At 72.2% G+C, this 41,643-nt stretch carries 37 protein-coding genes, 1 pseudogene and 1 riboswitch; of the genes and pseudogenes, 19 read left to right on the top strand and 19 right to left on the bottom strand.

Translation table 11 applies throughout. The features are described 5' to 3' along the window. From ACYVKZ_RS20755 to ACYVKZ_RS20740, 4 genes are all read left to right on the top strand, one after another. Positions 1-192: hypothetical protein (locus tag ACYVKZ_RS20755; RefSeq protein ID WP_460994369.1), on the top strand; the 192-nt coding region annotated here is incomplete at its 5' end. 157 nt (positions 193-349) lie between these two features. After that, positions 350-1,018, top strand: a complete 669-nt coding sequence (locus ACYVKZ_RS20750) for a TetR/AcrR family transcriptional regulator (protein WP_460994368.1) — start codon at positions 350-352, stop codon at positions 1,016-1,018. Positions 1,019-1,091: 73 nt separating this feature from the next. Further along, a riboswitch (M-box (ykoK) riboswitch) is annotated at positions 1,092-1,266 on the top strand. Positions 1,267-1,499: 233 nt separating this feature from the next. Then, the gene (locus ACYVKZ_RS20745; protein WP_460994367.1) at positions 1,500-3,188 is read left to right on the top strand and encodes an NRAMP family divalent metal transporter; all 1,689 of its coding nucleotides are present in this window, start codon (positions 1,500-1,502) and stop codon (positions 3,186-3,188) included. An 82-nt stretch (positions 3,189-3,270) separates the two neighbouring features. Continuing rightward, positions 3,271-4,536 (top strand): magnesium transporter MgtE N-terminal domain-containing protein, encoded by a 1,266-nt coding sequence (locus ACYVKZ_RS20740; RefSeq protein ID WP_460994366.1) that lies wholly within the window; start codon positions 3,271-3,273, stop codon positions 4,534-4,536. A gap of 27 nt (positions 4,537-4,563) precedes the next feature. Here ACYVKZ_RS20740 and ACYVKZ_RS20735 read toward each other — a convergent pair whose 3' ends face one another. Then, a complete protein-coding gene (locus ACYVKZ_RS20735; protein ID WP_460994365.1) occupies positions 4,564-5,790 on the bottom strand; it encodes an MFS transporter in 1,227 nt (408 codons plus the stop codon). 353 nt (positions 5,791-6,143) lie between these two features. On the opposite strand from ACYVKZ_RS20735, the gene ACYVKZ_RS20730 reads away from it, so the two are divergent. Next, positions 6,144-6,641 carry a hypothetical protein gene (locus ACYVKZ_RS20730; RefSeq protein WP_460994364.1) on the top strand — a complete coding sequence of 166 codons (498 nt, stop codon included), beginning with the start codon at positions 6,144-6,146 and terminating at the stop codon, positions 6,639-6,641. Then, positions 6,638-8,359 (top strand): hypothetical protein, encoded by a 1,722-nt coding sequence (locus ACYVKZ_RS20725; protein ID WP_460994363.1) that lies wholly within the window; start codon positions 6,638-6,640, stop codon positions 8,357-8,359. Before ACYVKZ_RS20730 ends, ACYVKZ_RS20725 begins: the two co-directional genes overlap by 4 nt. A 152-nt stretch (positions 8,360-8,511) precedes the next feature. On the opposite strand, the gene ACYVKZ_RS20720 is transcribed toward ACYVKZ_RS20725, so the two are convergent. Continuing rightward, complete coding sequence (locus tag ACYVKZ_RS20720; RefSeq protein ID WP_460994362.1) at positions 8,512-11,409, bottom strand: alkaline phosphatase family protein; 2,898 nt, start codon at positions 11,407-11,409, stop codon at positions 8,512-8,514. Between the two features lie 171 nt (positions 11,410-11,580). On the opposite strand from ACYVKZ_RS20720, the gene ACYVKZ_RS20715 reads away from it, so the two are divergent. From ACYVKZ_RS20715 to ACYVKZ_RS20705, 3 genes are all read left to right on the top strand, one after another. Beyond that, entirely contained in the window at positions 11,581-12,168 is a 588-nt protein-coding gene (locus ACYVKZ_RS20715; RefSeq protein ID WP_460994361.1) for a hypothetical protein, read from the top strand. Between the two features lie 106 nt (positions 12,169-12,274). Further along, entirely contained in the window at positions 12,275-12,991 is a 717-nt protein-coding gene (locus ACYVKZ_RS20710; protein WP_460994360.1) for a YcnI family copper-binding membrane protein, read from the top strand. Between the two features lie 11 nt (positions 12,992-13,002). Next, positions 13,003-13,620 carry a copper resistance CopC family protein gene (locus tag ACYVKZ_RS20705; RefSeq protein WP_460994359.1) on the top strand — a complete coding sequence of 206 codons (618 nt, stop codon included), beginning with the start codon at positions 13,003-13,005 and terminating at the stop codon, positions 13,618-13,620. Positions 13,621-13,651: 31 nt separating this feature from the next. Here the strand turns inward: ACYVKZ_RS20705 and ACYVKZ_RS20700 are convergent, their stop codons facing one another. Then, on the bottom strand, positions 13,652-14,212 hold the full coding sequence (locus ACYVKZ_RS20700; RefSeq protein WP_460994358.1) for a DUF5134 domain-containing protein: 561 nt from the start codon (positions 14,210-14,212) through the stop codon (positions 13,652-13,654). Between ACYVKZ_RS20700 and ACYVKZ_RS20695 the strand changes: the two genes are divergently transcribed. Both ACYVKZ_RS20695 and ACYVKZ_RS20690 read left to right on the top strand, forming a co-directional pair. Next, the gene (locus ACYVKZ_RS20695) at positions 14,198-14,671 is read left to right on the top strand and encodes a BlaI/MecI/CopY family transcriptional regulator (protein ID WP_460994357.1); all 474 of its coding nucleotides are present in this window, start codon (positions 14,198-14,200) and stop codon (positions 14,669-14,671) included. The genes ACYVKZ_RS20700 and ACYVKZ_RS20695 overlap by 15 nt on opposite strands. Continuing rightward, positions 14,668-15,483, top strand: coding sequence for a M56 family metallopeptidase (locus ACYVKZ_RS20690; RefSeq protein ID WP_460994356.1), 816 nt, complete (start codon positions 14,668-14,670; stop codon positions 15,481-15,483). Before ACYVKZ_RS20695 ends, ACYVKZ_RS20690 begins: the two co-directional genes overlap by 4 nt. On the opposite strand, the gene ACYVKZ_RS20685 is transcribed toward ACYVKZ_RS20690, so the two are convergent. Both ACYVKZ_RS20685 and ACYVKZ_RS20680 read right to left on the bottom strand, forming a co-directional pair. After that, positions 15,480-17,753, bottom strand: coding sequence for a heavy metal translocating P-type ATPase (locus ACYVKZ_RS20685; RefSeq protein WP_460994355.1), 2,274 nt, complete (start codon positions 17,751-17,753; stop codon positions 15,480-15,482). The two genes, ACYVKZ_RS20690 and ACYVKZ_RS20685, sit on opposite strands and share 4 nt — an antisense overlap. Then, positions 17,750-19,762, bottom strand: a complete 2,013-nt coding sequence (locus ACYVKZ_RS20680) for a cytochrome c oxidase assembly protein (protein WP_460994354.1) — start codon at positions 19,760-19,762, stop codon at positions 17,750-17,752. Before ACYVKZ_RS20680 ends, ACYVKZ_RS20685 begins: the two co-directional genes overlap by 4 nt. Before the next feature lie 212 nt (positions 19,763-19,974). On the opposite strand from ACYVKZ_RS20680, the gene ACYVKZ_RS20675 reads away from it, so the two are divergent. After that, on the top strand, positions 19,975-22,467 hold the full coding sequence (locus ACYVKZ_RS20675) for a plasma-membrane proton-efflux P-type ATPase (protein ID WP_460994353.1): 2,493 nt from the start codon (positions 19,975-19,977) through the stop codon (positions 22,465-22,467). A 63-nt stretch (positions 22,468-22,530) separates the two neighbouring features. Here ACYVKZ_RS20675 and ACYVKZ_RS20670 read toward each other — a convergent pair. After that, positions 22,531-23,457, bottom strand: a pseudogene (locus ACYVKZ_RS20670) (1-phosphofructokinase family hexose kinase); the annotation flags it as partial. Between the two features lie 65 nt (positions 23,458-23,522). Between ACYVKZ_RS20670 and ACYVKZ_RS20665 the strand changes: the two are divergent. The 3 genes from ACYVKZ_RS20665 to ACYVKZ_RS20655 all read left to right on the top strand — a co-directional run bounded on the left by ACYVKZ_RS20665 (position 23,523) and on the right by ACYVKZ_RS20655 (position 29,845). Next, positions 23,523-24,764, top strand: coding sequence for a metal-dependent hydrolase family protein (locus ACYVKZ_RS20665; protein ID WP_460994352.1), 1,242 nt, complete (start codon positions 23,523-23,525; stop codon positions 24,762-24,764). Between the two features lie 131 nt (positions 24,765-24,895). Continuing rightward, positions 24,896-26,074 carry an FAD-dependent monooxygenase gene (locus tag ACYVKZ_RS20660; RefSeq protein WP_460994351.1) on the top strand — a complete coding sequence of 393 codons (1,179 nt, stop codon included), beginning with the start codon at positions 24,896-24,898 and terminating at the stop codon, positions 26,072-26,074. Positions 26,075-26,338: 264 nt separating this feature from the next. Beyond that, positions 26,339-29,845, top strand: coding sequence for a choice-of-anchor D domain-containing protein (locus ACYVKZ_RS20655; RefSeq protein WP_460994350.1), 3,507 nt, complete (start codon positions 26,339-26,341; stop codon positions 29,843-29,845). Positions 29,846-29,864: 19 nt separating this feature from the next. On the opposite strand, the gene ACYVKZ_RS20650 is transcribed toward ACYVKZ_RS20655, so the two are convergent. Beyond that, the gene (locus ACYVKZ_RS20650) at positions 29,865-30,266 is read right to left on the bottom strand and encodes a response regulator (protein WP_460994349.1); all 402 of its coding nucleotides are present in this window, start codon (positions 30,264-30,266) and stop codon (positions 29,865-29,867) included. Between the two features lie 266 nt (positions 30,267-30,532). Between ACYVKZ_RS20650 and ACYVKZ_RS20645 the strand changes: the two genes are divergently transcribed. Further along, the gene (locus ACYVKZ_RS20645) at positions 30,533-30,757 is read left to right on the top strand and encodes a hypothetical protein (protein ID WP_460994348.1); all 225 of its coding nucleotides are present in this window, start codon (positions 30,533-30,535) and stop codon (positions 30,755-30,757) included. 76 nt (positions 30,758-30,833) lie between these two features. Next, positions 30,834-31,355 carry a hypothetical protein gene (locus ACYVKZ_RS20640; protein ID WP_460994347.1) on the top strand — a complete coding sequence of 174 codons (522 nt, stop codon included), beginning with the start codon at positions 30,834-30,836 and terminating at the stop codon, positions 31,353-31,355. Here ACYVKZ_RS20640 and ACYVKZ_RS20635 read toward each other — a convergent pair. The 3 genes from ACYVKZ_RS20635 to ACYVKZ_RS20625 all read right to left on the bottom strand — a co-directional run bounded on the left by ACYVKZ_RS20635 (position 31,327) and on the right by ACYVKZ_RS20625 (position 33,105). After that, positions 31,327-32,010, bottom strand: a complete 684-nt coding sequence (locus ACYVKZ_RS20635; RefSeq protein WP_460994345.1) for a response regulator — start codon at positions 32,008-32,010, stop codon at positions 31,327-31,329. The two genes, ACYVKZ_RS20640 and ACYVKZ_RS20635, sit on opposite strands and share 29 nt — an antisense overlap. A 230-nt stretch (positions 32,011-32,240) precedes the next feature. Next, on the bottom strand, positions 32,241-32,438 hold the full coding sequence (locus ACYVKZ_RS20630) for a hypothetical protein (RefSeq protein WP_307004373.1): 198 nt from the start codon (positions 32,436-32,438) through the stop codon (positions 32,241-32,243). Positions 32,439-32,556: 118 nt separating this feature from the next. Beyond that, positions 32,557-33,105, bottom strand: coding sequence for a DUF421 domain-containing protein (locus ACYVKZ_RS20625; RefSeq protein ID WP_460994342.1), 549 nt, complete (start codon positions 33,103-33,105; stop codon positions 32,557-32,559). Positions 33,106-33,376: 271 nt separating this feature from the next. On the opposite strand from ACYVKZ_RS20625, the gene ACYVKZ_RS20620 reads away from it, so the two are divergent. Beyond that, positions 33,377-33,820 (top strand): universal stress protein, encoded by a 444-nt coding sequence (locus ACYVKZ_RS20620; protein WP_460994340.1) that lies wholly within the window; start codon positions 33,377-33,379, stop codon positions 33,818-33,820. 96 nt (positions 33,821-33,916) lie between these two features. Continuing rightward, entirely contained in the window at positions 33,917-34,063 is a 147-nt protein-coding gene (locus tag ACYVKZ_RS20615; RefSeq protein ID WP_307004735.1) for a hypothetical protein, read from the top strand. A 50-nt stretch (positions 34,064-34,113) separates the two neighbouring features. Here ACYVKZ_RS20615 and ACYVKZ_RS20610 read toward each other — a convergent pair whose 3' ends face one another. The 9 genes from ACYVKZ_RS20610 to ACYVKZ_RS20570 form a co-directional block, all read right to left on the bottom strand. After that, on the bottom strand, positions 34,114-34,878 hold the full coding sequence (locus ACYVKZ_RS20610; RefSeq protein ID WP_460994338.1) for a sulfite exporter TauE/SafE family protein: 765 nt from the start codon (positions 34,876-34,878) through the stop codon (positions 34,114-34,116). Continuing rightward, positions 34,875-35,468, bottom strand: a complete 594-nt coding sequence (locus tag ACYVKZ_RS20605) for a rhodanese-like domain-containing protein (protein ID WP_307004376.1) — start codon at positions 35,466-35,468, stop codon at positions 34,875-34,877. The genes ACYVKZ_RS20610 and ACYVKZ_RS20605 overlap by 4 nt, the downstream gene beginning before the upstream one ends. 58 nt (positions 35,469-35,526) lie before the next feature. Further along, entirely contained in the window at positions 35,527-35,823 is a 297-nt protein-coding gene (locus ACYVKZ_RS20600; RefSeq protein WP_460994335.1) for a rhodanese-like domain-containing protein, read from the bottom strand. Positions 35,824-35,855: 32 nt separating this feature from the next. Further along, positions 35,856-36,911 (bottom strand): HoxN/HupN/NixA family nickel/cobalt transporter, encoded by a 1,056-nt coding sequence (locus ACYVKZ_RS20595; RefSeq protein WP_460994333.1) that lies wholly within the window; start codon positions 36,909-36,911, stop codon positions 35,856-35,858. Between the two features lie 39 nt (positions 36,912-36,950). Next, entirely contained in the window at positions 36,951-38,303 is a 1,353-nt protein-coding gene (locus ACYVKZ_RS20590) for an MBL fold metallo-hydrolase (RefSeq protein WP_460994331.1), read from the bottom strand. Between the two features lie 98 nt (positions 38,304-38,401). Then, positions 38,402-38,764 (bottom strand): DsrE family protein, encoded by a 363-nt coding sequence (locus tag ACYVKZ_RS20585; protein ID WP_460994329.1) that lies wholly within the window; start codon positions 38,762-38,764, stop codon positions 38,402-38,404. A 55-nt stretch (positions 38,765-38,819) separates the two neighbouring features. Then, positions 38,820-39,125: a metal-sensitive transcriptional regulator gene (locus ACYVKZ_RS20580; protein ID WP_460994327.1), complete on the bottom strand. Its 306-nt coding sequence runs from the start codon at positions 39,123-39,125 to the stop codon at positions 38,820-38,822. A 93-nt stretch (positions 39,126-39,218) separates the two neighbouring features. Further along, positions 39,219-41,372 carry a transglycosylase domain-containing protein gene (locus ACYVKZ_RS20575; protein WP_460994325.1) on the bottom strand — a complete coding sequence of 718 codons (2,154 nt, stop codon included), beginning with the start codon at positions 41,370-41,372 and terminating at the stop codon, positions 39,219-39,221. 118 nt (positions 41,373-41,490) lie between these two features. Beyond that, positions 41,491-41,643, bottom strand: a 153-nt coding sequence (locus tag ACYVKZ_RS20570; protein WP_460990958.1) for a sigma-70 family RNA polymerase sigma factor, incomplete at its 5' end; no start/stop codon positions are given.

Raw genomic sequence — 41,643 nt, 5'->3', positions numbered from 1 at the left:
CGCCAGCCCCAGATGCTCCACCACCAGGGCCCCCGCACCAGCATCCAGGGCACCGCCAGCAGCAGCACCCGCAGCAGAAGCACCCGCAGCAGAAACGCCCGCGGCAGCACCGCCGTCGGCCCCCACGCCCGACTCCCCGGCCCGGCCACCGGCCACGACCCTCAACCGGCCCTCCCGCTCCATCACAGCTGACTCGCCCACAGCGACCTAACCTCCCTCACCGCCTGGCGGCGGCTCCCGATGATGATGCCGGCTACCTCGAAGTCTTCAACGAGACAGACCTGTCTGTTCCGTCACGAGGAGTATGCACCGAGACAGACCTGTCTGTCCAGAGGGCTAGGATGGGCACATGATGGGTGGAGATGAAGGGCAGGCGGGCAGGGGCGCCGCGCGGAAGCCGGCCAAGGAGCGGATCCTGGAGACCGCCTACGGCCTCTTCGCGAGGGGCGGCGTCCGCGCCGTGGGGATCGACGAGATCATCGCCCATTCGGGGGTCGCGAAGGCGACGTTCTACCGGAACTTCCCCTCGAAGGACGCGCTCGTGCTGGCCTACATGGACCGTTGGTACCAGGTGCGCCACGACGCCATTGAGGACGCGATCGCCCACGCCCACGCACCCGATGACGCACTCCTCGCGGCCTTCAACGTCCTCGACGACTGGTTCAGCCGCGGCGCGGCCGAGGTCAACACCTTCCTCCACGTGGTGATCGAGTTCGGCCCGGACCATCCCCTCGGGCAGGCCGCGATGGCACATCTCGCGAATATCCGCGGACGCCTCGCCGCCCTGGCCGAGGGCGCGGGCCTGAGCGACCCCGACGGCTTCGCCTGGTCCTTCCACATCCTCACCAAGGGCGCCATGGTCGCCTCCATCGAGGGGGACCAGCGCGCCGCCCTCCGGGCCCGGGCCCTCGCGCGGGCCCTCATCGACCTCCACCGACCCGACACGCCCGGGCGACCGCAATCACAGCAGGAAGAAGACGCCGAGGTCGAGGTCCTTCGGAAGCGCGGCCAAGGCTGAAATCTCCCACTCCTGGGAGGCCGCGCTGACCTGGATGCCAACCCAAGGTTCGGCGTGTACCATGAGCGCGCAAGGTGCCGTTCGTTAGCTGAGGCTCCTTCGCGGACACATGCCAGCGACCCCCAACGTCGAGAGACGCCACCGGTCAGGACAGGCTGCCCCGGGCTAAGGGGCAACCCCGATTGGCTCCCCGGGTCCTCCCCGGGGTCACGACGCGAAGTGCCAAAGGTCTTACGAGGAAGGGCCCGGCCTCTCTGGCCGGCCGCCTGAAGGCACGCGACCTGCGTCCGGAGGAGGTGGCCCGCCCGTGTCCAGCGGTGACAGTAGTCCCTCCCCGCATACCTGCTGAGCCGCGCTCAGCCCCTCCCCCCCCACGCCGCGCGCCCACGCTGCGGCCGCGTTGACTCCAGCCCGGCCCGGCGTGCCCGGGCGCGCCCGCTTCACGATCCCCGGCCACCGCCGGGAGGAAGCAGGTCCTCCCATGCCCAAGACCCCCATGCCCACCGCCCCCACGCCCGAGGTCCCCACGCCGGGCGTCCCCTCCAAGGACTCGGCGGTCCTCGACTCCGCCCACGTCGGCGACATCAAGGGCGCCTTCGGCACCATCCGTCTGGGCGACTCCTCGTCCCAGTCGAGCTGGAAGCGGCGCCTGAAGACACTCCTGGCGATCGTGGGCCCCGGCCTGATCGTGATGGTCGGCGACAACGACGCCGGCGCGTTCGGCACCTACACCCAGGCCGGCCAGAACTACGGCACGTCCCTGCTGTGGACCCTCCTGCTGCTGGTCCCCGTCCTCTACGTGAACCAGGAGATGGTGCTGCGCCTCGGCGTGGTCACCGGCGTGGGGCACGCACGCCTCATCCTCGAGCGGTTCGGGAAGTTCTGGGGCGCCTTCAGCGCGATCGACCTGTTCATCCTCAACGCCCTCACCATCGTCACCGAGTTCATCGGCATCTCGATCGGCCTCGACTACCTCGGAGTGCCCAAGATCCCGGGCGTGCTGATCTCCGCGCTGTTCGTGATCGGCGCGGCCAGCACGGGCTCGTTCCAGCGCTTCGAGCGGTTCTGCATGGCCCTCGTGGCCGGCTCGCTCCTGCTCGTGCCGGTCTTCTTCCTGGCCGGCCCGGACTACGGGCAGATGGCGCACGACTTCGTGGTGCCCGGCATCCCGGCCGGCTCGGACCTGGCCGACGTCACGCTGCTCGTCATCGCGATCGTGGGCACCACCATCGCCCCGTGGCAGCTGTTCTTCCAGCAGTCCTACGTGATCGACAAGCGCATCACCCCGCGCTACATGAAGTACGAGCGGGTGGACCTCTGGCTCGGGATCGTGATCGTGGTGCTCGGCGCCGCGGCGATCATCGGCTTCACCGCCGCCACGTTCGCGCACCGGCCCGAGTTCGGCCACTTCACCGACGCGGGCGGCGTGGCGGAGGGCCTGGGCACGCACGTGGGCCACCTCGCCGGGATCCTGTTCGCACTCGCCCTCATCGACGCCTCGATCATCGGCGCCGCAGCCGTGGGCCTCTCGACCTCCTACGCGCTCGGCGACGTCCTCGGCCTCAAGCACTCCCTCCACCGCAAGGTCTCCGACGCGAAGGGCTTCTACGCCGCCTTCGCCGGGATCATCGCCCTCTCGGCCGTGATCGTCATCATCCCCGGAAGCCCGCTCGGCCTGCTCACCGTGGGCGTCCAGGTCCTCGCCGGGGTGCTGCTGCCCTCGGCCACCGTGTTCCTGCTCCTGCTCTGCAACGACAAGGAGGTCATGGGTCCCTGGGTCAACGGGCGCGGGATGAACATCTTCACCTCCGCGGTCATCGCCGTCCTCGTGATCCTCTCCGTGGTCCTCACCGCCGCCGTGCTGTTCCCGGACATCAGCGGCACCGCGATCCTGGAGATCCTCGGCGGCGGGGCAGTCGTTGCCCTGCTCGCGGCGGCAGGGCTCGCCGTCGTGCGCCTCCACGCCGCGGCGAGCGGGAAGGCGGCCCCCGCCGCGCCCGTGGACCGCTCCCAGCGGGCCACATGGCGGATGCCGCCGCTGGCGCTGCTGCAGCGGCCGCAGCTCTCCGCGGCCCGGCGGGCGGGGCTGAGCGTGCTGCGCCTGTACCTGCTCGTGGCGATGATCCTGGTCATCGTCCGCGTGGTCCAGCTCGCCCTCGCCGGCGCCTGACCCACTTCCTCTCCCCCACCCCGCCGCGGGTGACGTACAGTCGCCCCGAGACGCCGATGCCCTGCGCACCGAAAGGCCCCCGATGACCACCGCCGCCCCGGCAGCCTCCCTCTTCCTCTCCACCCTCCTGCGCCAGTCCGTCACGGACTCCGAAGGGCACCGCATGGGCGTGCTCGCCGACCTCATCGTCAGGCTCCGCCACGGCGACTACCCGCTCGTGACCGGACTCGTCGTCGCCGTGGGCGGCACCCGGGCGTTCGTCACCGCGGCCGACCTCGCCGCCCTCGAGCCCGGACGCGTCCAGCTCGCCGTGAGCACGGTGGACCTGCGCGAGTTCCGCCGCCGGGAGGGCGAAGTGCTCCTGTCCGAGGACGTCCTGGGCCACCGGCTCATCGACGTCACCCGCGCCGCGTTCGTGCGGGCCTACGACATCCAGCTCTCCCCCGTCCTGGACGGCTGGGCCGCCACCGGGGTGGACGTGCACCGGCGCCGCTGGCTCAGCCTCGGCCCGCGCCACGCCGCCCACGCGCCACGGGACTGGAAGGACTTCGAGCCGCTGATCGGCCATGCCGACTCCGCCCACGTGCGCCGCGCCGCCGGACGCATCCCGGACCTGAAGCCGGCCCAGATCGCGGACATCATCGAGGAGGCCACCGAGCGCGAGCAGCACGAGCTGCTCGCCCAGGTGCACGAGGATCCCGAGCTCGAGGCGGACGTCTTCGAGGAGCTGGACGAGGACCGCCAGTCGGAGCTCTTCCGGGACCGCACCGACGCGGAGGTCGCCGAGGTGCTCGGGCGGATGCAGGCCGACGACGCCGCCGACGCCCTCATGGACCTGCCCCAGGAGCGGCGCGCCCCCGTCCTGGGCCTGCTGCCCGAGCCCCAGCGCGGCGTGGTGCACCGGCTGCTCGGGTACCACGGGCTCACCGCCGGCGGCCTCATGGGCACCGAGTTCCTCGCCCTGCCCGCCACCGCGACCGTCGCGGACGCCGTGGCGGCCGTCCGCGGCGCGAACCTCCTGCAGCCCCAGGCCCTCGCCGTCATCTACACCCTCGCCCCTGACGGGACGCTCGAGGGCGCCCTCACCCTCGTCCACGCCGTCCAGGCCGACGCCGCCCGGCCGCTGTCCGAGGTCGCCGACCGGGACGTGGTCGTCGCCTCGCCGGACGACGACGTCATCGACGTCACCACCCGCATGGCCGACTTCAACCTGCTGGCCCTGCCGGTGCTCGCCGAGGACCGCCGGATCCTCGGGGTCATCACGGTCGACGACGCGCTCGAGGCCGCGATCCCCGAGGACTGGTCCCGGCGCGAGCCCAACCACCACGAGACCGGGTCGGAGGCCTGACCGGCGGGAGCCTGGCAGAGGCTTCGGCTAGGCGCGCTGGAGGCGGCGCAGCACGAGGGCCAGGCCCACGAAGGCGAGGGCGTTGGCGGCCAGGATCACCGTGACGGCCGCGGCCGGGCTGGCCGCGTACGCGGCGCCGAGGATGCCGCCGGCGGCGAGCAGCCCGACGCCGCGGACGAGGGCGAGCCACCCGAAGGCCACCGCGCGCGAGTGCGAGGGGACGAGCTCGGTGACCACGGCCTTGACGGTGGAGTCCAGCACGCCGTTGACGATCCCCCACACCGCCGCGCCCGTCCAGACGAGCGCCACGCTGCCGCCGAAGGAGATCGCGGCGACCGCGGCGGCCACCGGCACCGCGAGGAGCACGAGGGGGCCGCGGCGGTCGTAGAGCCGCCCGACCACGAAGCCGCTGAGCCCGTCCACGGCCATTGCCACGGCGAAGACCACCGGGACGAGGGCGTCGCCGAGGAGCCCGGTGCTCTGGGCATGGAAGGCCATGAGCGGGAACGGGGCGACACCGCAGGACAGGACCGCCACCGCTGCCGTGTACTGCCAGAACCGGGCGGGCAGGTGCGCCCGTGCCATGCCCTTCGCGTCCGGGCCGCGGGCGGGGGCGGGAGCACCGCCGTCGTGCTCGTAGACGGCGGGGTCCGGCACCCGGGTGCGCAGCCACGCCAGCAGGCCCAGGACCAGCACGCCGGGGACGGCGAGCACCGCGAAGGCGAGCCGGTAGTCGCCCTCGCTCCAGGCCAGGACGGCGGCCAGGAGCAGCGGCCCGAGCATGGCCCCGGTCTGGTCGAGCGCCTGGTGGACGCCGAACGCGCTGCCGCGGCCGGTCCTCGTCGAGGCGTGGGAGAGGAGGGTGTCCTTGGCCGGGGAGCGGACGGCCTTGCCGAGCCGCTCGGTGCCGTAGAGCAGCAGCGCCGGAGCGATCAGGCCCGTGGCGCCGATGAGGGGCACGCTCAGGACGGTGAGGGCGTAGCCGGTGATGGTCCACGCCCAGTAGTGCTGGGTGCGGCGCACGGCGAGGCCGGAGAGCACGCGCAGGCCGTAGCCGATGAACTCCCCCGCCCCCGCCACCAGGCCGACCACGGTGGCGCTCGCCCCGAGCGTGCCGAGGTAGGGGCCGATGATGCTGCGGGCGCCCTCGTAGACCATGTCCGCCAGCAGGCTGACGATGCCGAAGGCGAGGATGAAGTGCCAGGGACGCAGCAGAGGCGCGCGCTCCTGCGCCGCGGGGCTGCCGTTCGCCATGGGGGATCTCCTTGGGGCAGGGTACGGGGCTGGCCGGGGCCGCAGGCCAGACTACCGCGCGCACCCGAGGATATGCCGCGCTGGGGCGGGACGGGCCGCCCGGCTGTCAGGGGGTCCGGTTCTCGTCCGTTCCTGCTCACCGTGGCCGCCGCGAGGCGCGTTGGCGCGGCGTGTCGACGCCCGACACGCCGCCGGCTGCCCGGCAAGGAGAGCAGGAAGGTACGCGCCCCTCCTGCCTCACCCCCGCCTGCCCCAAGAGTCTGGACGGGCCCCGCGCTTCATCTGGCCGCTCGGGCCTCTCCACAGGCTATGTTGTGCATGTACAACGCTTGTTTTCTTGGGGGGACACCATCGTGAGAACCAGACCCGGGCCATGGGCCCTGCCCGCGGCCGCGCTCCTGCTCTTCGCGGGACTCGCCGGATGCTCGGCGACGGGCGGCGCCGCGGCGACCGGCCCGGCGTCGGCCGCCGCAGCGCCCGGGGCGGGCCCGGCATCGACCAGCCCGGCATCGGCAGGCCCGGCGTCGTCCGCCGCGGCACCGCAGGCCTCCCTGGCACCACCGGTCGCCTCCGCGATGGCGGACGGCGCGCTGAGCCAGGAGCGCTGCCAGAAGTCCGCCGACGGGACCTGGAGCTACGCGGCCCGGCTCACCAACCGCAGCTCGGGGCGGGCGACCTTCACGGTGGCCATCGGCCTCACACGGGCCACCGCAGTCCTCGACCATGCGATGGTCCAGAAGACCCTCGGGCCCGGCGAGAGCGCTGACATCTCCGCCACGGGATTCGGCAACGACGCCCCCTCCGCGGGGACCGACTGCGGCGCCGCCGTCTCCAAGGAGAGTGCCGAATGAGGCCTCTCCGCCGAGGAGGCTGGGCTGCCGCCCTGACACTGGCCGCGCTCATCGCGGCGGCCGGCCCGTCGCAGGCAGATCCCACCCCGTCCCCGACCGGCTCCGCGGCCCCCGCGCCGACGTCGACCGATGCCCCGACCGCAGCGGCCACGGCATCGCCCTCCGCCACGCCGTCACCCACGGACCGGGCCCCGGCCGCGCAGACCGGCACCGCGAGCGCCGCGCCCACCGACGCCCCGCCCGCGAGCGCCGCGCCCACCGCGACCGCCACAGCACCCGCGCCGCTCTCCCCGATCCAAGCCAAGTACGCCGCGCTCAATGGGGCGGCCGGATGGCTCGGCGCGGCCGTCTCGGCAGAGGACTGCACCACGCCTCCGACCGGCGGATGCGCCGCGGTCTTCAGGAACGGGGCGGTCTACTGGTCGGCGGCGTCGGGAGCCCACACGGTCGGGGGCGCCATCCGTACGCGGTGGGCGGCGGCCGGGGCAGCCGGCGGCCTCCTCGGATACCCGACCACGGACGAGGTGCCCATCCGCAGCGGCGGCGTCTACCAGCTCTACCAGGGCGGGGCCATCTACTGGTCCCCGGCCACCGGGGCCCACACCTCCCGCGGGGCGGTCCGCGCCGAGTACGCCGCGGCAGGCTGGGAGAACGGGTTCCTCGGATACCCGATCACGGACGAGGTGCCCATCCGCAGCGGCGGCATCTACCAGCTCTTCCAGGGCGGGGCGATCCTGTGGTCCCCGGCCAGCGGCGCCCACACCTCCGGCGGAGCCATCCGCGGCGCGTGGGCGGCCACCGGGTACGAGAACGGGCCCCTCGGCTACCCGACCACGGACGAGGTCCCGATCCGCAGCGGCGGCGTCTACCAGCTCTACCAGGGCGGGGCCATGTACTGGTCCCCCGGCACGGGCGCCCGTGCCTCCCGCGGCGGGATCCGCGCGGTCTGGGCGGGCACCGGGTACGAGAACGGGTCGCTGGGCTACCCGGTCACCAACGAGCTCTGCTCGGGATCATCGTGCATCCAGAAGTTCCAGGGCGGGACCATCACGTGGATCGCCGGTGCCACGGGCGTGCACCCGTACAACGAGTGCGAGTCGCTCAACAGCGGCCGCTCGAACTACCGCAGCTACGGCGCGTCCGCCGTCTCGTTCGCGATCGCCGAGTCCTACGGGTCCTACCGGGCCACGTTCGTCCGCTGCCAGAACACGGCCGGGGTGTACTGGCCGGACTGGACCACGGGCGCCACGGTCGGCCGGTCCGGGTTCAAGCCGCCGGGCGTGGCCTCAGGCCCGACCCGCTACGAGTACTCCCCCACCGGGGACTACTCGGTCACGCAGGCGTTCGGCCTCGGCAACCCGGGCACGGCGCTGCCGTACCAGACCCTCAACCCCAGCTCCCGCTGGGGCGGCAACCCGTGGAGCGGGACCTACAACCAGTACTTCGAGTCCTCGAGCTGGGTGGGGTACGACGAGAACATGTGGTACTTCGCCACCCGGTCCACGCACGACTACCGCCAAGGCGCGGTGCTCAACTACAACCGGCCGCCCGACGCGGGCATCGTGCAGGACGCCGGGTTCGCGATCTTCCTCCACGAGAACACCTCCCCGACCGCCGGCTGCATCGCGCTGCCCGACTGGAACCTGGTCGACTGGCTGCAGAAGGCCCGCAGCGGTGACCGGATCATCATGGGGGTGCGCTCCGCCCTGTTCCGCTGAGCGCTCCACTTCCGCTGAGCGCACCGCTTCCGCTGGAGGCACCGTTCGGCTGGTCGCACGACGGCGCGTGGCACCGCGTGCGGCGAAGGCCGCCCCCGGGTGGGGGCGGCCTTCAGCATTCCCGGCGTTGTGGACGGTCGGCGCCCCGGCGCTCAGCCGTCCTCGTGGCTGGTCGAGCCGGCGGGGATGCCGGGCACGTCGTTCGGGCCGTAGACCTTGGCGTCGCCCGGGTACGGGCTCGTCCAGTGGTGGGCCTGGTACCAGGTCCAGCGGTTGAACAGGTACGGGTTCGCGAAGTCCTCCTTCGCGCCGTTGCCGGTCAGGTGCTGCTGCTCTGCCCACGTGTCCCACTGCTCCGCGATGTCCTGCATGGACGGCGGGACGGCCGCCGCCTGGGCCGCGGCGCTGTTCACCGCAGCGGCTGCGGCGCCGGTCTTGCCCAGGGTGTCCGTGCCGCAGGCCGGGGCGGTCTTGACGCCCTCGGTCAGGGGCATCTGGTTGGGGACCGCGCTGTACGGGGTCAGGTCCGGCTTGTCGGTGAACGCGTCGAACATCGGCGTGGCGGCCGCGACCTTCTGGTTCAGCGGCTGGGCCCCGAGGATCTGCTGGATGGTGCGGACCATGTTGATCTGCGAGTAGAACGTGCTGACGGTCTTGCCGTGGACGGCGTACGGGCTGATGACCTGGACCGGGGCGCGGTGGCCGTCCACGTGGTCGGCGCCGTCCTGGCTGTCGTCCTCGGCGATGAAGATCGCGGAGTCCTTCCAGTACTGCGAGTGCGAGATCTCATCGACGATCTTGCCCACCGCGAGGTCGTTGTCCGCGACCTGGGCCTCCGGGTCGGCCGTGCCGCCCGTGTGGTCGCTGGAGAGCCAGGTCATCTGGAAGTTCTTCGGGCCGTTCTTCTCGAAGTCCTGCTTCCAGGTCGCGTAGCGGTAGATGTCCGGCACGGCGGTGTCGAACGGTGCCGCGTTGGGGTCGGCGATCGCGTTCAGCGAGGGGATCGCCGAGCTGGCGTGCATCTGGAGTGCCGGCGTGAACAGCTGCGCCGGATCGCCGCCGGCCATCGTGCTCGTCGCCGCGCAGTAGTAGTCCTGCCAGGTCGCCCCGGCAGGCTTGCCCTCGCCGTACTCGAACTCGCCGTAGTTGCGGGCGGTGTTCCCGGCTGCCTGGATGGAGGTCCAGAGGAATCCCGTGCGCTGGTGGCCCAGCACGTCCTCCTCGGTGTCGTAGGAACGCTTGTACTCGCCGGCGCTGGTCTCGCTGTAGGCAGGGTTGTCGCCCTGCATCATCCAGTTGTGGCCCTCGGCCGAGTTGGTCCCGATGTCGTAGGTGTTGTCGTAGAGGCCGAACTGGGTGGCGAGGGCGTGCTGGTTCGGGGTCACCTTCGCGCCGAACTGTGCCAGCGACGGGTCTCCGTTGCCCTGCTTCATGTCGCCGTAGACCTGGTCGTAGGTGCGGTTCTCCTTGACGATCAGGAAGACGTGCTTGATGGTCGAGGGGTCCCCGATCCGCCGGGGCACGGCGACCGCGGGGACCTTGGCCGCGTCCGCGGCGACCGCCTGCTTGACCGAGGCGGCGTCCCAGCCGTTCTGCTGGAACACTGTCTCGGTGTACTTGCGGATCTGGTCATCGCCCGGGAGCGCGAACCTGGTCAGCGAGGCGGTCGTCGAGTGCGTCCCGTGGCCAGTGGCCGGCGACGTGCCCGGGCCCTTGCTGAAGCTCAGCTCCGGGCCGCGGGCGTCGATGCCGCGGATGTTGGTGACCACGATCTGGCCGCCCACCGCCGTGACGTTGCCCGGGTAGTAGTCCGTGGGCAGGAGGCCGATGTAGCTGGCCGGGTCCCGCGGGTCCTTCCGGTTGACCTTGTAGACGGCGACCGCGTTCGCGCGGCCCAGCGAAACCAGCAGGCGGTCCCCCTGCATCGTGATGCCCGTGGGCTCGTAGCCGGCCTGCGAGGAGGCCCACGGCTGGGTCGCAATGGTCTGCACGACCTTGTTGCTCGCCGTGTCCACGACCGAGACCGTGTCGCTGTTGGTGTTCGCCACGTACAGGGTGGAGCCGTCCAAGTGCATCGCGGTGGGGTGGAGCTGGACGTCGACCGAGGACGGCGCGGCAGCGGCGTTGGCGGTGTCGATGACGCTGAGCGTGCCGGTGGTGGAGGTGCCGAGCGTCGTGTCCGCCGGGACCTGTGTGCCGTAGGACCCCATGGTCGCCTCGCCGGCGACCGCCTGGCGGCCGCCCTCGTTGGAGACGTACAGCTTGGTCCCGGCGAAGGCCAGCTGGCGCGGGGCGATGCCGGTGGAGAAGGTCTGCTTGACGCTCCCGCTGGCGGGGTCGAGGGCCACGACTGTGTTCTGGCCGTTCACGGCGGCGTACAGCGTGGCGCCGTCGGGCGAGAAGGCCATGCCGGCCGTGAGAGCCTGCTTGCCGTCCACTGTGGGGATGCTGATCTTCGTGCCGGCCCCGAGCGAGCCGTCCGCGTTGAACGGGTACCGGACCAGCCCCGTGGCCACGGGAGCGTAGAGGAACTTGCCGTCGGGCGAGAACACCGGGCCCTCCTGCCCCACTGAACCGTCCGTGATCTGCTGGTAGGACATCGCCCCGAAGCCCGCGTTGGCCGCCGCTGCGGCGAACGAGGTGGCGGCGAGCGTCCCCGCGGCGGCCACGGGCTTGTAGGCCTTGAGGTCGAAGACCTGCAGGGCGACGGAACGGTCGGCGCTCGTGCCCACCAGGTAGCGGCCGTCCGGGCTGACCGTCGAGCCCATGATCTTGCCGAAGGGCGTCATCAGACGGTCGCCGATGGGCTTGATCACCTGGTTCGACGCGATCTGCTCCCCGTTCTCGTACTGGGAGCCCACCTGATGCTGCCCGAACTCGAGGGTCGAGGCTGCGGCGATTCCGCCGCCCACGAGGACGAGCGCGCAGCTGGCGGCCGCGATCGAGAGCGGCGTGCGGCCGCGGACGCACCTCGAGAGCCGGCGCAGGGCCCCCGGGCGGGATGGCGCAGGCCGCGGCGGTCGTGGGGCGGATGGTGACGGTGCGGCCATGGCGGTTCTCCTCTTGTGGGCCCAGAACGCTGCCTCCACAGCTTTCACTCGTCGCTTTACGATTCTGTAAATCGACTGTGATGTTCTGTTGAACGCGGAGGGAATTGCCTCCTCGTGCACGCCGTAGGATGGAGGCGGTCCCCGGACGAGCGAGGAAGGGCGGGTGGGAGCGTGCGCGCAGCGTTCAGGCTTTCCCGCGCCGCCGTGGTCACCGCGGCCACCGTGCTGCTCGCCGTCGCCGCGCACACCGCCGCCGGCGGGGCGCTGCCGGACCCGCTGATCCTGCTCGGGCTGCTGGCCCTGACGCTGCTGCCCACCGCATGGCTGTCCGGCAAGCGCCTCACGCCCACCACGGTGCTCGGGCTCCTGGGCACCGGCCAGTTCGTCCTGCACACCGCCTTCGACGGGCTCTCGGAGTCCGCCGCATCCCTGCAGCTCTCCCCCGCAGCCGGCCACGTCCATGTCCTCGGCGCAGCCTCGCAGGGCGCCCCCGCAGGCCACGTCCACGGGTACAGCCCGGCGATGTTCGTGGCCCACGCGCTCGCGACCCTCGCGGTCGGCCTCCTGATCGCCAGGGGCGAGGCCGCCGTGTGGGCGCTGCTGGCGTGGCTGGGCCCGCTCGTCCGGCTGTTCCTCCTCCCGGCGATCCCGCCCGCGCCCAGCCTTCCGGCCTACGCCCCGCAGGCGTTCCCGAAGGTCTGGCGCGCCCTGCGGCTTCCGGCCCTCCGCGGCCCGCCGGTGCCCTACGCCGCCTGCTGAGGCGGCCTCCGGACACCCGCACACCCCCCGCGGGCAGCTCTCCCCTGCCCGCCTCCGCCCGGCGCGAGCGCGCCCGGGCGGGACCAGACGAAGGCCAAGACCACCCATGAAGACTCCCCTCCGCCGCGCCCTCAAGGCCGCGGCCACTGCCGCAGCAACCACGGCCCTGATCGCCACCGGCGCCGCCGCCGCCAGCGCCCACGTCTCCGTCAACCCGGACGACACCGGCGCCAACGGCTTCTCGCACCTCACCTTCAACATCCCCAACGAGTCCCCGACCGCCAAGACCAAGAAGGTCGAGGTCAAGCTCCCCACTGACACCCCGTTCACCTCGGTTTCCGTCAAGCCGGTCGAGGGCTGGACCGCCCAGGTCCTCACCGCGGCCCTCCCCAAGCCCGTCACCGTGGCCGGCGCGACCGTGACCAAGGCGCCCACGGAGGTGGTCTGGACGGCCGACGCCGCCCACGAGATCGGCCCCAACCAGTACCAGGCGTTCTCGCTCTCGGTGGGCCGGCTCCCCGCCGCCGGCACCACGGTGGTGCTGCCCGCAACCCAGACCTACACCGACGGAAAGGTGGTCAGCTGGGACCAGAAGGCGGAGGCGGGCCAGGAAGAACCGGAGCACCCCGCGCCGTCGTTCGTCACCACCGCAGCCGACGACGCCGCCCCGAGCCCGTCCGCCTCACCGCAGACCGCGGCCCCGGCCTCCCAGACCGCGGACGCCACGGGGGCCTGGAGCCTCGGGCTCGGCGCGCTCGGGGCGGTCCTCGGCGCCACCGCCCTCGGCCTCGTCCTGGCCGGCCGCCGCCGGGCCGCGAAGTGAGGGGGCGAGCCATGCGCACCACTGCACGGACCCGTCTCCTGCGCGCCGCCGCCAGTGTCCTCGTGACCGCGGCCGCCCTCCTCCCCGGCGCCGCGGCCCAGGCGCACGACGTCATCGAGTCGGCCAGCCCGGCGGACGGGTCCACCGTGGCGACCGTGCCGGCATCGGTGGTCCTGACCTTCGACCACACCCCCATCGAGGTGGGCACCGAGATCCTGGTCAAGGATCCCACCGGCACCAACCAGGCCGACGGCCCCGCCCAGATCGTGGACACCAACGTGACCCAGGCCCTCAAGCCCGGTGCACCGGCGGGCAAGTACACGGTCGTGTGGCGGGTCGTCTCGGCGGACTCGCACCCGATCGAGGGCACGTTCACGTTCACGGCCAAGGCCCCGGGGAGCGGCACCCCCGCCGCCGCGGGCACCGGGGGCACCCCGAACGCATCGGGCGCCCCTGCCGCCGCCCAGTCCACTCCCGCGCAGGCCGCCCCCGCACCGGCCTCCTCGGCATCGGGCTCGTCCGGCGGCGGGATCGCGCTGTGGATCGGGATCGGCGTGGCCGTCCTCCTCGTGGTCGCGCTGGGCGCGTACTTTGTCCGCCGGGCGCTCAGGCCCGGCCGCGAGGAGTAGGCGCGAGGGAGCAGGCGCTGCGGCAGGTGCGCTACGGCAGCACGATGAGGCCAAATCCGGCCAGCATCACGGCCGCCATCCCCAGGGCGGCGACCGCCCGGCGCCGCTCCCCAGCCGGCCGCCCGCGCCCACGGGGCCCCAGCGCGCGGAGCAGGAGCCCCGTGAAGGCCACGACCGCTCCCGCGAACAGCAGCACGCAGGCCCAGCACACGTCCAGAGGCCATGCGGCCGCGGGCCGAGGCATGGCGACGTACATCCACGCCATGGCGGCCATCATGCCCACGTGGTACCAGAGGAGGCCGCCGTGGTGGTGCCCCTCGACCTCTGGAACGCGCTGGGCCCGGGCGGGCGCGGCGATGAGGCAGACGTACCAGAGCGCGGCAGCGGCGAAGGTCCCCGCCCCCACCCAGGAGGGCACCCTCGGCGCGGCCGGCCAGGCCATCGCGGCGCTGCCCGCGGCCATGAGGACGTGGAGCGCCGCGTTGACCCGGCTGCCAGGCGTCTGCTGCCGCCCCAGGTCCGGCACGTGGAGGCCCGCCACGGCAAGGCACCCGAGGGCCAGGCCGACCTGGGCCGCGTGGTGGTGCATCATCGGCCGGTAGACTGGTGGGCCGGAGGTGGACTGGTGGGCGATCGACGGCCGCGCGGGCAGCTGGAAGCGACCGTGAAGCGGATCCTGTGGGAGGCTGAGGTCCCCCTCAGCGCGCGCGAGATCTTGGCGCGGTTCGACGCCGACGACTCCGGGACCGCTCCCGCGTTCACCACCCTCCTGACGGTGCTGGAGCGCCTGCGGGCAAAGGGCCAGGCTGTCCGGACCGCCGCCGCGGACGGGACAGCGCGCTTCTCCGCCGCGCAATCGGAGCCGAGCTTCATCGCCGCCGCCATGCTGACCGCGCTCACCGACAGCAGCGACCGCGGCGCCGCGCTCCTGCAGTTCGCCGGCAACCTCCACACCGACGACGCCGAGATCCTCCGCCGCGCTCTCGGAGGCGGGTCGCTGGGAGGTGCGTCCCCGGCCGGTGCGCAGGCAGAGGACGGGGACACTCGGTGACCGGCGTGCTCGTGGCCGCTGTCCTCGCCGCGTCCGCCGCCGCGCTCGTCCTCGCCGGGCCCGCGCTGCTCGCCGCCGGAAGCTGGCACGTGCGCCGGCCTCGGCTCGCCCTCGCCCTCTGGCACGCGCTGTTCGCCGCAGGGGTGGCCGCCGCCGTGCTCGGCCTGGCCTGGTGCGTCGCCATGGCGGTGGCGGCCGACGACGGCGCGCGCCTGCCGTGGATCGTCTCGGCGGCGGCGCTGGCCGCCGCGTGGGCCGGGCTGGCCGCGCTCGGCGCCCTCGTCGCCGCCGTGGGCGAGCGGGCGAGCCAGCTCGCCGCGTCCGAGAAGGCCTCCCGGGACGAGGCCGAGGCCCTCCTCGCCGCCTGCGCGAGCCGCCGGTCGCGGGTGGGCGGCGCAGCCGTGACCTTTGTCCACGCGGAGGCCCCGCTCGTGTTCTCCCTGCCCGGCCGCAGTCCCTCGATCGTGGTGTCCACCCTGGTGGAGCGCGAACTGGATCCGGCCCAGCTCCGCGCGGTCGTGGAGCACGAGTGTGCGCATCTGGCGCAGCGCCACGACGTGGTCCGGCGCGTCGCGAGGCTCAACAGCGCCTGCGTCCCCGCAGTCCTGGGCGGCGGCCGGTTCGAGCGGGCGGCCAACCTGCTCATGGAGCTCGCGGCGGACGACGCCGCGGCGCGGGTGTGCGGAAGCGGGCCGCTCGCTGCCGCCCTCGGGACGCTCTCCGCGATCGGCGGGAGCGAATCGATGCGGCTGCGCGCGGACCGCCTCGCCCGGCGCTCCGCCGCGCACCGGCCCGCGGCGCACCGGCACTAGCCCCCCTCCCCGGGCGGCTCGGCGGCGCGCAGCGGCTCGAAGGAGCGCAGGCGCAGGCTGTTCGAGACCACGAGCACCGAGGACAATGCCATCGCTGCGGCGGCGATGAGCGGGTTGAGGAGGCCGCAGGCGGCCACGGGGATGGCCGCGATGTTGTAGCCGAACGCCCAAACGAGATTCAGCCGGATGGTGCGCAGGGTGCGGCGGGAGAGCTGGATGGCGTCCACGACCGAGCGCAGGTCGTCGCGGACCAGGATGATGTCCGCGGACTTCATCGCGATGTCCGTGCCGCGCACCAGGGCGAGGCCGAGCTGGGCCGTGGCGAGCGCGGCGGCGTCGTTGATCCCGTCCCCCACCATGGCGACCCGGTGCCCCTCGGCCTGCATCCGGGAGATGGTCTCCGCCTTCTCGGCGGGCAGCACCCCGGAGACCACCTCGTCCACGCCCACCGAGGCGGCGACGGCGCGGGCCGGCGCGTCGGCGTCGCCCGTGAGCAGGACGGTCCTGAGGCCGAGCGCGCGGAGGGCGTCGAGAGTTGGGCGCGCGGACGGCCTGACAGCGTCCGCGAGCCCGATCACGCCCGCCGTGGAGCCGTCGACGGCGACGAGCACCGCGGTGCTCCCGGCGGCGTGCAGGCGCGCAACGGCGGCCGCGGCCTCCGGGGGAACGCCGAGCCCCTCCTCGCCGAACAGGCGCGGGCTCCCCACAGTGACCAGCGCGCCGCCGACCTCGGCCCGTGCGCCGAGGCCGGGGAGCGCCGCGAAGCGGGCCGCGCGGGGCAGGCTGCCGAGCTCGGCGCGGGCCGCATCCGCGATCGCGGCGGCGATCGCGTGCTCGGAGCCTGCCTCGACCGCGCCCGCGGACCGCAGCAGCTCGTCAGCGCTGCCGCCGCCGACGGGCTCGAGCGCGGTGACCCGCATGGCCCCGGTCGTGAGGGTGCCGGTCTTGTCGAACACCACCGTGTCGAGCACGCCGCTGGCCTCGAGCGCGTCCTGGCCCTTGATGAGGATGCCGAGCTGTCCGCCTCGGCCCACGCCGACCATCAGCGCGGTGGGGGTGGCGAGCCCGAGCGCGCACGGGCAGGCGATGATCAGCACGGCGATCCCCGTGCCGAAGGCATCCCTGGGTGCCGCTCCCGCCAGGAGCCAGCCTGCCATGACGAGGACCGCCAGCGCGATGACGGCCGGGATGAAGTACTGCGAGATGCGGTCGGCGAGGCGCTGGATCCGGGCCTTGCGGCGCTGCGCGTCCTCGGCCAGGGCAGCCATCTGCGCGAGCCGCGCCCTAGGCCCCACCGCATCCGCGCGGACCTCGAGACGTCCGCTGAGATTCACGGTGCCGCCGATCACGGCGGACCCGGGACTCACCTCGACGGGGACCGACTCTCCGGTCATGGGGCTCGTGTCCAGGCCCGAGGAGCCGGCGGTGACCGTGCCGTCCGCAGCCAGCCGCTCGCCCGGGAGCACCACGAACGTCTCCCCCATGCGCAGCTCGCCCACGGGCAGCACGTGCTCTGCACCGTCGCGCAGGATGCGGACCTCCCGGGCCGCGAGGGAGGCGAGGGCATTGAGGACGTCCCCGGCCCGGCGCCGCGACCGGGCCTCGAAGTACCGGCCCCCGAGCTGGAAGGTCACCATCCCGGCCGCGACGTCGAGGTAGATTGCGTCCGCCCCCTGGGGGGTGGCACCGAAGCCGAGCCAGTAGCCGGGCCCGGACGAGCCCATCGCGAGCGTCGCCACCGCCCAGCCGAAGGAGGCGACCGCCCCGAGGGAGACGAGCGTGTCCATGCTGAGCGCGCCGCGGGCAATACCCCGCACGGTGGCCCGGTGGAACGGCCACGCCGCCCAGACCACGATCGGGATCGTGAGGAGCACGCACAGGAGCTCCCAGTCGGGGAACCGCCACCCCGGCACCAGGGCAAGGAGGATGGTCAGGTCGCACAGCGGGATGGTCAGGACCGTGGCGACCGCGAGGCGGCGGCGGAGCGAGGCGATCCGGGTCTCGGCAGCGCGGGCCGACCACACGTCGTCGTCCGCCTCCCGGACCGCGGCCCGGTAGCCGGCCTTCTCCACCGCGCGGATCGCCTCGGCCGTGCCGCCCGCGGCGAGGCCGTGCACCGTGGCCCGCTCGGTGGCGAAGTTCACCACCGCGTGGACCCCGTCCAGCTTGTTGAGCCTGCGCTCGATCCGGCCCGCGCACGCGGCGCAGGTCATTCCGGAGATGCTCAGCTCGATCGGTTCGGCCACGGGGGCGCTGGCGGGGGCGGTCATGGGCGCTCCTCGAGGCGGGTCGGGGTACGGCGGTCGGCGAGCTGGCCGAGCATCTCGTTGTAGGCCTCGAAGCTCTCGTCCAGGCCCGAGTCCAGGTGCCGGTCGATCCGCGTGGTCTCGCGGCGGTCCTGGCGGGTCCACTGCGCCAGGAGGGCCAGGACCACGATCAGCAGGGGAATCTCCCCCGCGGCCCACGCGATGCCGCCGCCCGCGTACTGGTCGGCGTGCAGATCGGGCCACCAGGGTCTGGCGAGCCACTGGTAGAACTCCTGGGCGATCACGGAGGTGCTCGTCATGACGATCACCCCGAAGAAGGCGTGGAACGGCATCGCGGCGAGCAGGAGGCCCAGCTTTCCCAGATGCGGCACGGGCCGCGGCGGCTTGTCGACGCCGATCACGAGGCTGTAGAAGAAGTAGCCCACCACGAGCAGGTGCAGGTTGAACAGCTGGTGGGCCCAGTGGTACCGCATGGCCTGCTCGAAGATGGGAGTGAAGTACAGGACGTAGTAGGAGCCGATGAACTCCGCGAACACCCACAGCGGGTTGTTCAGGTGCTGGAGCACAGGCCAGTGGAGCAGGGCCTTGACCCACTCGTGCGGGCCCGGCGCCCGGCCCGGAGCAGCCGCGGAGGTCGCGCGCAGCGCGAGGGTGAACGGGCCGCCGAGCACGAGGAGCACAGGGCAGAGCATGTTCAGGCTCATGTGCAGCATCATGTGCAGGCTGAAGGAGGCATCCGCGTACTTCCCGAGGCCGGACGAGGTGGTCAGCACCACGCACAGCCAGCCGAGCAGCCACGCGACCGTGCGGCCCACGGGCCACCGGTCCCCGCGGCGGCGCAGGCGGCCCACGCCGACCAGGTAGAGGGCCGCCCCCACCGCAGAGAGCACGGCGAAGAGGGTGTTGAGCCGCCAGTCCAGCGCGAGCACCGCTGGGGTCGGGACCGCATCGACGTCGTAGCCGAAGAAGAGCTGGGCCACCGAGGTCGGGGCGAAGTAGTTCGGTGGGGGCACGCGGGAGAGGGCCACCTCGATCCCGGCCATGGCCGCTATGACGACGGCGGAGGCGGCGGCGGTCCGGCGCAGGACGGTGCGGGCCGCACCGAGTTCGGCCCCGCCCAGGCCACGGAGGCGCAGCTGGAGGGCACCGAGGCCGGCGAGGAGCACGAACCGGGCGGTCAGCAGCCACCCCGTCACGCTGGCGAAGGGAGACGATCCGGCGAGGAAGAACCACGCCTCGACCCCGCCGAAGGCGGCCATCGCCAGCCAGCACACGGCGGCCACCCGTCGGTACCGTGCCATCGTCTGCGCCCAGATCCCCTTGCGCTGCAGCAGGCGGTACGCGAGGACCACCGTGACGCCGAAGAAGACGGACTCCGCCGGGACCGCGTAGGCGGCAGCATCTCCTCCGAAGTCATGGTCGGGGCCGACCAGGACCTGGGCCACGAGCACGGGGCTGAGGATTCCGGCGAAGGCGACGGCGAGCAGAGCCGGGCCGGCGGCCCAGTGCCGGGCCATCCGGGCGCCGACCAGGACCACGAGGGCGCAGGCTCCCGTGACGATCCACGCGCCCGGCAGGTAGGAGGCCTGGACGAGGTAGGCCAGGGCACCCGGATCGAGGGCGTGCGAGACGGGGAATCCGTTGGAGTCGGCGCCGTCCGCGGCCACGAGCGCCACGGACGCGCCGAACCACGCCGCCGCAGCGCCGGTGATCAGGCGCGCATCCGCAGGGTCGGCCCGCAGCGGCCGCAGCGGGCCGGGCCGGCCGCGCAGGAAGGCCGCCTGGAACAGGCCGCCGACGCAGAGCGTGGAGGCCACGAGCGCCACCGCATGCAGCACGGTGCTCAGCAGCGCGGTGCCCATCCCGGGGAAGTCCCGACTCAGTTCACGGTACCCGCTGCTGCCGAGGGCGGCAGCGGTCACCGCCGCGATCGCGAGCGGAAGGGCCGCAGCCCCCCACAGGGACCGCGGCGGGATCCCGGCGTGCAGGCGGCTGGCTGTGGAAGTTCCCATCGGCGGGTACTCTACATGATGTAGAGCCATCCTCTACATCATGTAGAGGACAAGGCACTGCAGCCCTAGCCATGCCCAGGAGTCCAGACGTAGCCTTCACGCGGCGGCCGCCACAGCACGTCGGCCCGAGGGAGGCAGGGGATGAGTCTGCTCGCGCAGGTCCAGACGGGGATGGCCGTCGCCGATGCCCCGCTCCGCCGGGGCGCCCAGCGGTGAGCGGGCAGGGAATGGGCGTGGAGGACGGCGGGCATCGGCCCCGTGGACTCGGCGGGGTTCCCGTCGAGGACCTGGCCGCGCAGCTGGGCAGCGGCCCGGACGGGCTCACGTCGGAAGAGGCCGCGCGTCGGCTCGCCGCGGACGGCCCCAACGCAGTCGAGGAGCGCCGCAGGAACCCCGCCCTGGTCTTCCTGGGCTACTTCTGGGCGCCGATCCCGTGGCTCATCGAGGCGGCGCTCGTGCTCTCCATCGTCCTGCAGCACTGGCCGGACGCCGTGATCATCGCCGTGCTCCTCGCCATGAACGGACTCGTGGCGTACCGCGAGGAGCACGAGGCCGCGGACACGGTCGCGGCGCTGAAGAAGTCGCTCGCCGCCACCGCCCGGGTCCGTCGCGATGGCGAGTGGGCCGACCTCCCCGTGCGCGACCTCGTCGTCGGGGACCTCGTCCACCTCCAGCTCGGCGACATCGTGCCTGCGGACGGCTGCGTCTGGGGCGGTGCGGCGGTATCCGTGGACCAGTCCGCGCTCACGGGCGAGTCCCTCCCCGTCAGCAAGGCCCGCGGGGAGGAGGTGTACTCGGGCTCGGTCCTCGCCCGCGGCCAGACGGACGCCCTGGTGACCGCCACGGGGGCAGAGAGCTTCTTCGGAAGGACCACGGCCCTCGTGGGCGCCGCGGGGACGGCGAGCCACTTCCAGCGCGCCGTCCTGAGGATCGGCCAGATCCTCATCTACGCAGCGCTCGTGCTCGTGGCGGCCACCACCGCCTCGTCGCTCCTGCGCGGCGACACGCCCTTCGACGCGATCGAGTTCGCACTCGTGGTCATCATCGCCTCCGTCCCGGTGGCCATGCCGGCCGTCCTGTCCGTGACGATGGCCGTGGGCGCGCGCAGACTGGCATCTCAGAAGGCAGTCGTGAGCCACCTGCCGGCCGTCGAGGAACTCGGCGGCATCGACGTCCTCTGCGCGGACAAGACCGGCACCCTGACCCAGAATCTGATCCGGGTCGGCACACCGTGGTCCTCCCCGGGCACCGATCCCGGGCGGATCCTCCGCGCCGCGGCGCTCGCCTCGGACCCCAGCGGGAAGGACGCCATCGATCTCGCTGTCCTGGCCGCTGCCCCGCCAGGGTGGCAGGCCGCCGACGGCACCACGGCCTCCTTCACCCCCTTCGACCCGACGAGCAAGCGGTCCGAGGCCGCCGTCGTGCCTGCTGGCAGTCCGGAATTCCGGGTCACGAAGGGCGCCCCCCAGGTCATCGCCCGGCTGTGCGAACACGAGGACGCCGCAACCGCCCGGGCCTACAGCGACCAGGTCGGGCTCTTCGCCCAGCGCGGGGACCGCGCGCTCGGGGTGGCCGAGCGCCGCGGCGGCGGCTGGCGGCTGCTCGGCCTCCTGCCGCTGGCCGACCCGCCCCGGGAGGATTCGGCAGCGACGGTACGTGCCGCCGAGGAGCTCGGCGTCGAGGTCAAGATGGTCACTGGTGACGCCCTCGCGATCGGGCAGACCATCTCCGCAGCAGTCGGGATCGGCCCGAACCTCCTCCCCGCCAGCCGGCTCGCGGAACCCGAACGGGACGGCCGGGGCGACGAGGCCCTCGCCAGGCTCGTGGAGGACGCAGACGGCTTCGCCCAGGTCTTCCCGGAGCACAAGTACCGCATCGTCAAGGCCCTGCAGTCGCGCGGCCACATCGTCGGTATGACCGGCGACGGCGTCAACGACGCCGCGGCGCTCAAGCAGGCCGACGCGGGGATCGCCGTCTCGGGGGCAACGGATGCGGCGCGGGCAGCGGCCGACGTCGTCCTCCTTGCCCCCGGCCTGTCCGTGATCGTCGGCGCGATCCGGCTGGCCCGCGAGATGTTCGCACGCATGACGAGCTACACGGTCTACCGCATCGCCGAAACCATCCGGGTCCTCCTGCTCGTCACCGTCACCGTCGTCGCCTTCAACTTCCGCCCGGTCACCGCGGCCATGATCGTCATCCTGGCGCTCCTCAACGACGGCGCTCTCCTCGCGATCGCCTATGACCGGGCCCACGGGTCCGCCCGTCCAGCCAGATGGGACCTGCGGCAGGTGCTCACCGTCGCCTCCAGCCTCGGGATCCTAGGTGTCCTCGAGACCCTGGGCCTGCTGGTCCTCGGGCTCACTGTCCTCGGACTGAACACGCCGGAGGGGCACGGGCTCCTCGAGACCATGGTCTTCCTTAAGCTCTCCGTCTCGGGGCACCTCACTGTCTTCGTCGCCCGTACCAAGGACCGGTTCTGGAAGAGCCCAGCCCCCTCGACCGTGCTCCTCGTCGCCGTGGTGGGCGCGCAGATCGTTGCCACTGCGATAGCCCTCACGGGATTCCTCATGACGCCGCTCACCTGGACGCTCGCCGCCGTCGTCTGGGTCTGGTCCGCCGCGTGGTTCCTGGTCGAGGACCAGGTCAAGGTCGCCGCCTACGCCTTCCTGCGCCGCACCGGGAGCGGACCGGCCCCTGCTTCCTGAGGGGACGCTCCCTACACTGCCGCGCAGCTGCTGGACCCCGCGCCGGAGCCCGGCCTCGAGGCGTTCCACGTCGGCGCGGTGGCACAGCTCGGTGGCCGGCGTCATCACGGCCGCGCTCCCCGCTGCCACAGCGGACCTGAAGGCCTCCTCGAGCGGCCGCCCCTGCGCAATCCGCAGGACGAGTGCCGCAAGGAAGCTGTCTCCGGCGCCGACCGTGCTGACCACGGGCACCTCGGGGACCGGCAGGCGCAGGGTTCCGGAGCTCGACGCGAGGGCGGCACCCCGCGCACCGAGGGTCAGGGCCACGTAGTCCGCTGACCCCGCGGAGACCAGCGCGGCTGCCGCGTCCATCTGGCTCTGCTCACTGTCAAGGTCCGAACCCGCATGCTCGGCCAGCTCGCGCAGGCTGGGTTTGACCAGGAAGACGCCCTCAGCAAGGGCGTGGTCCAGCGCAGGGCCCGACGCGTCCACGATGCAGCGAGCACCGTTCTCCCGAGCCAGGCGAACCACGCGGGCGTAGAAGTCATCCGGGACGCCAGGGGGCAGGCTTCCACTGGCTACCACGTATCCCCCCGAGGGGACCGTGTGCGCCAGCAGGTCAAGGCACCCGCTCCACTCCGGCTCGCTGAGCTCGGGGCCTTCCAGGACGAACCGGTACTGGCTGCCGGTGGAGGTCTCGTCCACCGTGAAGTTCTGTCGCGTACTGCCCCTGATGGGCACCACGTGATGGGGTAGGCCCTCGGCCTCGACCAGCCGGCGGTAGGCCTCTCCCGTGGGGCCACCCGCGGTGAACAGGGCGACACTGCGGCCGCCGAGGCGCCGGATGACCCGGGCGACATTCACGCCTCCGCCGCCGGGGTCCACCCGGCTCGCACCGCACCGGAGCTTGTGGGTGCTCTCCACCTTCGCGGTGGCAGTGCTGATGTCCAGGGCCGGATTGACCGTCAGCGTCAGTATCTGCTTCGCCCCCGAAGGCCGCACGCCTGTCATGGGCCGAGCCTACGGGCTTCTCCTGCGTGTTCCGCGGCGGGGCACCGGGGTCTACGCTGGGCCGCGTGGTGAGCGCAACGGTGCTGGTCTGCGGGTCCGTGTTCGACGGCGTGGGGGAAGATCTGGGCGGCCCCTGCGAGATCCTGGTCGAGGGCGGGAAGATCACCGACATGGCCCGGAGAGTCCAGAGGCCAGACGGTGCAGAGGTCGTCGACCTGTCCGATCGGACCGTCTCCCCCGGCTTCATCGACTGCCACGTACACCTGACCATGGATGCCTCGGCGCTTCCGACCCAGACCCTGACGTCCTCCGCCGCCAAGGCACTCGCAGCCCTGAGCACGGCGCGGCAGTACCTGCTCCGCGGCTTCACGACGCTGCGTGACCTGGGGACGATGGACCCCGACTTCCCCACGGTGGACCTGCGCAACGCGATCGACGCGGGCCTGGTCGAGGGCCCGCGTCTCGTGGTCGCCGCGCACCTGATCAGCTCCACCGGAGGCCATGCCGACATCCGGCCCTTCTACGCCCCGCGCTGGAACCTGCCGCTGGCCGCGGCGGCGGACAGCGTGGGAGAGATCCGGCGGCTCGTGCGCCGGGAGCACGCGTTCGGGTCGGACTGGATCAAGGCAACGAACGCGGGCGGCTACTTCAGCCCCGGGGACGATCCGGCCCGGTGCACGTGGTTCGACGAAGAGTTCGAAGCCCTCACCTCCGCCGCAGCGCTGCTGGGAATGCCCGTCGCCGTGCACACGGGTGCCGCCGACGCCTGCCGACAGGCCCTGAAGGCGGGCGCACGCAGCCTCGAGCACGCCTACCTGATCGACGAGGAAGGCATCGAGATGGCGGTGGCGAGGGGCGCCTTCATCGTCCCGACCATGCAGATGACCCAGGAGGACCTCGCCGCGCTCGAGGCCGGGACCCTGCCCGACCAGGCGGTCTGGAAGTTCCGCCGCGACAGCGGGCGGATCCTGTCCTCCCAGCGGCTCATCGCCGAGAGCGAGGCAAAGGTCGCGTTCGGCACGGACTGCGGGATGTTCCCGTTCGAGCACGGAGTCCTGGAGTTCCAGGCCCTCGTCGCCGCCGGGCTGGCCCCCGCCCGCGCGCTGCGGGCGGCCACGTCAGTGGCGGCCGAACTCCTGGGGCGAAACGACCTCGGCGTCCTCGGACCAGGCAGGGCCGCGGACATCGTCGCCATGCCCGGGGACCCCCTGGCTGACATCGCCGCCACGGAATCGGTGGACTTCGTGATGAAGGGGGGCACCATCCACAGGCGTCCGGATGAGGCCCTCGCGCTGCCCACTGCTTGAGGCCTACCGCGTCTGCGGCGCTGATCCTAGCCTTGCCCCTATGGGTGAGAAGGAGACGGAGGCAGTCTCACTTCGCGTCGACGGCGTAGACCAAGGCAAGGCCATCGAGCGCAGCGGGAGGTGAGGTCCGGGTGAGGGCCCTGGTGGTCGGTGCCGGCATCGCGGGCCTGGTAGCGGCCCGGCAGCTCGGTCTGGCCGGATGGCAGGTCGAGGTCCTCGAGAAGTCCGCTGCCCCGCGCCCGGACGGGTACATGATGGACTTCTTCGGGCCCGGTGTCGAAGCCTCCGAGAGGATCGGGCTCTACCCCAGACTCAAGGCCGTTGCCTACAAGGTGGAGGCAGCCGAGTACGTCGACGCCGAAGGACGTCCCACGGCAAGCCTCGACTACGACAAGTTCGCCCGGCTTGCCGGCGGGAAGGTGCTCAGCCTCCTCCGCCCCGACCTGGAGCAGGCAGCCCTCCAGGGACTGGCGGACGTCGCCGCCGGCCGGGTCACGGTCCACTACGGAGCCCGGGTCGAGCGGGTGGACACCGGCCCCGAAGGGGTGCGCGTCGACTTCGGCGATCCTCCAGAGCGATCGCTCACGGCCGATCTCCTCGTCGGCGCCGACGGGATACACTCGCAGGTCCGCGCCGAGGTCTTCGGTGCGGAGGCGCAATACCTGCGCCCGCTCGGGATGCGCGCGGCGGCCTTCATCGTGGCGGAGCCCAGCCTGAACGCCCGCTTCCGGAATCGCTTCGTCCTCACCGACACCATTGACCGGATGGCTGGCATGTACAGCCTCCGTTCGGATGAGGTCGCGGCGTTCATGGTGTACCGGGACACGGCCGGCCCGGGGCCGGCGGAGAGCCCCCGGGAACGGCTGCGGCGCGAGTTCGCCGGCCTCGGCGGCGCCGTCGCACGGCTGCTCGAACTGTGCCCCGAACATCCCTACGACGATGTGGTGGCGCAGATCGTCATGCCGGTCTGGCACCGGCAGCGGACGGTCCTCCTCGGCGATGCCTGCGGCGCCGTGTCCCTGCTCGCCGGTCAGGGCGGCTCCCTCGCCATCGCCGGGGCGGCGCTCCTGGGAGACATCGTCGGCCCCGTCTCCACCACGGCGGCCATCGGCCCCGCCCTCGCCGACTTCGAGCGGCGCTGGCGCCCCACGGTCGAGATGGCCCAGGCATCCGGGAGGCGGACCGCCTCCTCCTTCCTGCCCGCGAACCGGGCCCAACGGCTCGTGCGGCGTTTGATCATCCGCGCAACCCGCCTGCCGGGCATCGACCGGCTCGTGGCGAGGCAGATCCTGCGCACCATCGCCACGTAGTCCACCGGCCCCGCACCTGCGTACACCGCCAGTGTCGGGCCGATGACATCCTGCGTACACCCTGTCGGAATCCCCGTGTCAGCGTGTGAACGGGTCCCGAAAAGACGGGTATGGATTACTCGGGCGCCCCAGGGGCCCCAATTTTTACGCTCCTACTACCACGCTGCCGGCACCCGGCCAGCGGCGGCGAGGGTAGGGGGGAACCTGCTCATGGAGCCCAGTGGAAGATCCAGTATTCGCCGTGCACGCGGCGCCCTGCGTGACGTGCTCTGGAGGCCGCCCCGGGCGCTGACCGTGCTCCTGGCGGGAGCCCTCGCCGGCGCGGCACTGCTTGCCGGACCGACCGCCACGGCCGACGTCGGGACCATTGCCCACGACACGCTGCGGACCGGGTGGGACAGCAACGAGAGCGCCCTCTCCCCTGCCGGAGTGGCCTCCCCGAACTTCGGCAAGCTGTTCTCCACAGCGGTCGACGGGCAGGTGTACGCACAGCCCCTCGTGGTCGGCCAGACCGTCATCGCGGCGACGGAGAACAACGCGGTCTACGGCCTGGACGCCACGACCGGCGCGGTGAAGTGGAGCCGCTCCGTGGGCCCGGCATGGCCGGCGTCCGCCATCGGGTGCGGGGACCTCGTCCCCAACATCGGCATCAGCTCCACCCCGGTCTACGACGCGGCGACGAACAGCGTCTTCCTCACGGCGAAGAAGAACGACGGCGGGAACACGCAGGTGCCGCACTGGTACATGCACTCGATCGACGTCGCGACGGGCGCCGAGCGGGCCGGGTTCCCGGTGCTGATCGACGGGGCCCCGACCAACGACCCGACGAGGCCCTTCAACGCCTTCACGGCCATGCAGCGGCCCGGACTGCTGCTGATGGGCGGAGTGGTGTACGCCGGCTTCGCGAGCCACTGCGACCACAGCCCCTTCGTCGGGTACGTCGTCGGGGTCTCGACCGCCGGGAAGCAGACCACCATGTGGGCCACCGAGACCGGGGTCAGCAACGCCGAGGGCGGCATCTGGCAGTCCGGCGGCGGCCTCGTCTCCGACGGCCCCGGCCGCATCCTCTTCGCCACGGGCAACGGCATCGCCCCACAGAAGTCCCCCGGCACCTCCCCGCCGACGACCCTGGCCGAGTCCGTGGTCCGGCTGCAGGTCGGCACCGACGGCAGCCTGACGGCGAAGGACTTCTTCAGCCCCGCCGCCAACGTCAAGATGAACCAGGACGACGCCGACCTCGGCTCCGGCGCACCGATCGCCATCCCCGACGGCTACGGCACCTCGGCGCACCCGCACCTGATGGTGCAGACCGGCAAGGACGGCCACATCTATCTGCTCGACCGGGACAAGCTGGGCGGCATGGCCCAGGGTACGGGCGGGACCGACGCCGTGGTCGACACTGCCGGGCCCTACAACGGGGTCTGGGGGCGGTCCGCGTTCCTCGGCACCACCCAGGGCGGCTACGTCTACCAGGTTGAGAACAAGGGCTATCTGAGGGCGTCCAAGCTCGTCCCCAACAGCTCGGGCGGGGTCAAGCTCGCCTCCGTGGGCACCTCCCCCGGCACCTTCGGCTACACATCCGGGTCCCCGGTGGTCACGTCCTCCGGGACCGACGGCTCCTCCGCCCTGGTCTGGGTCATCTACACCGACAACAACACCGGCGCCAACGGGCAGCTGCGCGCCTACCGGGCCATCCCGGACAGCACGGGCAAGCTCGCCCAGGTCTTCAGCGCCCCGATCGGCACCGCCGCGAAGTTCACCTCGCCAGCCACCAACGGCGGCAAGGTCTTCGTGGGCACCCGCGACGGACACATCCTCGGCTTCGGCATCCCGACGACGGCCGCGGTGGGCTCGACCAGTGGCGACCTCGGCCAGGCCGCAGTCGGCACGAGTTCCACCACGAACGTGACCATCAAGGCCACCCGCGCGGTGACGATCAGCTCGATCACCACGGCCGCCCCCTTCGGGATCGGCCCGGTGGCCCTCCCGAAGGCCCTGGCCTCCGGTGCTAGCCTCTCCCTCCCCGTCACGTTCGCCCCCACGGAGGCCGGCGAGTCCGACGGCACGCTGACCGTGAAGACGTCCGACGGCGAGACCGTGCTGCTGGGCGTCCACGGCGTCGGCACCAAGGACGGCCTCGGCGCCACCCCGACCACGCTCGCCTTCGCCAACGTCCCGACCGGCACGGTCAGCCAGCAGACGGTGAACATCGTCAACACGGGCACGACGGCGGTCACGGTCACCGCGGTGACGCTGCCCGCCGACCCGAGCCTCGTCACGGATCCGACCACCGTGCCGGCGGTGGGAACCACCATCCAGCCGCTGGCCTCGGTCCCGGTCTCGATCGCCTTCAAGCCGACCGCGGCCTCCTCGATCACGGACTCGATCACGGTGACGAGCAACCTCGGCGGCGTGACCGTCCCGGTGACCGCGACGGCCATCTCGGGCGCCTCCCACCTGCAGATGCCGAAGACGCTGGACTTCGGCGACGTGGCGGTCGGGACCTCCTCAACGCGCTCGTTCCAGATCCAGAACACCGGCAACATCCCGATGACGATCACCAAGGCGAAGGCCCCCCAGGGCGTGTTCACCACCACGACGCCGGTCTCCGAGGGGCTGACCGTCCCGCCGGGCGACTCGGTGTTCCAGAGCGTGACGTTCACGCCCACGGCATTCGGGCAGGCCGGCACCGCGGACACGTACTACCTGATCACGGCCGACGACGGCTCCGGCGCTCAGCAGGTCATGCTCACCGGCAACGGCATCGACGATCCCATCGCGGCGTATGCGGCGAAGATCGGCGCAGGCCGGTGGGCCTCCCCGCTCGGCCAGTCCCTGTCGACCCAGTACACGGTGGGCACCGGCAAGTGCCAGGACTACACCTCGGGCATCATCTGCTGGTCCCCGACCACCGGGGTGCACGAGGTCCATGGGTCCATCTATGCGCGCTACGCCGCGGCCGGCGGCCCCAGGGGCTTCCTCGGGTTCCCGACCACCGACGAGTCCAAGACCCCGGACGGCATCGGGCGGTACAACCACTTCTCCGGCTCCGGCGGGGGTTCGATCTACTGGACCCCGACGCTCGGCGCGCACGAGGTGCACGGCTCGATCCGCGCCCGGTGGGCCGCATCGGGCTGGGAGAAGGGCCCGCTGGGCTACCCGACCACGGACGAGATGGGCACCCCGGACGGCATCGGCCGCTACAACCACTTCAACGGCTCCGGGGGCGCCTCGATCTACTGGTCGCCGAAGACCGGCGCCCACTCGATCCAAGGTGCAATCCGGGCCAAGTGGGCCCAGAAGGGCTGGGAGCGGGGCCCGCTGGGCTACCCGACCACGGACGAGAGCAAGACGCCCGACGGTGTCGGCCGCTACAACCACTTCAACGGCTCCAGCGTCGCCTCGATCTACTGGTCCCCGACCACCGGCGCGCACTCGATCCGCGGCGCGATCCGTGCCAAGTGGGCCGCCTCCGGCTGGGAGAAGGGGCCCCTGGGCTACCCCACCACGGACGAGATGGGCACCCCGGACGGCTCCGGCCGGTACAACCACTTCTCCAAGGCGGCCTCGATCTACTGGACGCCATGGACGGGCGCGCACTCGGTGCTCGGCGCGATCCGGGCCACGTGGGCCTCGATGGGCTGGGAGCGCAGCTGGCTCGGCTACCCGACCTCGGACGAGTACTCCGTCCCGGTAGGCCGCGCCGAGGACTTCGAGAGCGGCAGCCTGACGTGGAGCGCCTCCACCGGAAGGGTGAACGCCGGCGGCTGAGCCCTCGGGGCGGCGCGGCTCAGGAGAGCTCCGACATCCTCGAGCTGCGCCGCCACCGGACGGCGTCCCTCAGCGCCCTCGCGAGGCGGTCGCCGGTGATGCTGGCCAGGACGTAGCCGGACGCTCCGGCCCGGAAGGAGGCAGTGATCTCGCCAGGGCGGTCGCGGAGCGAGAGCATGACGCAGGCAATCATGGGCGCGGCCTCGGTGACCGCCCTGCAGATGTCGATCATGCTCTCCCCCGCGAGGCCCAAGGAGATCAGGCACACATCCGGGGCCGCGGCGGCGACGGTCCGCACCGTCGCCGCCGCAGCGCGGCACCGGCCGACGACCTCGAAGCCGGCGTCTTCGAGCACGTCACTGAGTGTGTCCCGTGTCAGGGCGTGGTCCTCGACGATGAAAACCTTCAGCCGGGCCCCCACCGGCCGATCATATTGCGGGCCCATACGGCTCTCCGTCTCACTCTGCAGAAGCACGTGCCCCGGCCCCCCACACCACACAGCCTGCTCCCGTCGTCGGGCGCCAGTCAGAGCCAAACGTCCCCTCCGGCGCTGCCCGAAAACTCCTATGCCAAAGGCGGCGATCGGAGGGAGAATGGGATGAGCGCAATGGCCTCAAGCATCCGGGACCTCCCCCGCGCAGTGAGCAGACACCCGTGGCCAACGCCCGCGGACCAAGGAAGACGACCATGCTTCCCCGAAGCAGACAGTCCCGCACCGCCCTCCACATCAGCAACGCCACGGCGTGGCCCGAGCACGAGCACGACCTCCCAGCATCCCCGGCGCGCTTTGCTCCGGCCCCGCACGACCAGCGCCCGCGCCTGCTGCGGGAACTGAGGCAGGTCGGCCTCGGGGACGCCGAGGCCCAGGCTGAGGCGGACCGGCTCCTGGCAGGAGACATCTGGAGCGGCTGAACACAGGCCGCCCCTGCTTGGGCCCTGCCAGCGCGGGTAAGGGTGGGTCGCCATCCCATCCCCGTCAGGAGGACCCATGACCGACACCCCCCGGACGCCGCAGCTCGACGACGACGCACTCACCAAGTACCTGCACAGTCACCTGATCGCCGGGAACTCGGGCAGGAGACTCTTCGAGGAGGCTGCGAAGGCGTGGGAGGGAACCTTCTACTCCTCTGCCCTGAGCAGGCTCGCCCGAGAAGTCAGCGAGGACGCCGACGAGCTCGAGCGAATCCTCCAGTCCCTCGGGCTGGAGCCCCGCGCCCACCGGAAGGCCATGGCGTGGGCCGCGGAGCAGACCGCGAAGCTCGACCCCCTCAATCCGACGCACGCTGCCTCTGGATGGGCGCGCCAGCTCGAACTCGAGTCACTCCTCACCGCCGTAGCCGAGAAGTCCCTCCTGTGGAAGGCCCTGCTCCTCCTCGCCGACCAGGGGCTGGGCGTCGACGCGGCACGCCTGGAGCAGCTGCACGAGCGCGCACTGCACCAGCTCAGCACCCTCTCCGAGGTCCTGCGGTCTACCACGGCGTCTAATTTCCGCGCTGCAGCGGCGGACTGAGCGCCGAGGCACGGGCCGCCGCAGCAGCACCGGTGCCGGCGGGCGTGGGCCGGAATCCGAGCTTGGCCAGCAGGGAGGAGAGGTGACCCGCGAGCGCGCCCTGCTGCAGGCCCAGCTCCTCGCAGATCTGCGCGTTGGTCCTGCCGTGCAGGATGAGGGCCAGGATCGCATTCTCCAGGGCGGTGGCGCCCAGCACAGCCTCCGCGGCCAGGGCGGCCCGGGCTGCCCGTGCCGCATCCGGTGAGTGCAGTCCGCCTCCTGTGGCCGCTCGCCTGATGGCTTCCGGCAGCCCGGCGGCGCGGGCGCTGTGCGGGACGAATCCCGCGGCGCCGGACAGGACCAGGCTGCGCAGGGCCTTCTCCTCCTCGTACGTCGTCAGGATGACGCACCGGGTCCGCGGGGCCGCCACGTGCAGAGCACGGCAGGCCTCGATGGCCGTCCCGTCGGGCAGGCGGTTCTCCAGGAGCGCAATGTCCGGGGCGAGGTCAGACACGGCCTGGAGCGCGGACGAGATCCTGCCGGCCTCCCCCACCACGTCGAAGCCCTCGTCGCCCAGCAGCTCCGACAGCGCCTGCCTGAGGAGCGCGTGGCCGCTGAGGAGGAACACCCGGACGGCGTCGCGCCCGGCTTCTGTCCTCGTCACCGGAGGGTTCATTCGACGCCTCCTGCCCGAACAGTCCGCTGCCTCACCGCCGCGCTGTTGGCTCAACGGCGGCCTTGGAGCACCAGAGTCCGTGATGCGGCCCCTCCGGCGCCAGAGCCGAGCGGCCCTAACCAGCAGGGGCGTCTCGTCTGCTCAGGCCAGGTCCTTGCCCTGACGGCGTGCTCGCTGGTCCCTCAGGATGATGCTTATCTGCCCATCGCGTGCCGAGTGTCTCCTGTGAGTCAGTCGGAGCCTTCGCTGATCCTCCCGTAGGCCGTCGCCTCGTCGATGACGGCCTGGACCCCGTCCGGGATGGACCGGATGCGCACCCCGTGGCGCCCTTCCGCCGCGGACTGCTCCATCACCGGCCGAACGGCCTCGACGACCGCAGGATCCTTCCCGTCCAGGTACCGCGCGTACCTCCTCGGCAGATCGGCCATGGTGTCCCCCTCGTATCAGCCAGTTGATATGGACCACGTCCCTTGCCGGATTACCTACCCATCCACGGCCCCGCCGAACAGAAACGCCGGGGCCGGCCGGAGAGCGGGCCGCTCCGCACTACCCGGCCGCACCGAAGAGCGAATCGAGGTGCTCCGCTCCCCGCACGTCCTCGAAGGCCCTGCGGTCGAGCTTGGCCCCCTTCTTCAGGACGCTGATCTCCCCGGTGGGCTCCAGGACCACGCAGGCGACGTCGGCCGGGTCCGCTATGCCGGCCAGCCGCAGCCTCGGCCAGAGGTCCCCCTCCACGAGATGGCTGCGCCTCAGGTTGCCGTGCAGGACCTCGGGGCCGGCCATGAGGAGCAGCGGGGGGCTGTCCAGCACCCGCCGTGGACGGGTGCGGCGCTGGACCTGCCCGGCGAGGGCGTGCATCAGGAACAGCGTCACGAGGGCCAGGGCGCCTCCGGCCAGGTCGGGCGTGTAGCCGAGGGCGGCACGCCCCACCACGGACCCGGCGGCGACCGCACTGGCCAGACCGTAGCTCGAGACCCTGGCCAGGGGGCCCTGTCCCAGAATCCTGACGAGGATGATGAAGGTCCAGTAGATGAGGGTCGTAGAGACCACCACCTCGACGGCCTGGGTCGGCGTGAGCGACAGCTGGCTCCACATCGTCGTCCTCCTTCTGGCGGCGGGCAGTCCCATGGCGGGCCGCCCCTCGCAGTAGCTACCCGCATCCGAGCAGCGGACACGCATCAGCTTGAGCCCGCGGGAGACCTCGCGGCGCCCGATGCCGTAAGCCCCTAGCGGAGGGCCTTGGACCGGCCTAGCCTCGGCGGCATCGTCCTCGTGCTCGCGGCAGCGAGCGGACTCGCTGCACCCCAGGCAGGGCCGCGAGGACGCAGCGCGGCACGTCAAGGATCCCGGCGGAAGGAACAGTTCCATGGGCGAGTACAGGATCGTGGTCGGGGTGGACGGATCCCCCGCCTCAGGGAAGGCACTCGAGTGGGCGATCGAGGAGGCCCGGCTCCGCGGGGGAACCCTTCGCGTCATCACGGCGTGGCACTACCCGGTCCTCGGCGACGCCGCCGGCGCCGGCCCTGACGTGGAGGTGTTCCGGCAGAGCGCGGCGGATGACCAGGCGGCGCTGCTCTCCGTGGCAGGCGGCGACCGCAGCGCGCTCAGCGCGGAGGTGATCGAGGGCAGCGCGGTCACGGTCCTCCTCGATGCGGCGCGGGAGGCGGACCTGCTGGTCGTCGGCTCACGCGGCCACGGCGGCTTCGCCGGGCTGCTGCTGGGCTCAGTGTCGGCGCAGCTCGTCCACCACGCCCCGTGTCCGGTCCTTGTGGTGCGGGAGAAGGAAGGCGGGCGCGGGGCCCAGCCCTAGGCGGGCGCCGCGCAGACAGTACGGCCGCGGGCCGACAGCGGGTGGCGCCGTCGGCCCGCGGCCGTGTCAGGGTGCTTCGGGGCTCAGCGTCCGAAGATGCGGGAGAAGAACGCCGAGACGGCGCTGGGCTCGTTCTCGTGGCCCTGGCAGCGCTGGGAGTTCGGGACTCCGCGCATCACCTGCTGGACGTGCTGGCCGCAGCCGGCCCAGGTGACTTTTCCGCATTTCCTGCAGGTGACCTGACGGCACATGGGGTGTTCTCCTTCTCTAGGGTTCCTGCCGTGGCAGGGGGACTACTTGGTGATGGCCTGGATGGCGACATAGACGGCCACGAGCAGGACCAGGCCCGCGAAGCCGCGCTTGAGGACGTGCTCGGGCAGCCTGCGCCCGAAGCGGCCGGCCACGAGCGAGGCGGCCATGGCGGCGACGGCGAAGGCGCCGATCACTGCCCAGTCGAAGTGCATCTCGCCGACGTGGGCGGCGAGGCCCGCGAGCGAGTTGATGACGATGATGACGAGCGAGGTGCCCACGGTCATCGCCATGGGGAGCCCGAGCACGAGCGCCAGGGCGGGGACGATGAGGAAGCCGCCGCCGACCCCGAGGAGTCCCGTGAGGAACCCCACCACGGCGCCGGTCGCGATCGCCTTGGGCAGGCAGGACCGCCAGTTCACCCCGCCCGTCGGAAGCGCGCAGGATCCGCCCACGGCCTCGGTCTTCCGGAGCATCCTCAGGCCCGCCACGATCATGATCGCGGAGAACGCGAGCAGGAGGACCTTCTGGTCCATGATCCGGTTCACGGCCGCGCCGAGGTAGGCGGTGGCGGTGCCGGCGGCCCCGATGATCAGGGCCAGCCGCCAGTTGACGCCGCGGCGGACCCTCGGCAGGACGGCGACGGCGGAGGACGCGCCGACCACCACGAGGGAGCCGGGGATCGCGGCCGCGAGCGGCACGCCCACCCCGTACACGAGGGCGGGCACGGCGAGGATCGACCCGCCGCCGCCGACGAGCCCGAGGAGCCCGCCGACGACGGCGCCGAACGCGAGCGCGGTCAGGATCACCGGCTGTCTCCGAGCCGCTGGAGCGCCTGGTGTGCCGTGGGCTCGCTCGCGGAGCGGTTCCACGGCATCTTCGAGAGCATCGCGCCCATCGCGCAGCTGTTGGTCGCCGCGGAGAAGGTGAGGCCGGCGCCGATGCCGCCGGCCACAAGCCGGAGCTTGGGCGAGACGAACCGGCCGCCGAGGATGCTGGCCAGCACGAGTGAGCCGGCGGTCATCCGGACCTGCCGCTCGAGCGCCCACGTCTGGGTTCCGCGGACGACGTCGCCTCCGGCTGCGGCGAAGGCCGGGACGCCGCCCTCGAGCACGCTGGCGCCCGAGAGGCCGACGGCGGCGAGCCGCTTGCGGGCCTGCTCGGCGCGTGCTCCGGACTGGCAGACCAGGACGACGCGCGTGCCCATCCGGCTGGCGAACTCCTCGGTGTGCTCGCTCAGGAGGGGCAGCGGCACGTGGTAGGAGCCCCGGATGTGGAGCGAATCGAACTCGGCGCCGCTGCGGACGTCCACGACCATGAGGTCGTCGTGGCGGGCGGCCCACTCCTTCAGGGTGGCGGGTGCGACGGTGGCGGGCATGGCGGTGGTGCTGTCGGTCATGTCTACTTTCGTTCTGGTGTGCTGGTCGCCTCGGTCCGAGGCGGTGTGCGGGGGCGGATCAGGTGGTCGGCAGGCCGGCGGACTCCCAGGCGAGCATGCCGCCGACCATCGTCTGCGCGGAGTAGCCGGCTGCGGTGAGCTGGTCGGCCGCGGCGGCGCTGCGCCGGCCGCTGCGGCAGACGGCGATCACTGGGCGGGAGCGGTCGAGCTCGTCCAGGCGCGCGCCCAGGTCGCCGAGCGGGATGTGCCGGGCGCCCGGGATCATGCCGTCGGCAAGCTCTGCTGCCTCGCGCACGTCGACGATCTGGGTATCGCCGTCGAGCTTCTCGGCGGTCTGCTGGGGGGTGATCTCCATGGGTCTGTCCTCTCGAAGGGGAAGGGTGGGTGTCAGCGGCAGGGTTGGGAGGTCGCGCGCGGGGCGCGGAGGGTCAGTGCGTAGAGGCCGAAGGCCGCGAAGACGGCGACCAGCCCCACTCCGACGAGCCCGGTGTCGAGGCCGGCCAGCACCGCCAGGGGCCCGCTGTGGACCTCGAGCAGCTGCGCGGCCACCGAGGCGATGCCGGCGGCACCGACCACGAAGGCGACGGCGACGGAGACTGCCGTCACGGTCAGGTTGTACGCGGCCTTGCGGACCGCGTCCCCCGCGGCCCAGCGGTAGATCCGGCTCATGGCGATGCCGTCCGCGCTGTCGAAGAGCGTCATGCCGGCGGTGAAGAGCAGGGGCAGGGCCAGGGCCGCAGCGGGCGGCACGCCGGGGCCGAGGGAGCCCGCCGCGAGCAGCCCCACCGAGGCTGCGGTGTCCAGCCCGAGGCCGAACAGCAGCCCGGTCGGGTACATCTTCCACGGGGCGTCCACGAGGCGGGCCAGCGGGCCCAGGACGCGGAAGACCACGCCGCGGGAGTCGAGCTGGCGCTCCAGCTCTGCGGGGTCGACCGCTCCGCTGCGCGCCCTGCGCAGGAGTTCACCCAGACCCCGCAGGGCGGGGATGTTGAGCGCGCCTGCCAGGAGCAGGAATCCCCCGGAGACGGCCGCGCCCCACAGGGAGGCTCCCTGCCGCAGGGGGGATCCCTCGTCGGAAAGCCCGTCGGAGAAGGCTCCGACACCGGCCAGGACGAGCGCCACGGCGCCGACGACGACCGTCGAATGGCCCAGCGCGAACCAGAAGCCGGCCGAGACGGGTGCCCGTCCCGAGGCGACCAGACGCCGGGTGGCGTTGTCGATCGCGGCGATGTGGTCGGCGTCGAACGCGTGCCGGATCCCGAGCGCGTAGGCGCCCGCCCCGAGCCCGGCCACGAGGGCCGCGCTGCCGCCCCCGGCGCGGAGGGCGGGCAGCGCGATCGCGGCCAGGAGCCCCCACCCGGCCACGTGCAGGGCGAGGACCGCCAGGCCCATCCGGGCCAGGGGCGCCCGGTGCCCGCTCGTGCGCTGTGCAGGAGTCGGCATGGTCTTCCTCTCGGTTCTCGTCCTCGCGGTCAGGGGGTGCTAGGCCGCGACGGGGAGCCCGGCGGCTGCGGCGCGGTCGAAGGCGTCGTCGATCTGGACGACGTCATGGCCGGCGCGCTCGAGCAGGCTGGCCGCCACGCCGGAGCGGTAGCCCGAGCCGCAGTGGACCCAGAGGCGCCCGGCCGGGACCTCGTCGAGGCGGTTGAGGAGCTCGTGCAGCGGAATGTTGACGGCGCCGTCGATGCGCGACGCCTGGTACTCGTCCGCGCGGCGCACGTCGAGGATCACCTCGCCCGGCTGGCGCTGGGCCAGCATGCCCTCCCAGTCCACGCGGGGGTAGGAGGACACCGCGGCATCCGGCGCGAGGGCGCGCGGGTCCTCGCCGAGGGCCGCATCCGGGGAGTCGATGCCGATCCGGGACAGGTCGCGGATGGCGTTCTCCACGTCCTCGCGGGAGCCCACGAGGGTGAGCTTCCTGTCGTACGGGAAGAGCCAGCCGAGGTAGGTGCTGAAGCTGCCGCCCGTGCCGTACTCGAAGCTGATGGTGCCCTTGAGGTGCTCGGAGGCATAGGCGACCCGGTTGCGCAGGTCGACCACCCACTCGCCGGCCACGAGCCGCGCGCGCAGCTCCTCGGGGTCGAGGGACTCGGGCACGCTCAGGTCCGGCTCGCCCGGCCCGGCGGAGTTGCCCGGGCCCATGTGCACGTAGTAGCTGGGGTAGGCGGTCAGATTGGCAATGAGGTCGCTGACGAAGTGCTCCTCGTCGGCGTCCGTGTAGACGTGGTTGGTCTGGAACTGCTCGCCGAGGGTCGAGCCGCCGGCCCCGGTGGCGGGACCGGAGGAGCAGAACGAGCCGAAGCCGTGCGTCGGGTACAGCTCCGCCTTGGCATCCGCCTCGTCGGCCAGGCGCCGGGCGGAGGCGTACTGGTCGTGCGTGAGGCCCACCATGTGCTCGCGGCCCAGCAGGTCCGTCCGGCCCACCGAGCCGTAGAGGACGCTGCCGCCCGAGAAGACGGCCTGCTGGTCGCCGTGCGAGACGACGAAGGAGAGGTGGTTGTGGGTGTGGCCGGGGGTCGCCACGGCCTTGACCGTCAGCTCGCCGACCGCGACGGTCTCGCCGTCCGCGATGGGGGTGCGCTCGAAGGAGACCTCGTCGGCGGCGTTCACCAGGTAGGCGACTCCGTGCTTGCGCGCGTAGACCAGTCCGCCCGTGAGGTAGTCGTTGTGCATGTGGGTCTCGGCAACGTGCGTGACCTCGACGCCGGCCTCGGCGGCGGCGGCCTCGACGCGGTCGATGTCACGCTGGGCGTCGATCACGAGGGCGCTCCTGCCGTCGTGCACGAGGTAGCTGCGGTCGCCGAGCTGCGGGGTGTCGATGACGATGACGTCCATGGTTCGTTCCTCCCTGAAGTCCGTGGGGCCGTTTCCGGCCTAGATCCAAAATACCTAGGGGGGTATTTCGAAGTCAAACGGCACTGCGGGCGGAGCGTTCAGATGCGCACGTAGGCCCACCCGTCCCACTGGCGCCGGGCGAGGTGTCCGACAGCTGCGGGCACGGTGCCGACGCCGGGGGCGAGTTCGCCCTCGGCGACGCCGGCGGAGCGCAGGCTGTTGCCGCAGGCGAGGACGCCGACGCCCGCCGCCGTGAGGTCGCCCAGCTGGCCGGCCGGCCCGGCCGCCTCCTTCAGCAGCACCACGGCCGGTCTCTGGACCACGAGCTCCACCCGGGCACCGTCGCCGAGATCGGCCGCCGCATTCAGCGCCGTGCGCATCGCGGCCGGGAGCCACGCCTCGGGCGCGGGGCCGGTGCCATGGACGACGAGCCCGGGACGGGGCGCAGCGGATTCATGCATGGGGATACCCCTCTTCCCGCCCAGCGTGCGGCCGGGCGTCGATGACTGGTGCAGCTCAGGCAAGGGTGAGGAACAGCCGGCGCAGCTCCTCCATCGTCAGGCCGGTGCCGTCAGGGTTACCCGGGGTGCTCGCGCACTCTCGCATCGCTCCGGAGATCAGCTCGAAGCCGGCATTGTCCAGGGCGCCGCGGACCGCGGCGAGCTGCGTGACGACAGCCCGGCAGTTCGCCCCCGACTCGACCGCGTCGATGACGGCCCGGAGCTGCCCATGGGCACGCTTGAGCCGGTTCGCGAGCCGATGCAGCTCGACGGACTGGGGCAGGTCCTGCGCAGCAGGCCCGTCGACCGAGACGCCCTTCATGGTGGTTCCCCTTCCCGTGTGGCGCCGGACAGCCCGGCGCCTTTCACAGGATAATACCCGGTAGGGTATCCTGACCAACCTCTCGGGCAGCGGTCAGTGCGAGCCCGGCTTGATCAGGCTCTGCGGTGGAGCATCGAAGTCGCCGTGGTCGTAGAACCCGAGGACCTTCTTCATGTAGACCGCCCACTGGGGGCCAGCGATGTACGCCCCGTCGACGACGGGGTAGTACTTGCCGTTGACCGTCACGTTCCGCCCGAGGCGGGCGGCGCTCCCGTTGAAGGGGTCGCCGAAGAACGACGCCGTCGCGAGGCCCTTGGTGTAGCCGACCACCCAGGTCTGGTTGTTGTACTGGTTGGTGCCGGTCTTCGCCGCGTCCGGGACGCCGAGCTTCTGGGGGATCAGTAGCCCCGAGCCCTTCTTGATGACGTCCTGGAGCACGTTGGTGGCCGCCTTCGCGGCGTCGGGCTTCAGCGCGCCGGCCTGGCAGGACGGGTCCCGGCCGCCGATCCTGTTGCCCTTGGCGTCGTCGACCTCGGTGACGGACAGCGGCGCGCAGTAGGTGCCGTCCGCAGCGAAGGTCGCGAACGCGTCCGCCATCGTCAGGGGCGCGACGTTGGAGGCCCCCAGGATGTTGCCGAGCACGGACAGGTCCAGCTTCTTCCCGCCGCCCGCACCGTCGTGGAGGCCCATGGCGTCCGCGGCACGCTGGATGTCGCAGAAGTCGTCCAGCGCCGCGGCGGAGGCGAAGGTGGCGGTGTTGATCGACTGGTAGATGCCCTCGCGGACCGTCATGGGGCGGTACCAGCCGGGCTCGTCGTTCTGGAGGTCGACCGACCCGGGCACCGCGGAATCGAAGGATCCGCTCACGTGCCCGCAGGTGGTCTTCCACGGGTACCCGGGCGGGTACCGCCGCTGGGCTGCGTTGACGATCTGGTCCGTGGGCTTGCCCTCGTCCAGCCACGCCGCGAGCGTGGCCGGCTTCATGGTCGAACCCGGCTGCATCCCGCCCACTCCCCCGAGCGGGTTGCCGGCCGGGTCCGTGCGGTCCACGTTGAAGTTGTAGGCCGTGACGAATCCGGTGCCCTGGCCCGCAAGCACCCGGGAGTTCTGCGCCATGGCCAGGACCTTGCCGGTCCCCGGCTGCACGGTGACGAGGGAGGCCCCCCACTTGTCCGGGTTCGCCCCCGCCGTCGCGTCAGCCTGGGCCTGCGCCGGCCCCTGCAGGCGGGGATCGAGGGTGGTCCGGATCGTGAGGCCGCCGCGCTCGACCTTCTGCCTGCGATCCTCCGCGGTCGCACCGTACGCGGGGTCGTTGAGGACCTGGTGGAGCACGTAGTCGCAGAAGTAGGGAGCCTGCGCCGCGTAGGCACAGCCCTGCTGCGGCGGGCTCAGCTTGAGCTTCAGGGGCGCCTTGACCGCGGAGTCGTGCTGGGCCTTGGTGATGTACCCGTGCTGGAGCATCGCGTCGAGGACGAGGTTCCGTCGGCCCACGGCCCGGTCCGGGTAGGCCACCGGGTCGTAGTAGCCCGGCCCGTTCACCAGCCCGGCGAGAAGGGCCGCCTGCGGCAGGGTGAGGTCCTTGGCGTCCTCCGAGAAGAAGTACCGGCTGGCGGCCTGGACGCCGTAGGCGTTGCTGCTGAAGGAGACGATGTTCAGGTAGCCCTGGAGGATCTTGTCCTTCGATTCCTTCTTCTCCAGCGAGATGGCGAGCTTCATCTCGCGCAGCTTGTCGCCCACGCCCTTCTGGCCGTTCAGGACTACATCGGAACCCTGGCCCTGCGCCACGAGGTCTTCGTTGAGCACGTTCGTGACGTACTGCTGTGTGAGCGTCGACGCTCCCTGATGGGCTCCCCCGACGTCGCTCGCCAACGCGCGCAGGATGCCCATCGGGTCGATCCCGCCATGCTGGTAGAACCGGTAGTCCTCGATGGCGACGATCGCGTCGCGCATGCTCTGCGAGACCTGGTCGAGGGGCACATTGGTGCGGTTCTCGCTGAAGACGCTGCCGATCAGGGAGCCGTCCGCGGCCAGGATCCTCGTCACCTGCGCCGGCGGTGTGACCTCGAGTTCGCTCGGGAGGCTGTCGAAGAACTGCACCGACCCCTCCGCCGCCCCGCCGGCGAGAGCCACGGCGGGCGACATCAGGCCGGCAGTCAGGACTCCGCAGAGGAGGCTTACCGCCAGGAAGGACAGGATCCTCCCCACGCCGATCGAGGTGGAGCGGAGCACTTTCCTGCCAGAAGCCATGGGCGCCATGCTAGCCGCGTCTCATGGGAGGAGAGCTGGGCGTCCTCCCGGCTGCGCCGGGGTGCTGTGGTCCGGTGGGCTGCCCCGCTGTGTGGGGTCCAGCGCGGTTGTCCGGGTTTCAGGCGGCCATCTTGCGGCGCATGCGGTCCAGGAGCCGGCGCAGCAGGCGCGAGACCTGCATCTGCGACACCCCCAGCTCCGCAGCGATCTCCGACTGGCTCATCTCCTCCACGAACCGCAGCCGCACCAGCCGACGCTCCTGCTCGCTCGC

Source organism: Sinomonas soli (genome assembly GCF_054782415.1).
The sequence above is the reverse complement of the archived record's forward strand: the minus strand, read 5'-3'. Positions and strand labels throughout refer to the sequence as shown.

Excerpts from the sequence above, each read along its gene's own strand:
- ACYVKZ_RS20745 (WP_460994367.1), top strand. The coding sequence starts at position 1,500 with ATGCCCAAGACCCCCATGCCCACCGCCCCCACGCCCGAGGTCCCCACG.
- ACYVKZ_RS20575 (WP_460994325.1), bottom strand. The coding sequence starts at position 41,372 with ATGGCTTCTGGCAGGAAAGTGCTCCGCTCCACCTCGATCGGCGTGGGG.
- ACYVKZ_RS20640 (WP_460994347.1), top strand. The coding sequence starts at position 30,834 with ATGACCGACACCCCCCGGACGCCGCAGCTCGACGACGACGCACTCACC.
- ACYVKZ_RS20615 (WP_307004735.1), top strand. The coding sequence starts at position 33,917 with ATGCGGGAGAAGAACGCCGAGACGGCGCTGGGCTCGTTCTCGTGGCCC.
- ACYVKZ_RS20735 (WP_460994365.1), bottom strand. The coding sequence starts at position 5,790 with ATGGCGAACGGCAGCCCCGCGGCGCAGGAGCGCGCGCCTCTGCTGCGT.
- ACYVKZ_RS20590 (WP_460994331.1), bottom strand. The coding sequence starts at position 38,303 with ATGGACGTCATCGTCATCGACACCCCGCAGCTCGGCGACCGCAGCTAC.
- ACYVKZ_RS20705 (WP_460994359.1), top strand. The coding sequence starts at position 13,003 with ATGCGCACCACTGCACGGACCCGTCTCCTGCGCGCCGCCGCCAGTGTC.
- ACYVKZ_RS20740 (WP_460994366.1), top strand. The coding sequence starts at position 3,271 with ATGACCACCGCCGCCCCGGCAGCCTCCCTCTTCCTCTCCACCCTCCTG.
- ACYVKZ_RS20600 (WP_460994335.1), bottom strand. The coding sequence starts at position 35,823 with ATGGAGATCACCCCCCAGCAGACCGCCGAGAAGCTCGACGGCGATACC.
- ACYVKZ_RS20595 (WP_460994333.1), bottom strand. The coding sequence starts at position 36,911 with ATGCCGACTCCTGCACAGCGCACGAGCGGGCACCGGGCGCCCCTGGCC.
- ACYVKZ_RS20645 (WP_460994348.1), top strand. The coding sequence starts at position 30,533 with ATGCTTCCCCGAAGCAGACAGTCCCGCACCGCCCTCCACATCAGCAAC.
- ACYVKZ_RS20750 (WP_460994368.1), top strand. The coding sequence starts at position 350 with ATGATGGGTGGAGATGAAGGGCAGGCGGGCAGGGGCGCCGCGCGGAAG.
- ACYVKZ_RS20630 (WP_307004373.1), bottom strand. The coding sequence starts at position 32,438 with ATGGCCGATCTGCCGAGGAGGTACGCGCGGTACCTGGACGGGAAGGAT.
- ACYVKZ_RS20725 (WP_460994363.1), top strand. The coding sequence starts at position 6,638 with ATGAGGCCTCTCCGCCGAGGAGGCTGGGCTGCCGCCCTGACACTGGCC.
- ACYVKZ_RS20620 (WP_460994340.1), top strand. The coding sequence starts at position 33,377 with ATGGGCGAGTACAGGATCGTGGTCGGGGTGGACGGATCCCCCGCCTCA.
- ACYVKZ_RS20685 (WP_460994355.1), bottom strand. The coding sequence starts at position 17,753 with ATGACCGCCCCCGCCAGCGCCCCCGTGGCCGAACCGATCGAGCTGAGC.
- ACYVKZ_RS20680 (WP_460994354.1), bottom strand. The coding sequence starts at position 19,762 with ATGGGAACTTCCACAGCCAGCCGCCTGCACGCCGGGATCCCGCCGCGG.
- ACYVKZ_RS20700 (WP_460994358.1), bottom strand. The coding sequence starts at position 14,212 with ATGATGCACCACCACGCGGCCCAGGTCGGCCTGGCCCTCGGGTGCCTT.
- ACYVKZ_RS20625 (WP_460994342.1), bottom strand. The coding sequence starts at position 33,105 with ATGTGGAGCCAGCTGTCGCTCACGCCGACCCAGGCCGTCGAGGTGGTG.
- ACYVKZ_RS20580 (WP_460994327.1), bottom strand. The coding sequence starts at position 39,125 with ATGAAGGGCGTCTCGGTCGACGGGCCTGCTGCGCAGGACCTGCCCCAG.
- ACYVKZ_RS20585 (WP_460994329.1), bottom strand. The coding sequence starts at position 38,764 with ATGCATGAATCCGCTGCGCCCCGTCCCGGGCTCGTCGTCCATGGCACC.
- ACYVKZ_RS20635 (WP_460994345.1), bottom strand. The coding sequence starts at position 32,010 with ATGAACCCTCCGGTGACGAGGACAGAAGCCGGGCGCGACGCCGTCCGG.
- ACYVKZ_RS20710 (WP_460994360.1), top strand. The coding sequence starts at position 12,275 with ATGAAGACTCCCCTCCGCCGCGCCCTCAAGGCCGCGGCCACTGCCGCA.
- ACYVKZ_RS20720 (WP_460994362.1), bottom strand. The coding sequence starts at position 11,409 with ATGGCCGCACCGTCACCATCCGCCCCACGACCGCCGCGGCCTGCGCCA.
- ACYVKZ_RS20605 (WP_307004376.1), bottom strand. The coding sequence starts at position 35,468 with ATGACCGACAGCACCACCGCCATGCCCGCCACCGTCGCACCCGCCACC.